Origin of the sequence: Mycobacterium sp. ELW1 (assembly GCF_008329905.1) — a bacterium.
GTDB lineage: Bacteria > Actinomycetota > Actinomycetes > Mycobacteriales > Mycobacteriaceae > Mycobacterium.
Map to the genome: position 1 here is coordinate 4,458,539 of NZ_CP032155.1, position 56,053 is coordinate 4,514,591.

General features: G+C 65.8%; 55 protein-coding genes, 1 tRNA gene and 3 pseudogenes (2 of these 59 cut by a window edge). 26 read left to right on the forward strand and 33 right to left on the reverse strand.

Annotation, left to right across the window (positions count from 1 at the left end; all coding sequences use genetic code 11):
• Positions 1–1,074 carry the 3' portion of a flavin monoamine oxidase family protein gene (locus D3H54_RS21195; RefSeq protein ID WP_432246372.1) on the forward strand. It extends 264 nt beyond the left edge of the window, so 1,074 of the gene's 1,338 nt are visible here — the last part of the coding sequence; its start codon lies off the left edge, out of view; the stop codon is at positions 1,072–1,074.
• On the opposite strand, the gene D3H54_RS21200 is transcribed toward D3H54_RS21195, so the two are convergent.
• Positions 1,064–2,008 carry an alpha/beta fold hydrolase gene (locus D3H54_RS21200; RefSeq protein WP_149380896.1) on the reverse strand — a complete coding sequence of 315 codons (945 nt, stop codon included), beginning with the start codon at positions 2,006–2,008 and terminating at the stop codon, positions 1,064–1,066. The two genes, D3H54_RS21195 and D3H54_RS21200, sit on opposite strands and share 11 nt — an antisense overlap.
• Positions 2,009–2,133: 125 nt before the next feature.
• On the opposite strand from D3H54_RS21200, the gene bluB reads away from it, so the two are divergent.
• Positions 2,134–2,778, forward strand: coding sequence for a 5,6-dimethylbenzimidazole synthase (gene bluB, locus D3H54_RS21205; RefSeq protein ID WP_149380898.1), 645 nt, complete (start codon positions 2,134–2,136; stop codon positions 2,776–2,778).
• 10 nt (positions 2,779–2,788) lie between these two features.
• On the opposite strand, the gene D3H54_RS21210 is transcribed toward bluB, so the two are convergent.
• On the reverse strand, positions 2,789–3,193 hold the full coding sequence (locus D3H54_RS21210) for a hypothetical protein (RefSeq protein WP_115316582.1): 405 nt from the start codon (positions 3,191–3,193) through the stop codon (positions 2,789–2,791).
• A gap of 105 nt (positions 3,194–3,298) precedes the next feature.
• Here D3H54_RS21210 and D3H54_RS21215 point away from each other — a divergent pair, with 105 nt between their 5' ends.
• Positions 3,299–3,688 (forward strand): hypothetical protein, encoded by a 390-nt coding sequence (locus tag D3H54_RS21215; RefSeq protein WP_149380900.1) that lies wholly within the window; start codon positions 3,299–3,301, stop codon positions 3,686–3,688.
• Positions 3,689–3,702: 14 nt separating this feature from the next.
• Here the strand turns inward: D3H54_RS21215 and D3H54_RS21220 are convergent, their stop codons facing one another.
• The 3 genes from D3H54_RS21220 to D3H54_RS21230 form a co-directional block, all read right to left on the reverse strand.
• Entirely contained in the window at positions 3,703–4,317 is a 615-nt protein-coding gene (locus D3H54_RS21220; RefSeq protein WP_149380902.1) for a hypothetical protein, read from the reverse strand.
• Positions 4,299–5,417: a hypothetical protein gene (locus D3H54_RS21225; protein WP_149380904.1), complete on the reverse strand. Its 1,119-nt coding sequence runs from the start codon at positions 5,415–5,417 to the stop codon at positions 4,299–4,301. The genes D3H54_RS21220 and D3H54_RS21225 overlap by 19 nt, the downstream gene beginning before the upstream one ends.
• A 61-nt stretch (positions 5,418–5,478) precedes the next feature.
• Positions 5,479–6,456, reverse strand: coding sequence for an IS481 family transposase (locus tag D3H54_RS21230; RefSeq protein WP_149378470.1), 978 nt, complete (start codon positions 6,454–6,456; stop codon positions 5,479–5,481).
• A 535-nt stretch (positions 6,457–6,991) separates the two neighbouring features.
• On the opposite strand from D3H54_RS21230, the gene D3H54_RS21235 reads away from it, so the two are divergent.
• A complete protein-coding gene (locus D3H54_RS21235; protein ID WP_149380906.1) occupies positions 6,992–7,276 on the forward strand; it encodes a hypothetical protein in 285 nt (94 codons plus the stop codon).
• 267 nt (positions 7,277–7,543) lie between these two features.
• Entirely contained in the window at positions 7,544–7,879 is a 336-nt protein-coding gene (locus tag D3H54_RS21240; RefSeq protein ID WP_168214934.1) for an STAS domain-containing protein, read from the forward strand.
• Positions 7,880–7,902: 23 nt separating this feature from the next.
• On the opposite strand, the gene D3H54_RS21245 is transcribed toward D3H54_RS21240, so the two are convergent.
• A complete protein-coding gene (locus tag D3H54_RS21245) occupies positions 7,903–9,072 on the reverse strand; it encodes a serine/threonine-protein kinase (RefSeq protein ID WP_149380910.1) in 1,170 nt (389 codons plus the stop codon).
• A gap of 370 nt (positions 9,073–9,442) precedes the next feature.
• Between D3H54_RS21245 and D3H54_RS21250 the strand changes: the two genes are divergently transcribed.
• Both D3H54_RS21250 and D3H54_RS21255 read left to right on the forward strand, forming a co-directional pair.
• Complete coding sequence (locus tag D3H54_RS21250) at positions 9,443–9,751, forward strand: hypothetical protein (protein WP_149380912.1); 309 nt, start codon at positions 9,443–9,445, stop codon at positions 9,749–9,751.
• Between the two features lie 187 nt (positions 9,752–9,938).
• Positions 9,939–11,150, forward strand: a complete 1,212-nt coding sequence (locus tag D3H54_RS21255; protein ID WP_149380914.1) for a pyridoxal phosphate-dependent aminotransferase — start codon at positions 9,939–9,941, stop codon at positions 11,148–11,150.
• Between the two features lie 26 nt (positions 11,151–11,176).
• Here D3H54_RS21255 and D3H54_RS21260 read toward each other — a convergent pair whose 3' ends face one another.
• The 10 genes and pseudogenes from D3H54_RS21260 to D3H54_RS21305 form a co-directional block, all read right to left on the reverse strand.
• Positions 11,177–11,938, reverse strand: coding sequence for a MerR family transcriptional regulator (locus D3H54_RS21260; protein WP_149383662.1), 762 nt, complete (start codon positions 11,936–11,938; stop codon positions 11,177–11,179).
• 57 nt (positions 11,939–11,995) lie between these two features.
• Positions 11,996–13,300, reverse strand: coding sequence for a cytochrome P450 (locus D3H54_RS21265; RefSeq protein WP_149380916.1), 1,305 nt, complete (start codon positions 13,298–13,300; stop codon positions 11,996–11,998).
• Positions 13,297–14,022, reverse strand: a complete 726-nt coding sequence (locus D3H54_RS21270; protein ID WP_149383663.1) for a class I SAM-dependent methyltransferase — start codon at positions 14,020–14,022, stop codon at positions 13,297–13,299. The genes D3H54_RS21265 and D3H54_RS21270 overlap by 4 nt, the downstream gene beginning before the upstream one ends.
• Positions 14,023–14,051: 29 nt before the next feature.
• The gene (locus tag D3H54_RS21275) at positions 14,052–15,158 is read right to left on the reverse strand and encodes a methyltransferase (protein WP_149380918.1); all 1,107 of its coding nucleotides are present in this window, start codon (positions 15,156–15,158) and stop codon (positions 14,052–14,054) included.
• Positions 15,151–17,360 (reverse strand): annotated as a pseudogene (locus D3H54_RS21280) (MMPL family transporter). Before D3H54_RS21280 ends, D3H54_RS21275 begins: the two are co-directional and overlap by 8 nt.
• Positions 17,354–18,964: an AMP-binding protein gene (locus D3H54_RS21285; RefSeq protein WP_149380920.1), complete on the reverse strand. Its 1,611-nt coding sequence runs from the start codon at positions 18,962–18,964 to the stop codon at positions 17,354–17,356. The pseudogene D3H54_RS21280 and the gene D3H54_RS21285 overlap by 7 nt, the downstream one beginning before the upstream one ends.
• Positions 18,961–19,230 carry an acyl carrier protein gene (locus tag D3H54_RS21290; RefSeq protein WP_149380922.1) on the reverse strand — a complete coding sequence of 90 codons (270 nt, stop codon included), beginning with the start codon at positions 19,228–19,230 and terminating at the stop codon, positions 18,961–18,963. The genes D3H54_RS21285 and D3H54_RS21290 overlap by 4 nt, the downstream gene beginning before the upstream one ends.
• Positions 19,227–20,249, reverse strand: coding sequence for a 3-oxoacyl-ACP synthase III family protein (locus D3H54_RS21295; protein WP_149380924.1), 1,023 nt, complete (start codon positions 20,247–20,249; stop codon positions 19,227–19,229). Before D3H54_RS21295 ends, D3H54_RS21290 begins: the two co-directional genes overlap by 4 nt.
• Positions 20,246–20,917 carry a DUF8713 domain-containing protein gene (locus D3H54_RS21300; protein ID WP_149380926.1) on the reverse strand — a complete coding sequence of 224 codons (672 nt, stop codon included), beginning with the start codon at positions 20,915–20,917 and terminating at the stop codon, positions 20,246–20,248. The genes D3H54_RS21295 and D3H54_RS21300 overlap by 4 nt, the downstream gene beginning before the upstream one ends.
• Positions 20,917–22,596 (reverse strand): thiamine pyrophosphate-binding protein, encoded by a 1,680-nt coding sequence (locus D3H54_RS21305; RefSeq protein ID WP_149380928.1) that lies wholly within the window; start codon positions 22,594–22,596, stop codon positions 20,917–20,919. Before D3H54_RS21305 ends, D3H54_RS21300 begins: the two co-directional genes overlap by 1 nt.
• 656 nt (positions 22,597–23,252) lie before the next feature.
• Between D3H54_RS21305 and D3H54_RS21310 the strand changes: the two genes are divergently transcribed.
• The 10 genes from D3H54_RS21310 to D3H54_RS21355 are packed head-to-tail and all read left to right on the forward strand — an operon-like array spanning position 23,253 to position 32,912.
• Positions 23,253–24,230 (forward strand): MlaE family ABC transporter permease, encoded by a 978-nt coding sequence (locus D3H54_RS21310; protein ID WP_432246374.1) that lies wholly within the window; start codon positions 23,253–23,255, stop codon positions 24,228–24,230.
• Complete coding sequence (locus tag D3H54_RS21315) at positions 24,230–25,099, forward strand: MlaE family ABC transporter permease (RefSeq protein ID WP_149380930.1); 870 nt, start codon at positions 24,230–24,232, stop codon at positions 25,097–25,099. The genes D3H54_RS21310 and D3H54_RS21315 overlap by 1 nt, the downstream gene beginning before the upstream one ends.
• A gap of 3 nt (positions 25,100–25,102) precedes the next feature.
• Complete coding sequence (locus D3H54_RS21320; RefSeq protein WP_149380933.1) at positions 25,103–26,158, forward strand: MlaD family protein; 1,056 nt, start codon at positions 25,103–25,105, stop codon at positions 26,156–26,158.
• The gene (locus D3H54_RS21325; RefSeq protein WP_149380935.1) at positions 26,155–27,165 is read left to right on the forward strand and encodes an MlaD family protein; all 1,011 of its coding nucleotides are present in this window, start codon (positions 26,155–26,157) and stop codon (positions 27,163–27,165) included. The genes D3H54_RS21320 and D3H54_RS21325 overlap by 4 nt, the downstream gene beginning before the upstream one ends.
• Positions 27,165–28,205 carry an MlaD family protein gene (locus D3H54_RS21330; RefSeq protein WP_149380937.1) on the forward strand — a complete coding sequence of 347 codons (1,041 nt, stop codon included), beginning with the start codon at positions 27,165–27,167 and terminating at the stop codon, positions 28,203–28,205. Before D3H54_RS21325 ends, D3H54_RS21330 begins: the two co-directional genes overlap by 1 nt.
• A gap of 1 nt (position 28,206) precedes the next feature.
• Positions 28,207–29,385: an MlaD family protein gene (locus D3H54_RS21335; protein ID WP_149380939.1), complete on the forward strand. Its 1,179-nt coding sequence runs from the start codon at positions 28,207–28,209 to the stop codon at positions 29,383–29,385.
• Positions 29,382–30,428 carry an MlaD family protein gene (locus D3H54_RS21340; RefSeq protein ID WP_149380941.1) on the forward strand — a complete coding sequence of 349 codons (1,047 nt, stop codon included), beginning with the start codon at positions 29,382–29,384 and terminating at the stop codon, positions 30,426–30,428. The genes D3H54_RS21335 and D3H54_RS21340 overlap by 4 nt, the downstream gene beginning before the upstream one ends.
• Complete coding sequence (locus D3H54_RS21345) at positions 30,425–31,390, forward strand: MlaD family protein (RefSeq protein WP_149380943.1); 966 nt, start codon at positions 30,425–30,427, stop codon at positions 31,388–31,390. The genes D3H54_RS21340 and D3H54_RS21345 overlap by 4 nt, the downstream gene beginning before the upstream one ends.
• A gap of 35 nt (positions 31,391–31,425) precedes the next feature.
• Positions 31,426–32,139, forward strand: coding sequence for a hypothetical protein (locus D3H54_RS21350; RefSeq protein WP_149380946.1), 714 nt, complete (start codon positions 31,426–31,428; stop codon positions 32,137–32,139).
• Positions 32,140–32,171: 32 nt separating this feature from the next.
• Complete coding sequence (locus tag D3H54_RS21355; protein WP_168215098.1) at positions 32,172–32,912, forward strand: hypothetical protein; 741 nt, start codon at positions 32,172–32,174, stop codon at positions 32,910–32,912.
• A 3-nt stretch (positions 32,913–32,915) separates the two neighbouring features.
• Here D3H54_RS21355 and D3H54_RS21360 read toward each other — a convergent pair whose 3' ends face one another.
• Both D3H54_RS21360 and D3H54_RS21365 read right to left on the reverse strand, forming a co-directional pair.
• Positions 32,916–33,758 carry a nitroreductase family protein gene (locus D3H54_RS21360; RefSeq protein WP_149380950.1) on the reverse strand — a complete coding sequence of 281 codons (843 nt, stop codon included), beginning with the start codon at positions 33,756–33,758 and terminating at the stop codon, positions 32,916–32,918.
• Between the two features lie 54 nt (positions 33,759–33,812).
• Positions 33,813–34,187, reverse strand: a complete 375-nt coding sequence (locus tag D3H54_RS21365; protein ID WP_149380952.1) for a hypothetical protein — start codon at positions 34,185–34,187, stop codon at positions 33,813–33,815.
• 105 nt (positions 34,188–34,292) lie between these two features.
• Here D3H54_RS21365 and D3H54_RS21370 point away from each other — a divergent pair, with 105 nt between their 5' ends.
• The gene (locus D3H54_RS21370; RefSeq protein ID WP_149380954.1) at positions 34,293–35,192 is read left to right on the forward strand and encodes an MBL fold metallo-hydrolase; all 900 of its coding nucleotides are present in this window, start codon (positions 34,293–34,295) and stop codon (positions 35,190–35,192) included.
• 5 nt (positions 35,193–35,197) lie between these two features.
• Here D3H54_RS21370 and D3H54_RS21375 read toward each other — a convergent pair whose 3' ends face one another.
• From D3H54_RS21375 to D3H54_RS21385, 3 genes and pseudogenes are all read right to left on the reverse strand, one after another.
• Complete coding sequence (locus D3H54_RS21375) at positions 35,198–36,418, reverse strand: MFS transporter (RefSeq protein ID WP_149380956.1); 1,221 nt, start codon at positions 36,416–36,418, stop codon at positions 35,198–35,200.
• Between the two features lie 100 nt (positions 36,419–36,518).
• A pseudogene (locus D3H54_RS21380) lies at positions 36,519–37,387 on the reverse strand (LysR family transcriptional regulator).
• 10 nt (positions 37,388–37,397) lie between these two features.
• Positions 37,398–37,988 carry a TetR/AcrR family transcriptional regulator gene (locus D3H54_RS21385; RefSeq protein WP_149380958.1) on the reverse strand — a complete coding sequence of 197 codons (591 nt, stop codon included), beginning with the start codon at positions 37,986–37,988 and terminating at the stop codon, positions 37,398–37,400.
• 124 nt (positions 37,989–38,112) lie between these two features.
• Between D3H54_RS21385 and D3H54_RS21390 the strand changes: the two genes are divergently transcribed.
• Complete coding sequence (locus D3H54_RS21390; protein ID WP_149380960.1) at positions 38,113–39,189, forward strand: phosphotransferase; 1,077 nt, start codon at positions 38,113–38,115, stop codon at positions 39,187–39,189.
• Between the two features lie 27 nt (positions 39,190–39,216).
• On the opposite strand, the gene D3H54_RS21395 is transcribed toward D3H54_RS21390, so the two are convergent.
• Genes D3H54_RS21395 through D3H54_RS21405 form a run of 3 tightly spaced genes read right to left on the reverse strand, consistent with a single transcriptional unit; the run spans position 39,217 to position 41,772 of the window.
• Positions 39,217–39,690, reverse strand: coding sequence for a lipoprotein LppJ family protein (locus tag D3H54_RS21395; protein WP_502707766.1), 474 nt, complete (start codon positions 39,688–39,690; stop codon positions 39,217–39,219).
• Between the two features lie 53 nt (positions 39,691–39,743).
• On the reverse strand, positions 39,744–41,456 hold the full coding sequence (locus D3H54_RS31885) for an Rv0964c family protein (protein WP_286198960.1): 1,713 nt from the start codon (positions 41,454–41,456) through the stop codon (positions 39,744–39,746).
• Positions 41,446–41,772 carry a WXG100 family type VII secretion target gene (locus D3H54_RS21405; protein WP_149380964.1) on the reverse strand — a complete coding sequence of 109 codons (327 nt, stop codon included), beginning with the start codon at positions 41,770–41,772 and terminating at the stop codon, positions 41,446–41,448. The genes D3H54_RS31885 and D3H54_RS21405 overlap by 11 nt, the downstream gene beginning before the upstream one ends.
• A gap of 293 nt (positions 41,773–42,065) precedes the next feature.
• Here D3H54_RS21405 and D3H54_RS21410 point away from each other — a divergent pair, with 293 nt between their 5' ends.
• Complete coding sequence (locus D3H54_RS21410; RefSeq protein ID WP_149380966.1) at positions 42,066–42,758, forward strand: PAS and ANTAR domain-containing protein; 693 nt, start codon at positions 42,066–42,068, stop codon at positions 42,756–42,758.
• Between the two features lie 9 nt (positions 42,759–42,767).
• On the opposite strand, the gene D3H54_RS21415 is transcribed toward D3H54_RS21410, so the two are convergent.
• A complete protein-coding gene (locus D3H54_RS21415; RefSeq protein WP_149380968.1) occupies positions 42,768–43,061 on the reverse strand; it encodes a DUF4873 domain-containing protein in 294 nt (97 codons plus the stop codon).
• Positions 43,058–43,963: an AurF N-oxygenase family protein gene (locus D3H54_RS21420; protein ID WP_149380970.1), complete on the reverse strand. Its 906-nt coding sequence runs from the start codon at positions 43,961–43,963 to the stop codon at positions 43,058–43,060. Before D3H54_RS21420 ends, D3H54_RS21415 begins: the two co-directional genes overlap by 4 nt.
• 97 nt (positions 43,964–44,060) lie before the next feature.
• Between D3H54_RS21420 and D3H54_RS21425 the strand changes: the two genes are divergently transcribed.
• Positions 44,061–44,699, forward strand: coding sequence for a TetR/AcrR family transcriptional regulator (locus D3H54_RS21425; RefSeq protein ID WP_149380972.1), 639 nt, complete (start codon positions 44,061–44,063; stop codon positions 44,697–44,699).
• A gap of 18 nt (positions 44,700–44,717) precedes the next feature.
• On the opposite strand, the gene D3H54_RS21430 is transcribed toward D3H54_RS21425, so the two are convergent.
• The 3 genes from D3H54_RS21430 to D3H54_RS31300 form a co-directional block, all read right to left on the reverse strand.
• Positions 44,718–46,829 carry a catalase gene (locus D3H54_RS21430; RefSeq protein WP_149380974.1) on the reverse strand — a complete coding sequence of 704 codons (2,112 nt, stop codon included), beginning with the start codon at positions 46,827–46,829 and terminating at the stop codon, positions 44,718–44,720.
• A 175-nt stretch (positions 46,830–47,004) separates the two neighbouring features.
• On the reverse strand, positions 47,005–47,316 hold the full coding sequence (locus tag D3H54_RS21435; protein WP_149380977.1) for a hypothetical protein: 312 nt from the start codon (positions 47,314–47,316) through the stop codon (positions 47,005–47,007).
• A 440-nt stretch (positions 47,317–47,756) separates the two neighbouring features.
• Positions 47,757–47,897 (reverse strand): hypothetical protein, encoded by a 141-nt coding sequence (locus D3H54_RS31300; protein ID WP_168214935.1) that lies wholly within the window; start codon positions 47,895–47,897, stop codon positions 47,757–47,759.
• Positions 47,898–48,087: 190 nt separating this feature from the next.
• Between D3H54_RS31300 and D3H54_RS21440 the strand changes: the two genes are divergently transcribed.
• Together D3H54_RS21440 and D3H54_RS21445 are read left to right on the forward strand one after the other, a co-directional pair.
• Positions 48,088–49,050, forward strand: a complete 963-nt coding sequence (locus D3H54_RS21440; protein WP_149380979.1) for a ferritin-like domain-containing protein — start codon at positions 48,088–48,090, stop codon at positions 49,048–49,050.
• Positions 49,051–49,142: 92 nt separating this feature from the next.
• On the forward strand, positions 49,143–49,487 hold the full coding sequence (locus D3H54_RS21445; protein ID WP_286198962.1) for a hypothetical protein: 345 nt from the start codon (positions 49,143–49,145) through the stop codon (positions 49,485–49,487).
• Positions 49,488–49,499: 12 nt separating this feature from the next.
• On the opposite strand, the gene D3H54_RS21450 is transcribed toward D3H54_RS21445, so the two are convergent.
• A complete protein-coding gene (locus tag D3H54_RS21450) occupies positions 49,500–50,165 on the reverse strand; it encodes a DsbA family protein (RefSeq protein ID WP_149380982.1) in 666 nt (221 codons plus the stop codon).
• An 83-nt stretch (positions 50,166–50,248) separates the two neighbouring features.
• Here D3H54_RS21450 and htpG point away from each other — a divergent pair, with 83 nt between their 5' ends.
• The gene (gene htpG / locus D3H54_RS21455; protein ID WP_149380984.1) at positions 50,249–52,174 is read left to right on the forward strand and encodes a molecular chaperone HtpG; all 1,926 of its coding nucleotides are present in this window, start codon (positions 50,249–50,251) and stop codon (positions 52,172–52,174) included.
• A 21-nt stretch (positions 52,175–52,195) separates the two neighbouring features.
• Here the strand turns inward: htpG and D3H54_RS21460 are convergent, their stop codons facing one another.
• Positions 52,196–52,906, reverse strand: coding sequence for a spermidine synthase (locus tag D3H54_RS21460; RefSeq protein WP_149380986.1), 711 nt, complete (start codon positions 52,904–52,906; stop codon positions 52,196–52,198).
• 121 nt (positions 52,907–53,027) lie between these two features.
• Between D3H54_RS21460 and D3H54_RS21465 the strand changes: the two are divergent.
• Positions 53,028–53,278, forward strand: a pseudogene (locus D3H54_RS21465) (helix-turn-helix domain-containing protein); the annotation flags it as partial.
• A gap of 46 nt (positions 53,279–53,324) precedes the next feature.
• Here D3H54_RS21465 and D3H54_RS21470 read toward each other — a convergent pair.
• Together D3H54_RS21470 and D3H54_RS21475 are read right to left on the reverse strand one after the other, a co-directional pair.
• Positions 53,325–54,791: a hypothetical protein gene (locus D3H54_RS21470; RefSeq protein WP_149380988.1), complete on the reverse strand. Its 1,467-nt coding sequence runs from the start codon at positions 54,789–54,791 to the stop codon at positions 53,325–53,327.
• 553 nt (positions 54,792–55,344) lie between these two features.
• A tRNA-Met gene (locus D3H54_RS21475) sits at positions 55,345–55,418 on the reverse strand.
• A 137-nt stretch (positions 55,419–55,555) separates the two neighbouring features.
• Here D3H54_RS21475 and D3H54_RS21480 point away from each other — a divergent pair.
• On the forward strand, positions 55,556–56,053 hold the 5' portion of the coding sequence (locus D3H54_RS21480) for a hypothetical protein (RefSeq protein WP_149380990.1). Its footprint extends 141 nt past the window's final position; the window shows 498 of its 639 coding nt (coding positions 1–498); its start codon is at positions 55,556–55,558; its stop codon lies off the right edge, out of view.

Consider the following 56,053-nt stretch of genomic DNA (forward strand, 5'->3'; position numbering starts at 1 on the left):
TGGCGCGGCAAGGTGCGGTCCTACCGTGGCACCATCCCCCGGCTGGGGCTACTTCAGCTGGTCGACATCGCCCGGATCCAATGGCAGGTCGAACGGCTGGGCCGCAACGTCGACATCAGCACACCGTGGACGTCACCCAGCGCCAAGAAGCTCGACGGCACAACGCTGGGCGGCTGGTTGCACTCCGTCGGCGCCAGCGCGTCGTCACGGGACCTGCTCGCCGTGATGTCGCGGGTGACCTGGGGTGCCGAGCCCGACCAGGTGTCGATGCTGCATGCGGTGCGCTACGTCAAGGCGGCCGGGGGTTTGGACCGCATGCTCGACGTGGTCGGGGGCGCCCAGCAGGACCACTTCCCCGGCGGCACCCAGCAGATCGCCGAGGCGATGGCCGCCGAACTGGGTGATCGCGTCCGGCTCAATGCGATAGCCACGCGAATCGAATGGTCCGATGACGCGGTCGCGGTCACGTCGTCGGCAGGCGTCGTCGAGGCGCGACGTGTCATCGTGGCGATCCCGCCGGCGCACCGGCTGAACATCGACGTCGCCCCGCCACCGCCGATCGGCTACCAGCAGCTGGCCCAGAGCTGGCCGCAGGGGGCACTGAGCAAGGCGTATGCCGCGTATCCACGGCCGTTCTGGCGCGACAAGGACCTGTCCGGGCAGGCGCTGTCCGACGAGGGGCCGGTGTTCATCACCTTCGACGTCAGCCCCGGTGACGACGGCCCGGGAATTCTGCTCGGGTTCGCCGACTCCCGCGGATTCGACGCGCTCGGCCCCGAAGAGCGCCGCAAGCAGGCACTCGCCTGCTTCTCGGCGTTGTTCGGCCCGGACGCCGAGAACCCCATCGATTACCTGGACCACTGTTGGGGCGCAGAGACTTTCGCACCTGGTGGCCCGACCGCGGCGGTTCCACCCGGCGCCTGGACGGAATTCGGCCACCTGCTGCGGGTACCGGTCGGACCGCTGCATTGGGCCGGCACCGAGACCGCCGACGAGTGGACGGGCTTCCTGGACGGCGCGGTGCGGTCCGGCCGCCGGGCGGCAGCCGAAGTCGTTGCGGCGCTTAGGAGCTGATGCGCTGGGCGGTGACCGCTGAGATCAGCGTCCGCAGATGCCCGTTGACGACATCGGGATGCTCCAGGATCGCGCAGTGTCCGCCCGGTGTCTCGACCAGGTCGACCAGATTGGGAACGGCGTCGGCGATCTTGCGGGACTGGCACATCGGCAACAGCCGGTCCTCGGTGCTGCCGATGACCAGCGTGGGCACCGTCAAACCGGTGAGGTCGATGTGCCGGGCGTTCATCTCATCGACGAGCACCCGCGCCCACGCGCCGCGGCCACCGGCCGGGGTCTCGGCGAACAGGTCGTGAATCAGCTTGCCGATCGCGGGATCGGCGCCCGCACCGACGGCCATCATCGTGACGAACCAGCGGCTGCCGGGCTGGGCACCCCAGACCAGCGGCGCCCCGCCGAATGTCCTGATCATGTGGCGTGCGGCGAGGGATCGGCCGGCGGCCAGCAGCGCAGGCACCCGCAGCAGGTTGATCTCTTTCAATAGATCGCCGGTCGTGGTGTTGATCAGCGCGACGGCGTCGGCTCGCTGGGCAACGCGATGCCGGTAGCGGTCGGCCCAGGAGCTGATCGCGATGCCGCCCATCGAATGCCCCGCGATCACCGCTCGTTCGCCCGGACGCAGGGTCGCCGTCAGCACCGAATCGAGGTCCCCGGCAAGGTGGCCGAGGCTGTAGCCGGACCGGCGCGGGACCCCGCTGCGGCCGTGTCCACGGTGGTCATAGGCGATCACCCGGAAGTCGCGGGACAGATCGTTGATCTGCCGATGCCAGACCCGGAGGGCGCAGGTGATGCCGTGCGCCAGGACGATCGGATAGCCATCGTCAGGGCCGAAGACCTCGGTGTGCAGGCGGGTGCCGTCGGAGGCCTTCACCTCAACGGTCCGGCTGGGCGGCAGGTCGATGCCGTTCTTGACGACCGTACGGGACGCGGACATGGCCCACTCCTAGCTCGGGACGGCCCCACTGCCGTTCCGGGATCCCTAGAGTAACCACCGCACCCGCAGTTCAACCGCGACACCGCGCCGGTCGTTATCGCACCGTGCCTCTCTAGGATGACCGGGTGACCGAGCACGCGTTCACGGCCGCCGAACGCCGCGCCGTCTATCGCGTCATTCACGAGCGCCGGGACATGCGCAGGTTCAGCCCAGGAGCTTCGGTGCCCGAGGAGGTGCTGGCCCGGTTGCTGGCGGCCGCGCACGCCGCCCCCAGCGTCGGGCTGATGCAGCCCTGGCGGTTCCTGCGCATCACCGACACGGGGTTGCGGCACAAGATCCATGCTCTGGTCGACGAAGAGCGCAGGCACACCGCCGCCGCCCTCGGCGCCCGGGCAGAAGAGTTCCTGGCACTCAAGGTCGAGGGCATCCTGGACTGCGCGGAATTGCTGGTGGTCGCGCTCGGCGACGGCCGCGAGAGCCATGTCTTCGGGCGCCGCACGATGCCGCACATGGATCTGGCTTCGGTGTCGTGCGCTATCCAGAACCTGTGGTTGGCGGCGCGAGCCGAGGGACTCGGGATGGGCTGGGTGTCCATCTTCGATCCGCAGCGCCTCGGTGAACTACTGGGGATTCCCGCCGGAGGTGAGCCGGTGGCCGTACTGTGCCTCGGCCCGGTGCCCGACTTTCCCGATCGGCCGGCGCTCGAACTCGACGAGTGGACGTTCGGGCGTCCACTCGCCGAGTTCGTCAGCGAAAACCGTTGGGGCTAGCCACGTTCGATTAGCCGACGGAGGCGCAACCCACGTATGGGATGCATCCGGTGGCGCCGCCGGGCCCGGCCGAGCCGCTGGGACCGTTCGGGATGCCTCCGCTGGCGCCGCCGCGGTCCGCGGTGCCGCCGGGGCCGTAGGGAATCGAGCCGCTGGCGCCATCGGGACCGGCCGTACCGACCGGACCGTTCGGAATCGCACCGGACGCGCCACCCGGGCCTGCCACACCGCCCGGGCCACCGGGAATGACGCCGGACGCGCCGTCGGGACCTGCGGTGGCGACCGGGCACGGGCTGCCGTCAGGGTTGACGCAGCCCGGCGCGGGATCGGCGGCAGCCAACGGAGCGACCGCGATCGCGGCAGCTGCCGCACCGGAGAACAGAACTGATGCCAGAGAGAGTGATTTCAGTGCCATGCGGGTGGCTTACCCGAATTGACGGCAAAAAATTCGGCGGTGTGGCCGACACCGCATCAGAACAGAGCGGAGACGAGATCGCGCCGCGCACAGTAAAATGCGGGGGTGGACCAGCCCAATCCGGACACTGATATGGCAGCGCGCGATGAAGTGCTGGTGCGTGGGTTGATCGATTGGGTTCCCTTGCAGCGCCTGCACTACCACACGGTCAGGGCGCACCCGGGTGAGCCGATCAAGACGACACAGCAGCGGGTCATGACGTTAATCCACGATCTAGTCCAGGACGATCTCGCGGAAATCGGAGACCTCAACGGTCCCGATGACCGGTTCGCGAAGTGGTCGACGTCCTTGAACGAATCACTCGATCGCGTCCGCCAGATCTACATCGACCGATTCGACGAGGACACCATCTGGCCGTGGTATGCATGGTTGAACCTGACCCCGAAGGGCGCTGCTGTTGCGGAAGAGATCGAGCCAAACTTCGCGAGTGAGTAGGGCAAGAACCGCGATCACAAACTGGTTGTAGCGGCTACGAATGCGTTCATCGACTGGTGGTCGAACTCGTCGATCGCCGCCTCGAACCGCGGGCGCGCCTTCGCCTCGACGAACCAACACCGCTCCACGAGTCGACCTTCGCCCGGTGTGGCGGAAGGAACGGCGAAGTGGTTCTGCTTCGTCCTGATCAATAATCCGCCGGCTGTCATATAGCCCGAGCACCGCACCGCCGAGGCCCCTGTCCGCTGGTCCGACATCACTACGCTTGATTGGATTTCGAAAGTTCCCTGTGTTGCCAGAGCCTTGTCTGCCCGGCGCTGCAATAGGGACGTCGGGATCGTCCCGCTGAAGCCGTACACAGTGACCGTCTCACAGGCGTCCCATCCGCCGTCCTGTTGGGGACCGCACACGGAAATGCGCCACGGACGTTGCGTGTTGAATCCCGAGTATCTTCCCAAGAGCCAGCCGACAGGTTGGCCAATCTCCTTTGCCCACTGCGGAATTTCAGAGTTGTCAGTGATGTAGCGAAGCCCATCAACGCCATCTGCTTCATCGGCGGCGGTGGGCGAGGCGCTGAGCGGCTTCCCCGGTTGATCGCGATAGTTCTCCGTCACGGGCTGAAGACCCATCCACCGACGGTCTCGATACCAGCGACGATTCCGGCCCCGATCGCCACCACTCCGCCGACAAATACATCCACCGGGGATGGGGTTGGAAGCTCCGGTGAGCCAAGGTCCGGCGCGGAAGGCTCAGGCGAAGCCACGGGTGCGGGGGCCGGAGCAGGCACAGGTGCTGGCGCAGGAGCGGGCGCCGGTTCGGGAATTGGTGGTCTTCGGTTCGGAGGATCACCTACGTGTACATCCCACATTTTTGATCCGTCTGGGTTCCAGATCTCGACAGTAGGTCCACCCGACTTGCTGTCCGGCCGGAAGCCGATCTTTGTGCCGTCAGGCAGTACTTGCCATTCACCCTTATAGGTGCCAGACGGCAGTTGCTTGCCATTTTTGGTCAGCTCTGCGTAGAGCGCTTCAACTGCGGCGGCGTTCGGCAGCACCTTTACGCCGCGATTTTTGCCGGGTGGTAATGGGTCGACCCGTTTGTGGACATCTCCAGCATCTTTCACGGACAGCGCATCGGTTGGCGGGGACTCCTTTGGGTCCCGCGGGCCGAACCCAAGCACCTTCGTATCAGAGCGATCAAAGGAAGTCTGAGCGACCGATGCCGCCGTCTCTGTCAAACGTGCAGCGACTCGCTGATCGACGGCGGAAAGTTCCATCGCCTTGGTCCGGATGCTCGCGGCTAACGTCTGTGCCTGAGCCTGCAACGAGGCGGCGTTGGTTGCCGTAACACGCCCGCGGTATGTTACCGAAAGGTCTTCTGCAACATCGAATCCCGCACTCCGTGCCTGAGAGATTGCCGCGATTGCTCGTTGCTTGGCGGCGCTCAATTCTTGAGCACCTGCACGGGCAGCCGCAGCGGCACTGTGCAATTCGTCAGCTGATCCGATGACCTTCAAGCGATCGCCATAGGTGCGTGACTGCGCGGCGACGGCCGCGGCCCCATCCCACTGGGAGCCTGCGGGAGAACCAGTCTCGTTTGCCACCTCGGTGAAGGCGTCCTCCCAAGTGGCGGCGGTAATCGTCCAGTGCCCTGCTGCGGCACTGAGGTATTCGGTGCTCCAACCCTCGACCGCTGACAACGTCGGTATCGGCGTCGAGACTGCCGGCATGAGCTAACTTTCCACCGACGACTTCAGCATCGCGAGCCGACGAGCAGCTAGCTGTACTCGGTTAGGACGTTGGTGTCAGTCTGCTGATCGGTGGTTGGCCTCCGATAGCTGAGTGGCGTCGTTGATTGTTGTAGTCCTCGAGCCACGGGGCAAGGGCGGCAGTGCGGGCGGCGTTGGTGGTGAATATCTGCCGGTAGGCCCATTCGGTCTGCAGTGTGCGGTTGTAGCGCTCCACCTTTCCGTTTTGCCAGGGGCAGTGCGGCTTGATGAAGACGTGTTTGGCGCCCAGGTTTGCGATGACTGCGGCGACATCGGCGGAACGCCGATAGCTCCAGTGGTTGTCGGTGATGACTCGCTCGATGGTCGAGATCCCGTGGGTTCTGAAGTACTCGGCGGCTCTGGCCAGAAACCCACCGCAGGTCGCGCCCTTTTCGTCGGGCAAGATCTCTGAGTACGCCAGCCGCGAATGGTCGTCGACAGCGGAGTGCACGTAGTCGAACCCGATGCGCGCGTTCTTACGGGCGGCGGTGTCGCCCATCTTTTTGCCGTGTGCCTTCCAGCCACCCCCGTCGGGGATGCGCCCAATCTTCTTGACGTCCATGTGAATCAGTTCGCCGGGGTGCGCCCGCTCGTAGCGCACCGCGGTTGTCTTCGATGCCCGGATTACCTCACCGGTCAGCGGGTCACAATCCCGCAGATACGGCATCTGGCGACGGCGCAAGATCGCCGACACCGTCCGGGCCGGCAGACCCAACTCGGCGGCGATCCAGTCCTGACCCCGCCTGCTGGTGCGGCGCAGCTCTATCACCGCATCTTCAACCACAGATGGTGTGCGACGTGGGCATCGACGCGGTCGTGAGGACCGATCCGACAGGCCGGCAAAGCCTTCAGCGTGGAACCGGCGAACCCACCGGTGAGCGCACTGGCGAGAAACTCCCAGTTCGGCGGCGACATGAGACACCGGACGGTGTCCCTCAACGATCCGCTCAACGAGCAGCAGACGACCATGAACGGTCAAACGGGCATTAGCGTGGGACACGAGGACCTCCGTGGACTGGTGAAGACGTCAGACATCTCCACTAAGCCCGGAGGCCCTCCCTACAGCAATAGCGATCCGTCACCAATGTCTAAGCCGAGTACAGCTAGCGCCTCACGCTCGGCGAAATCTGACGCGGTTCGACCCAGAGCTGCGCTTGTCTCTTCCAAGCGAAGTGCCAAGGCTCCGGCGGCGACAGTCACCGCATCGTGCAGCGCCTCCACAGCCGCAGCGGCCGCGTGACCGGAGGGCCCGCTCGCGGGCGCCGCCGCCGGAATCACGCCTGTCGCCAGGGCCTTACACCGCGCAGCAAGTGCCTCCAAAGCGTCGGGATCGACGTCCAGTCTCCCCATGAATCGAATATAGCTATTCGCCCACGTACCGCCAGTCACCTGCGCCACCGTCGAAACCGAGGTCCAGCAGGTCCGCTGGGATGCAAGGTCGCGGGAAGACTGCGCCGTCGGTGCAGCTGACACGGGCTAGGCCAATGCGGCCGAAACCAGCATCACCGCGCTCTCCGGCGAGTAAAAACAGACCGATGAAGACACTCTTCGCCGTCGCGGTGATGGCTGCGGCACTGGTGATGGCACCGTCACCGGCTCGTGCCGATGATTGCGGCGCAGCGGCCGCCGCGCAGGACGCCACGGGGTGCGTCGTGTTCGGCCCCGATGTGATGGTCGGTCCCGGAATCGAGCTGAGCCCGGGTGTGGTACCGCCGGTCGCCTCGCCCGATGATGCGGCAGCTCAAGCCGCAGCCGGCCGGCCGCCGTGCCTGACCGGCAACGGGGTGCCGTACTACACCCCGGCCGACATGCCCTGCTGACGGTTTTCCCGATGACGCCGGCCCTGCTTAAGCCTTGGTGGCGGGCTGGGTTGCCGGCCACCCTGACCGTGCCTCGACCGCCCCAGCAGTAGGTATTCGCCAAGCTAGGCCGTGACGTGCCTGTGGGTGTAAGGTCGGGGAAGGTTGAATTACCAGCCGACGGTATTCGTCGCAGGCATGCGGTGCTTTTTCACCCGCGGTGCCAGCCTTTCGGGCGCATCCCACACATACTTGTTATTTCCTTCTAGTGCTCATTGGAGCCATCCGATGCATTTGATCTCCTCCAATTCGACCGTGGAGCCGCCCACAAACCGGCTGCGCCTTCTGGCTGAATGGTCCAACACCACTGACGTTCGCGTCACCGCTGTCGGCGATGTCGACATGTCCACCGCCCGCCAGTTCACCGACTACGTCTTCCGCCGTGCGGGCAATTGCCGGCATCTCACCTTGGACATGACGCAGGTGACATTCTTTGATTGCGCTGGGATTTCAGCGCTCGAGTGCATCGAAGAACGCTGCGGTGACGCCGCCGTTGTCCTGGACGTTTTACCGTCACAATGTGTTTCGCGTGTTCTGACGCTCTGCCAGTCACTGTGCGCGTGACGCCGCCCAGCTGGTAGCCAAACTTAGCCGCGCTTCTTGTCGCCCTTTCCATGCCCGCGGCCGGCAGGCCCGCCCGGCTGAGATTGCGCGGGGTCTGGCTGTTGGACAACAGGACTCGGTGACGGTGCGACGCTCGGCGCGGGGGCGACCGGGGTACTGGTACTGACCGGCTGCGGTGCCGGGCTCGACGACGATGGATCCATCGCCAAGGCGAGCGCCGAAACGGCCAAGGCACCCAGCATGCCCGCCACTATCCCGTACTTGCGCATTTTTCCGCGGCGCCGAGGTGGCGGCGGTAGATAGTGGGGAGCCGGAACCGGCGCCCCTTCAAGAACTTTCGTTGCCGGCCGCTCAACTGAGGGCCCGCCGGCGTGCAGCGCCCGCTGATCGCCGGCCAACGCGGCGCGCATGTGTTCGGCACTGGTGAAGCGCTGCACTGGGTTTCGGGCGATGGCACGGTCGATGACGGCGGCGAGCACTGGATCGACATCGGTGCGCATCGCTGCGACGGGTGGGGGCGTGCTGTCCATGATCGCGTGCGCCAACGCCGCGGGATTGTCTTGCGGAAACGCCCTTTTGCCCAGGAGCGCTTCATAACCCATCAGACCGACGGCGTAGAGGTCATCACCGACCGACGCGGGAGCCCCGGCGACGCGCTCAGGACTCATGTAACTCATCGTCCCGACGATCTGGCCGGTCATCGTGTGCGCGGCGCCACCGGTTTTCGCGATACCGAAGTCGGCCACCTTCATCGAGTCACCCGGCGTCGACACCAGGATGTTGCCGGGCTTGATGTCTCGATGCAGTACCCCCGCGGCGTGGGCCACCGCGAGACCGGCAAGGACGTCGTCGAGCATGGACCGCACATGCGAGGGCGGCATCGGTCCGGCGGCGATGATGTCGGCCAGCGTCTGCCCCGGCAAGCGTTCCAGCACGATGAACGGGGTGCCGTGGTGGTCACCGAAGTCGTAGACCGTGACGATGTTCTGGTGGCTCAGACGGGCCGCTGAACGGGCTTCGTCCTCGAACCGGCGTCGAATATCGAGTTCGGCACTCAGCGTCGGATGGAGCAGTTTGATGGCCACCGGCCGATTGAGCCTGGTGTCCCATCCCTCGCGGACCTCAGCCATGCCGCCGCGGCCGAGCACCCCGGCTAGTGCATAGCGGTCCACGAGCATCTCGTGGCCGGTCATGATTCATCCATAGCCACGATGACGGCGGCGCAAACCAGGGTTGACCGATCCGACAACCGGTCGACATGGATTCTCGAGTGACTCATGGTGCGCATGAGCCTAACCACATCGGAGTCTCCGCTGGTGAGACGATCGGCGCCGGCCATTTCCCCCTGCCAGTGACCAACGAAAGTCGAAGCAGCACAACGCAATGGTACGGACCGAAGCCGTAACGCAGCAGCCCGTCGCAGCGATATGAATAGCGATAACAGGCTCGATAGTCCTGGAGATCGCCGGTTCAGAGGTACGACCGTGCCGGCGTCTTGCCAAGCAGCGACACGCACGTCCTACGACGGTAGCGGCCGGTGTTGCCAGACCTTAGGCCGAATTCATGCCACGCATCACGCGCGGCGGCCTCGCAGTGGCTGCCGTGGTGTTCTCGTCCGCCGCCGTCCTGCTTTTCGGTGGACACCGGTTCTGGACCGAGAACTATTCGCAGACGCCACCTTCGGTCCCCGCAGCGGACGCATCGGTCGCGGTCCCCACGGCCAACCCCGCCACTCCACGTCCCACCACCGCGAAAGCCCGGACCGTGCCCCTGACGGCTCAACGGGCGCGAGAGCAGGCCATTCCGGCGGCTGTGGTCTTGATCATCGCCGTCGTCTCCGTCGCGGTGCTCTTGAAGCGCGGACGGACGTAGCGATGCGAGCGCATGGGGCGGGCCGCCGATCGCCACCGCCGGAACACCATTTCCGCTGGTAAGGCTAACCAATGTCGGCGATCGTACGTTCTCCTGATCGCTCGGTCAGTCGCCGGTTGGACGCTAGGCTTTTGACGCCTCGGTTAATACACCGCCCGCTACCCGGGATGACCTGCGAAGGAACCGCATGAAGTTCGCGCAGTCGAGCAGGTTGTCCAACCTCTCGCACGAAGCGCCGGGGCCGATCGCTGAGCAGGTGTCGCGACTCGAGGCAGCCGGACACCGGGTCATGCGGCTCGATACGGGCGATCCGTACCCGTTCGGCTTCCAGGCGCCCGCTGAACTCGTTCGCCAGATCGCCGAGGTCCTGCCGACCTCGGCCGGCTACAGCCCCACCAAGGGGTTGCTGTCGGCCCGCAACGCCGTCGTGCGGTACTACTCCGTGCGCGATGTCCCCGGCATCGACGTCGAGCATGTGTTTCTCGGCAACGGTGCATCCGAACTGATCGTGATGGCCATGACCGCCTTGCTCGACGAGCGCGACGAGGTTTTGGTCCCCGCTCCCGACTTCCCGGTGTGGACCGCCGCGGTGAACGTCAACGGCGGACGCGCCGTCCACTATCGGTGCGACGAGTCGTCGGATTGGTATCCCGATGTCGCCGACATCGCAGCGAAGGTCACCGCACGCACCAGGGCGATCGTCATCATCAACCCAAACAATCCGACCGGCGCCGTGTACCCACCCGAGGTGCTCACCGGCATCCTCGACGTCGCGCGCGAGCACAACCTCATCGTCTGTTCCGACGAAATCTACGACAAGATCCTTTACGACGACGCCGTCCACACCGCGACGGCGTCGTTGGCACCTGATCTGCTGTGCCTGACCTTCAACGGCCTCTCAAAGGCCTACCGCTGCGCGGGATTTCGGGCCGGATGGCTCGCGGTGTCCGGGCCGACCGATCACGCCGTGAGTTACCTCGACGGCCTGACCACCGTCGCCGGTCTACGCCGTTGCGCGAATGTACCTGGCCAGCAAGCGATTCAGATCGCGCTGGAAGGCGATGAGTCCGGGCACGACCTCACGCTGCCCACCGGAGCGCTGAGCGAGCAACGCGACCGCGCCTGGGCGACGCTCAACTCCATTCCCGGCGTATCGTGCGTCAAACCCAGAGGAGCGCTCTACGCGTTCCCGAAGATCGATCTGAGCGTGTATCCGATCCGCGACGACGAGCAGTTCGCGTTGGACCTGCTGCTGCAGGAGAAGATCCACATCATTCCCGGCACCGGCCTCAGTTGGCCCGACCCCGACCACGTCCGGATCGTGATGCTGCCGCGGGCCGATGAACTGGAAGCCACCATCGCGACGATCGGACACTTCCTGGCCACCTATCGCCAGTGATGTCACAGCTCACCCGGCGTGCCGGCTCAGTCGCCTGCCCTGTCTGCGTTCGCGTGAATCGCCTCGCGGCAGTAGGCCGCGAGACCGGGTAGCCCGAATGATTCGTCGTAGGTGGCGACGTATCGGGGATCGCTGACGTACATGTCACCGAGGCTGCGGTGGAACGCCGGCGGGCAGTCGTAGAACCAGCGATTGACGTGCAGGCGGTGCTTCTCCGCAGCATCCATCGCCGCGTCGGAGTCGGCGGGCAGCCCTGCGCGGAAAGCATCCGCCAGCGCCTTCTCGACCTCTTCCCCTTCGGACTTGATCTGGATCCACTGCTGCTTGCCATAGGCCTTGGTCCGGCGCTGCGATTCTTTCCACTCCGCGGTCTCGCCCCACTTCTGTTCCGCCTCTGCCTGGTAGTCGTCGAAGCCGTCGCCGAAGAGTTCCCGCATGTCGTCGTCGGTCATAGGTGTGTTCGTCATTGCTTTGTCCAATGCGTGATCGATTGCCTCGACGAGGTTCTTCATCTCGTCGAGCCGGGACATGACGCGTTCGCGCTGGCGGACCAAGTGGCTGATCACGTCGCCTTCGTCGAGCAGACTCGCGATCTCGTCGAGAGACAGCTCGAGGCGCCGATAGACGATGATCTGGGACAACCGCACCAGGTCGGCGGCGGTGTAGAGCCGATAGCCCGACGCGGTACGCCTGCTGGCACACAGCAGCCCGATGTCGTCATAGTGATGAAGCGTCCGGACTGTGATCCCGAATCGCTTCGCGACCTCGCCCACGGTGAGCTCGTCCACCCGAAACTCCTGCGTCACATCGACCATGTTCGCGCCTCACGCCGCGTGAGGGTCAACCTAACGCCGGGCGATCACATCCAGCGCGATCTCCCGGCTGGGCTTGGTCGCGATCCCGCGAGGCACCGCGCGCGGCGGTCGCCCGCGATCCGCAGGCGCGAGGTCGAGCCGCTTCATCATCGTGCCGATCGCGACCGCCAGCTCGTCGAGCGCGAAGGCTGCGCCGATGCACCGGCGGTAACCGCCGCCGAACGGCGCGTACTGGAACGGCGACGGTCTGGCGTTCAGAAAGCGTTCGGGGTCAAAGGTATTCGGGTGGGACCACAGCTCCGGATTGACATGCAGTGCGGGCAGCGCGATTCCCACCACGTCGCCGGGTGCGCATGCAACGTCGGCGACGGTGAGTGGGCCGATGAGCCTGCGCAGGACGACCGGCACTGTCGGGTGGACGCGCAGGGTTTCCTGGATCACCGCGCCGAGGTACGGCAGAGCGGCGATCTCGATCGGTGTGGCGGCGGTGGCCAGCTCATCGAGCACGCGGGTGCGAATACGGTTGTCGCGGTGGATGTGGTGCAGCGCCCACGCCAGCGACGTCGAACTGGTCTCGTGGCCGGCGGCCAGCATTGTCCGCAGCTGGTCGCGCACCATCGCGTCGCTCAGGCTGTTGCCGTCGTCATCGGTGGCGTTGAGAATCGACGCCAGCACGTCGCCGCCCTGTCCACCGCTGCGCCGGCGTTCGTCGATCTGCTCGGACAACAAGTCGTCGAGTTGGGTTCGAAAGGCGACCAACCGGGCCCATGGCCCCCGCCCGGCGATATCGCGCCGCAGCCACGGCACGAGCATCAGCGCCGCACCGCCGGTGCGGAGCAACTGGGTTGTCACTGAAGAGAATTCGCGACGGCGGGCGTCATCGGTGACGCCGAACACCACCCGGATCACCACGTCCAGGGTGATCGATTGAGCGGTGCGGCCCACCAGCAGACGATCGCCCGGCCGCAGCGTGGCGATCTCCCGCTCCGTGGCTTCGGCGATCAGATCGACGTAGTCCCGCATGAGCTCGCCGCGAAACGGGGGTGCCAGGACACTTCGGGCCCGGCGATGTGCCTCACCGGAGAGCAGGATCAGTGAATTCTCGCCGACGACCGGTTCAATCGGGTTGGGCAGCGGCGCCCGGCACAGTGCGCCGGGCGCGGTGAGAATGTCGCGCGCCCCGTCGATGGTGGTGAAGAACAACACCTCACCCAGTCCGGGAAACCGCACCGTGAACGGTGCGCGGTCGGCGGCGTGGCGACGGAAGAAGCCCTCCGGATCGATGCCGGCCCACGCCGCGCGCCCGAGTGCCGCCGCCGTCGCCGGCGGACTCACGGCACCCTCGTGCGCCGCGCCAGCACAACGTGGTTGCGGCCCAGGCGGCTGAACTCGACGGTGATGGCCGGATCGGCGTGGGCGGCCAGTGCACGGAATGCCGAAGGGCTGTAGGCACGCAACGAACTGATCAGACCGTCATGGGCGAACGGCAGCAGCGCGAACGGCAGCATCGACGCCAGCCGCAGCAGGTGCACGGGAGCCGAACGCCGATACAGATCGCAGATCAGCAGCGTGTCCGCGACGCGAGTCCCCTCCGCCAGTACGCGCGCGGCCTGAACCGGCGGTAGATGATGAAACGACAGCGCGAACAACGCGAGATCGTAGGACCGGTCTCCGGCGTCGATGTCGGTGGCGTCGACGCGACGGACCACCGCCCTCGAGTCGCTGCCGAGACCGCCGGCGGCGATGTTGGCCACCGATACCGGATCGATGTCGGTCACCGTCACGCGCGCGTCGGGACGCAGCCTCAGCACCGCCTGCGACAGCGCCCCGTGACCGGCCCCCAATTCCAGAATTCTCGGCTCGCTGATGTTCGCGACGAGCGGCAGCGCCCTCGCGGCGAGGTGCTCGTGGTCCCGCAGGATCCGGCCCATCCAGTCGAGAGACCAGATCACCTGTCGCTTGACGCGGTCGTCGACATCATCGCGGTCCAGGTACTCCAGCCGGCTCGTCTGTAGCCGCCGGTCCAACCAGGAGGCGTCGAATCCGGCACGCGGCATGGTCGCGATATCCACCAGAGTCTCCTTGACTAGCCGGGAAGCGCGTCGTCGACGACGGCCTCCACCACGCAGAGCGGTGACGCAGTCGGGACCACCCGTGTCATTCGGAAACCGGCGTGCGCCAACAACCTTCGGTACTCGTCGGCGGTCCGTTCGCGGGATCCGAGGTTCAGCAGCATCTCCAGGTCCACCCAGTTCTCCGGCCCGTCGCGGCCGTTGTCGCGGACGACCATCTCGACCAGCAGCACGGTGGTGCCGGAGACGGCGGCCGAGCGGACATTGCGCAGGATGTGCAACGCCTTGTCGTCGGCCCAATCGTGAATGATGTTCTTCAGCAGATACGCATCGCCGCCGCCGGGCACATCGTCGAAGAACGAGCCCTCGACGATCTGCACCCGGTCAGCGACACCGTTGGTGCGCAGCAGCTCCGGCGCCCCTGCGACGACTCGGGGGACATCGTAGAGAACGCCTCGGGACCGAGGTGCCTTCGCCAGGATGGCGGCCAGCATCGCACCCTGTCCCCCGCCGACGTCGACGATCGTGCGGTGCGCGGCGAAGTCGTAGCTGGCCACCACGACGGCCAGCGTCATCTGGGCGAGGCTGGTCATGGTCTGATCGAAAAGCTTGGCGTGCTCGGGTATTTCGATCAGGTAGTCGAAACCCTCCATACCTCTCAGGGCGGGGACGATGGACTCGCCGGTTCGGACCGAGTCCGTCAGCAGCGTCCAGCGTTCACGCTGCTCCTGTGAGCCCTGGAACATCGCCGCGCCTCTCAGCGAGATCGCCGCATCCGAGCGAAGGGTGTCGGCAAGGGAATTCAGTGCGTATCGGCCGTCGCGGCGGCGCCGGAAGATGCCGCGCCCGATCAGTGCCCGCATCAGCCGGCTCAATGCGTCGGGGTCCGCGTCCACCCGCGCGGCAAGCTCGTCGATCGGCAGCGGTCCGTCGGCCAGCGCGTCGGCGATGCCCAGTTGCGCGGCCGTGGTGATCGCCTGCGCGGGCCACCCCGACACGACCAGTTCCATCATCGCCATCGGCGCGGGCAGCATCCGCTGATGGAGCAGCAGCAGGTGATGGCGCAGCCATTCCACGGCGCGCGCCAGTCCGGCCGGGGGCACCATGGCATTCCTAGGCATGCGAGGCCTCCCGGATCCCGATCCGCTCGTGCAAGCGCGCCAACGGCTTTGGCGCCCACCAGTTGAACCGGCCCATCAAGTGCATGAAAGCCGGCACGAGCAGCACCCGCACCAGAGTGGCGTCGGCAAGGATCGCCAGCGTCAGCCCGACACCGAGCATCCGCAGGAAGGACACCTCGGCACCGGAGAGCGCCGCAAACGTGATGGCCATGATCAGTGCCGCGGCCGTGATGACCCGCGCGGTGTGGGCAAGTCCCAGCGCGACGCTCCTGTCGTTGTCGGCGGCGGTCTTGCCGCTCGCCAGCCAGAACTCGCGGATGCGCGACACCAGGAACACCTCATAGTCCATCGAGAGGCCGAAGGCGATGCAGAACAACAACACCGGGATGCTGATCGCCAGCGTGCCCGTCGAGGTCGTGTCCAAGGCGCCGAGGTTGCCGTCCTGGAAGATCCATACCAGCGCACCGAATGCGGCGGTCAACGATAAAACGTTGAGGATCAACGCCTTCAGCGGTACCACGACGCTGCCGGTCATCAGGAACAGCAGTACGAACGTGATTCCGGCGATGATCACCAGAACCATCCCCAGCCGGGAGGCGATGGCGCCGGCGGTATCACGGTTGACCTGGGGGGTACCGCCGATCAACACCTGGTGACCGGCCGGGGTGGGGACGGCTTGCAGCTGGTCGAGCAGCGTCTCGGATGCCTGGGAGTACAGCGGTGCGGTGCTGGTGACGGTGAGGAACGCACTGTTGCTCGTGATCGCGGTCGCCGCCGTCGGCGGACCCACGGAGGCGCCACCGACAAACGTCACGCCGGGCGAGGAGACCGAGGACACGCCTGACACCCGCGACAGCTCAGCGGCGTAGCCGTCGAGCTGTGCGGGGGTGACACCGCTGAGATCGGGGATGACGACGGTCAGATTCTTGGCCAGGTCCGCGGCGAACTGGGTGCGCAGCTGGTCGCCGACCAGATGCGCCGAACTCGACGTCGGCAGGACGCGGTCGTCGGGCACTCCCCACTTGACGCCGAGGAACGGTGCACCGAGCACCGTCAGCAGTGCCACGATGGCCAGCCCGACCGGCACCGCCCTGCGCATCGAGAACATCGCCACCCGATACCAGGCGCCCTCCTCGACCGGGCGTACAGCCGACACCGGGCGTCGTAGCCACCGGCGAAGGTTGAGCGAATCCAGCCGGTCACCGAGCAACACGATCGCCGCGGGGTCACGAAAACCGCCGCGAGCGAAGCGAATGCGACGACGGCGACGCCGGCGTAGCCGAAAGACTTGAGGGTGTAGATCGGGAACAGCACCATCGCCGACATCGACAGCGCGACCGTCATCGCGGAGAACAACACCGTTCGACCGGCGGACGTCATGGTGCGGATCAGGGCGCGGTCGCGGCCGGCGCCGCCTGCCAGCTCGTCGCGGTAGCGGCTCAGCAGCAGCAGCGTGTAGTCGATCGCCAGCGCCAGCCCAAGGGCCACAGCGAGATTGAGGGCGAAAATCGAGACGTCGGTGGCGAAGGTGATCGCGTGCAGCACGGCCATCGCGCCGAAGATCGCGACGGCGCCCACCGCCAGGGGCAGCGACGCCGCGACCAGACCGCCGAACACCCACACCAACACCAGGAAGCTCAGCGGAATCGCAACGCCCTCCATGACCTTCAGGTCTTTTTCGCTCTGCTGGTTGATCTCCAGCATCATCGCCGACTCGCCACCGGCCCGCACGGTCACCCCGTCGCGGTCGTGCACCACCGCGCTGATCAGTGCTCCGGCATTCTTCGGCGCGCTGTTGTCACCGCCGGTGATGCCGGCGACGATGACGCCGATCGTGCCGTCCCTACTGATCAGCGATGTCGCTGCCGATGGCGGAGCGGTCCACGGCGAGGTCACCGTCGCGACAGTCGGCGACTGGGTGAGTGTCCGCACAATGTCGGTGCCCACCGTCCGCGCCGCCGGGGAATTGACCCCATCGGGTGCGCTGACCGTGATCAGCAGCGGCATGTCGCCCTGGCCGAAAGTGCTGGCCAACAGAGCTTTAACCTGTGAGGACTGGGCACCGGGATCGGTGAGACCGCCCGCGGAGAGCCGGCCCGCCACCGGAATGCCGAAGGCCGCCGCACCGGCGACGACGAGTAGCGCGAGCGCGATCATCCGCCGGGGAGCACGCATCGCAAGCCGCGCGATACCGGCTAACACGGCGACAAAGTCCCCGCCAGCCACTGGGTGCGCGCTTCGATGCGGCGCATCTTCCCGCTCGACGTCCGTGGCAGGGTGCCCGGTGCCAGCAGCTCGACGTGTCCGACGGCGATGCCGGTGTGCTGCAGCACCCGGGCCGCGACATCTGTCGCCAGACCCTCGGGGGCGTCCGCGGTGGTCTCGACGAGCATCGCCAGCGCCTCGTCCTGCGCATCGGGGGGGACGTATCCCACCGCAACCGCACATCCGGCGCGGACGCCGGCCAGCCCGTCGAGGGCGGCCTCGAAATCCTGCGGTGCGTGGTTGGCGCCGCGGATGATCACGGTCTCCTTGGTCCGGCCACACACGAAAAGCTCACTGTCGTGGATGAATCCGACGTCGCCGCAATCCAGCCAGCCGCCGGACAGCACCTGCGCGGTGAGGTCGGCACGGCCGAAGTACCCGGTCATCACGCTGGGTCCACGAACGAAGATGTGCCCCACCTCGCCGTCGGGCACCGGCCGGGAGTTGTCGTCGCGGATCTCCACCTCGACGCCGGCCAGCGGACGGCCCGTGCTCACCAGTTCCCGGTCGCCGAGCTGATACACGCCGAACATGCTGTCCGCCGGGGTGAACGTGACCGCCAGCGACGCCTCGGCCAGCCCGTAGACCGGCGTGAACGCCCGCGGGTCGAACCCCCACCGCCCGAACCGCTCACTGAATCGGCGCTGGACCTCGGCGCTGGTCAGCTCGGCGCCGTTCAGACACAGTCGCCACGAGCTCAGGTCGACACCGTCGAGTTCGTCGTCGCGGATCCGCTTGAGGCACAAGCCGAATGCGAAGTTCGGTGCGGCGGTGACGGTTCCGCGATGCCGCGAGATCGCGCGCAACCACGCCGCGGGGACGGCCAGGAACAGTTCGGGCGGCAGTAACACCAGCGACCGCGGAAGATAGAACGCGCTCAGCAGATTCCCGATCAGTCCCATGTCGTGATAGAGCGGCAGCCATGTGACACCGACCTGTTCGGGCATGCCCGCCGCCGCGAAGTAGTCCGCGATCGCGGCGAGGTTGGCCAACAGGTTGCGGTGGCTGAGTGCGACGGGTTTCGGGTCATGGGTGGTGCCGGAGGAGAACTGGATCAGCGCAACGTCATCGGCGGACACATCGATGTCACGGCGGCCCGCCCCGTCGAGTTCGACGGGCGTTCGGCACCGCGCCCCGGCGGCCTCGAGCAGCGGACGAATGCGATCCTCGGTGACCACCAGCACGGCGTCGACGGCCTGCAGCATCGCGGCGGTGCGATGGCGATACTCGTCGAGCTTTCCGAGCCGCACCGGCGGGTACAGCGGTACCGGGATGGCGCCGGCGTACAGGGCACCGAAGAAACAGGCGACGAATTCCGGACCGGTGGGTAGTACCAATGCGACGCGGTCGCCGGGCCGGACCCCGTTGTCGTGCAGGCCGGCCGCGACCGAACCCGCCCGTCGAGCGATATCGGCCATCGGAACCTGCGTGTCGACCTCGTTGCGGTCGACGAAGACCAGGCTCTGATCACTTAGTGCTGCCGCATCGAGCATCTCGGTGAGCGTGTCGAACTTGGGCCGGATCGCCGGGGCGGTCTTCATGACCGGTCCTCGATACGACGCAGCACCAGCCGGGCCAAGTCGCCGACGGTGCGCAAGTCGTCGCCGTCCTCGGCGTCCAGGTCGATGTCGTAGCGGGCTTCGATCCGGAACACCAGCGACAGCACCCGGGCAGAGTCCATGCCCGCATCCTGCAGTCCCGAGTCAGCGGTCAAGGCTGTGGCGCTGTCGGTTTCGGCCTGGATCAGGCCGATGATGTCGTCGACGACGGTGTTCATCGACGTGGGTAGGCCTTCGGCCGCAGTCATTTCCGGGTCCCGCCCCACTGGATGGCGGCGGCGCCGGCAAAATCCCCGGCGTGCGCGAATCCGGCCATCATCACGATGTCGCCGGCACCGATCTGGCCGTCGAGGATCGCCGCCTCCAGGTTCACCGGGATGGCGACGGCGAACAGGTTGCCGCACTCGTGGAATGTGTCGCGATGCCGCTCCGGTGAAATACCCAGTGCCTCATTCCAGTTCCGCAACAGCAGCCGGTTGGGCTGATTGGTGACGAGCAGGTCGAGGTCGCCCGGCTTCACGCCGATCCGGTCGCACACCGCGCGCACCACCTGGGGCACCTGCCGGTTGCCGCGGGCGAGGACCTTGATGATCTTGCCTTCGTTGAAGCCGACGTAGCCCTGCCCGGGCCCCGCCTCCCACCACCGCCGCGCGGGATCGGCGGCCAGGGTCATGTCGGTGGCGTTCTCGCCGAAATAACGGCATTCGATGTCGAGCACCGGAGACGTGTCCGACACGGTGACCAGCCCGACCGCTGCGCCGTCGCCGGGCACCGACGCCTGGGCGAGCTTGCGCACCTGGTCCTGCTCGAAGATCTTGCCTGCGGCGTTCTGCGCGACGGCGATCAGCGCGGTTCGCCCGGCGCCACCCGCCAGCAGCTGCCGAGCGAGCTTGAGCATCAACACAAACGCCGCGCAGCCACCGTTGTGGACGTCGATGATCCACTCGGGATTGATGCCCAACCGCTTCGCGACTTCGCCACCGGCTCCGAGGATGGGCAGATCGGGCAGCTGCGAATGGGTCAGCAGCACATCGACGTCGTCGAGCACCGCAGGCCCGTGCCGATCGATCAGTGCGCCGACGGCACGCTGGATCATGTCGACGTTGGACTCGTCGTCGGCGGCATGGTGACGGAAATCCGGCGGCCGGAACATGGGGTTGTCCCGCATGTCGTCGTTGTCGCTGAATTGGGTGTACCACTCTGCGGGAACGCGGTTTTCGGGCAGATACGTGGCGACGTCGATCAGGCTGACCATAGGCCGGCTCATGACTCGCGCATCCAGTCCGGGGTGATCGGCAGCCCGTTACGGTGGCGGTATTCGGCAATCGCCTTGAGATTCTTCAACTCCAGAAGGTGCCCGGCGCCGAACATGTCCCAGAAGTCCCCCACCCAGACCGGCCGCTGTGGCGGGGCGTCGTGCGGGTATGGGTTCTCGTCGTAGAAGGGGTGGTGGCAGTTGGTCCACAACACCACCGACCCCGGCTTGTTGAACACGACCTGCGCGTCGACCACCCGCATCAGGTAGACCATCCACAAATGCCGTCCTTGATCCCAGGCGCAGTGATAGTCCACGGTGCGGGCATCCCGATTGGCCACCGTGCGGGTGTAGATCTCGGTTTCGGTCCCCAGCCGGTCGTAGGCCAGCCACAGGCCGTCCTCCTCGGTGCGGGTGAAACCCCGCAGACTGTAGGTCCATTCCTCCAGCGACCGGGTGTCGGACAGGTAGTCGAACAGTTCGTCGGGCGGGCAATCGATGAAATCGTTGACAGTGCAGAACTCACCGAACACCTCGTCGTGCGGGTAGACCGCGTGGATCATCTCCATCAGGACCGGAGTGGCTTTCTCCCGGGGTGAGGTCTCGATGCGCATCAGCCCCGGAATCGGGTCGGTACTGCCGTGGTGTGCGGCGATGTCCTCGAGCGCAGGCAGTGTCATCAGCTTCTCCTCGAATTCAGCTGTGTTGTTGCATTCAGGAATGCTGTGAAGGGCGGGATTTCGTCGGCTGAGCACTCCACCGACACCACGGACGGGCCGTCGGCGTCGAGCGCCGCCTTGACGGCTACACCGAGTTCGGCGATATCGGTGACGTCCACCGACGGCAGGCCGGGGAACATCGCCGACAACCCCGCGCCCAGCCGGCTGGGGCCGAATCGGTTGTAGCTGTAGCGGTCGCCGTAGAACAGCTGCTCGCGAGTGACACACATGGCATGCGCGTGGTTGTCGAACAACAGGAACGTCACCGGCAGCCGGTAGTGCAGCGCGGTGTGAATCTCCATGCCGTGCATGAAGAACGAGCCGTCGCCGGCGATGACGACGGTGCGGCGATTACGGGCGAAGGCCATGCCGATGCCGGCACCGAAGCTGTAGCCCATGCCGCCCATTCCGAGGGCGACCAGGAAGCGGCCATCGCGTCGCGCCGGCAGCCAGTGAATAGCCGCCGAACCGATATTGCCTGCGTCCAGGACGATGTCGGCATCCTGCGGCAGCAGCCCGTCCAAGGCGCGCATCGCGTCGCGGTAGCGCACCCCCGCGCCCGCATGCTCTGGTGGCGTCAGCTCACCGCGGACGGGGTGCGGTGCCGGCGCCCGATTCTCCGTGCCGGCCAACGCCGTCGCCAGCTGGGCCAACGAGGCACGGAGGTCGTGGCTTTCGACGTGCGTACATGGCAGGTAGGGAACCCCGGCACCGATGGATGCGATCGGAAGGGAACCCAGTACTGCGTCCAGACCGCCGCGGGCCATCAGCGGGAGCCGGGTGCCGATCACCAGGCACAGTGCGCTGTCGCCCAGTGCCGCATCCACCGCCGGATGACCCATCACCCCGGCGACGCCCAACGACTCGGCTGCGGCGTCCTTCGCGTCCGGCACAGTGGCCACGTTCGCCCGCAGGACCGCACGAAGCGTCTCCAGTTCGGTCCGGGCGTCGTCGCGGACAACCTGGTCACCGGCGATGATCGTCACCGGTCCGTCGATGCTGCGCAGCAGGTGCACCAGGGCCGTCAGGTCCCCGACCGCCGGTGGCGCGCCGTCGGCGGGATCATCGCGCGTCGACTGCACTGCGGCCTGCTGAATGTCCTTGGGCAACAGCAGGACCGCCGGCCCACCGATACTCGTCGCGGCCGAGATCGCCCGTGGCAACGCGTTCAGAATGTCGGCCGGGGTGAGCACCCGTTCGCAGAACACCGAGACGGCCGCGAACAATGCTTCGCCGGGCAGTGACCCGTTGACGCCGCTGGTGTCCTGGAATGAGCCGAGCCCGTCCGACGTCGTGGACGGCTGACCGATCAACGCCAGCACCGGCACCCGGCCGGCGAACGACTCCCCCAGTCCCGGGATGGTGTTGAGGGCACCGCCGCCGGAGGTGGCGCAGACGACGCCGAGACCGGCACCGGCGCGGCTGTAGGCATCGGCCATCGCCGCCGCGGAGAACTCATGCTTGGCCACCACCGCGGTGAGGTCGGGACAGGAGTGGGCGGCGTCGTAGAAATCCTCGATGTTGGCGCCATCCACGCCGAACACATGGCGAACGCCGCGGCGAACGAGGCGCTCAGCGATGTAGTCGACTACTCGCGTGCGCCCATCCTCCGCGCCGCTGCGCTCAGAGCCGACCGGCATGTCGTTCGAACGCGATCGCCCCCGGCACCTGCCCAGAAACAGCGCTCGCCATGACCCCCACCTAGTGTGTGCAACTCGCACGAACCCTAGTGCAGGTGCGCTCGTCTCCGCCGGGCTTTGGGGATCTCGCAGACAGCCATGCGGGCATTTGCCCGGACTGCCCGCCGGCGACGCTTGCGCGAAATGTGAACACCGCGGTGCGCGGTACCGCTACCGACCGACCGGCCCGAGTTGGGCGGTCAGAGGCGCGGTCGCCACGGCTCCCCGCGGGTAACCGCGCGACAATTTGACCCGCTGGCAAATTCCTGTGCATTTCCCGGGTATCGGGGCCACCCACGCGGCCGGCGGCGCCGGGCTCCGACGGGGCCAAACCCTCGCCCGTGCTGCGGACTTGCCGCCTCCGACGGCCCAACCACGCATCCGCGCACGTTATTGACCCTTCCGCAGGAAACCGGCGCCCGCAGCCGCCGCGCGCGAGCACGAACTGGCCTTGACGCTCAAATGTGGCGTACATCACACTGATCTTCTTTCTGCGAACACACGCACGCCGCCGCTGGTACAACGCACGTACTCGTACCGCTGGTAAACGCGTAACAACCAAGCTCGAACTTTGCTGGGGGAACTGGACGTACCGGCGATTAAGGAGGTGCCTGCCGTTGACCGCAGGTGTCGATGACGCGACTGCGGCTCAAGCAGCGACCGAGACAGAAGCCAGCGAACTTGCGTGCGTCGATATCGACGCATTCGTGGCAGCCGCCACCTCCGAGCCGCCAGTCGATCCCCCGGCCCCCGCGGAAGCACCGCTGGGCCGCCAGGTCGCCGACATCGTGAGTCGACCCTTCCGCCGCTTCCTGTCCCGAAGCGATTCGTCGTTGCAAACATTGGGCCGGTTCTTCGGCCTCGGCGCACAAGCCCTCGGTTTCCTCATCACCGACCTCGTCCGCTTGCGCCACCCCTGGCGAGACACCCTCAACCAAGCCTGGTTCATCATCAGCGTCACGGCGATACCGGCGCTCTTGGTGTCCATTCCGTTCGGCGTCATCGTGGCCGTGCAGGTCGGCAACTTCATCCAGCAGGTCGGCGCCTCCTCGGTGTCGGGCGCCGCCGGCGGTCTGGGGGTGATCCGGCAGGGCGCACCGATGGTGGCGGCATTGCTGCTCGGCGGGGCGGCCGGCTCGGCAGTCGCCACCGACCTCGGTGCCCGCACCATCCGCGAAGAGGTCGACGCGTTGCGGGTCATGGGCGTCGACCCGGTGCAGCGACTGGTCACCCCTCGCCTGGCCGCGATCGTGTTCGTCGCGCCCGTGCTGTGCGCCTTCATCATCTTCATGGGGCTGGCGGCCGGCTACGCGATCAACGTCGGTTTCCAGTCCGGCACACCCGGCAGCTACATCGCGTCCTTCGCCTCGTTCGCCAGTGTCAACGACGTCATCGTGGCGATGTTGAAGACGTGGCTGTTCGGTGTGGTCGTGATCCTGGTGGCCTGCCAGCGCGGTCTGGAGGCCACCGGCGGTGCGCGCGGCGTGGCCGACGCCGTCAATGCGTCGGTGGTCATCGGTGTGGTGGCCGTGTTCGTCCTCAACCTGATCATCACCCAGGGTGTCTCGATGTCGATGCCGTTGAGGATGGGCTGATGGCTCGGGTCTCATCGCCGTCACGGCACATTCCCAGTGCCCTACGGGCACCGTTGTGGATCGCCGACCAAGGCGACTCGATCGTGCAGCGCCTCGGGCACCAGGTCAGCTTCCTGGCCCAGGTGCTCGGCGCGATCCCGCACACACTCCGGCATTACCGGCATCAGACCGGGGTGCTGCTGGTCGACGTGATGTGGGGCAACGGATCACTGATCGTCGGCGGCGGGACCATCGGTGTGCTGATCTTCATGGGCACCGCCGTCGGCGGGTCGGTCGGGATCGAGGGCTACAGCGCCCTCGACATGGTCGGGATGGGCCCATTGACCGGCTTCGTCTCCGCGTACGCCAACACTCGGGAGATGGCGCCGATGATCGCCGGGATCGGGTTCGCCGCGCAGGCCGGCTGCCGGATGACCGCCGAGATCGGCGCCATGCGGATCTCCGAAGAGACCGATGCCCTGGAAGCGCTTGGCATCCGGTCGATCCCGTTCGTCGTCACCACCCGGGTGATCGCCGGCATGCTGACCATCATCCCGCTGTACGTGGTGACGCTGGCGCTGAGCTATGTGTCCTGCGCGCTGGTGGTCAACGTGATGCACGGCCAGTCGTCGGGCACCTACTACCACTATTTCGACTCCTTCATCCAACCCTCCGACGTGGTGTTCTCCGTGCTCAAAGCCGTCATCTTCGTGACGCTGATCATCGCCATCCACGGCTATCAGGGCTACTACGCCGTCGGCGGTCCCGAAGGTGTCGGACGCGCGTCCGGACGGGCCATCCGGGCCAGCATCGTCACGGTGGTCGCCGCGGATATGGTTCTGACACTGCTGTTCTGGGGCAACAGCGCCGGGATTCGGATCTCGGGATAGGGCATGTTCGCATCTGCCGACCAGGGAGGAGGGCGCAGGCCCACGTCGCGCGCGCTGCGCATCCGCGGCCTCATCGCCGCGATCGTGTTGCTCGTCGCGGGCACTGTCCTCTATCAACTCGGAACCGGCGGCTACGCCGACACATTCACACTGACGGTGATGGCCGACAAGCTCGGTGAGGGCCTGACCCCGGGCGCGGAAGTGAAGTTCCGCGGCCTGACCATCGGTTCGGTGAAGACACTGCAGTCAGCCGGCTTCAACAAGCAGAAGATCACCCTCGAACTCGAACCGCGCCAGGCTGCGGCCCTGGCGGCCGACACCACCGCGAACTTCACCTCGTCCAACACCTTCGGTCTGGCTGCCGTCGAATTGGTCAGCAGTGGCACCGGCCCGCGGCTGGGGTCGAACCAGACTCTGACGGTGGACACCAATGTGCGCTCGGCGTCCATCACCGGGTTGCTGCGACAAGGTCAGAAGTTCGGCCGGATCATGGACTCGCCCGACATCGACCACATCATCGCGATCGTGCGTAAGCACGCCGACCTCACCGAGCCGGTCACCCGGTCCTACTTCGATCTGATCAAGATGGTCACCGACTCGCAGAAAGTGCCGGCCTCACAGTCGCTTTCGGTGCTGGCCTCGGTGGTCAACGGGGTCAGTGACGCCGTTCCGCTGGTCAGCCTGGCCTATGACCTGCTCAACGGGATGGAATTCCTGGCGCACCCGGACGGCGTGGATCGGATGAACCTGATCATGGACCAGCTGGCGAAGCTGCTGTTCACCACCGACGGGATTTTCGCCAAGCACATCTCGTGGCTCGTCCCGCTGTTCGGCGGCATCATGAGCGTCTTCGTGCCGTACGCGTACATGTACGGAAGCATGTCGCCGGCCTACGACCGGATCTCCGGTCTGCTGGACCGCACCAGCACGGCGTTTCCGATCGTCAACGGCAAGGTCCGGTTGAATCTCGAACTGACCCTGGACACCATGCCCGGGCTGGCCGCCGCGTTGCCCGCCGAGGCTCCCGCCCCGGCGCCCCCGCAAGGCGGTGGCCGGTGAGAAGCGTGACCAAATCGGTGTTTTGGCTGACGGTGTTCACGGCGGTCGCGGTGGTGTGCACGCTCATCGTGCTGACGGCCTTGCGCAGTCCGGTCACCGGAGCCCTGTCCCGGTATACCGCCACGTTCTCGGATGTGTCGGGCCTCTACGTCGGTGACGACGTCCGCATATCCGGCGTTCAGGTCGGCAAGGTGCAGACCATCCGGCTCGACGGGCGGGTGGCCAAGGTCGATTTCACCGCCCAGGCCGACCATCCGGTCTACGCCAACACCGTCGCCGCGGTCCGCTATCAAACCCTGATCGGGCAGCGCTATGTGGAACTCGTCCAGCCGGCCAAGCCCGACAACCGGCTGCCGGACGGGGGCACCATTCCCATCGGGCAGACCATTCCGTCATTCGACGTGGCGAAGCTGTTCAACGGATTTCAGCCGATCTTCCAGACCCTCGACCCCGCCCAGTTCAACCTCCTGGGTGAGAACCTGCTGCGCCTCATTCAGGGTGACGAATCGGGCATCGGCCCGTTCCTTCACGACCTCGACGAAATCTCCACGCTGGCAGTGGACCGCCAGCTAGTCATCACCACGATGATCCGGAATCTCAGCGCGATCTCCCAAGATCTGGGCGGCAAATCGGGCGAGCTGTTCCAGCTGATCTCCCAGCTCAATGTGGTGCTCGCTCAATTCGGCTCCAAGGCAGAGGAATTCCGTCAGTCGCTGGACAGCGGGCTTCCGGTCCTGCGGAACACCACCCACGTCATGCAATATTTCGAGCGCACCTTCGACGGCACGACCGGTCCGCTCTACGACCTGAGCAGCCGGATGTGGCCCCAGACCCCGACCATCATCGCGGGCCTGTCGTTCGCGCCATCCCTGATCCAGGGCATGCGGGACTGGCTGGTCGACGAACAGCCGGCCACCCCGACGTTCTCCTGCTCGCGCGGCGAGGTCACGCTCCCGGGAATCGGCGAGGTCTCGTTCGCGCAGCAGAACCTGGTGGTGTGCAAGTAATGCAACTCGACAAGCACCTCACCACCCTGCGCGCCGCAATCGGTGGGCGCCAAGGCGCGCGGGACGAACGCGCCACCGCCAACCGCAACCGCCGAAACGGAATCATCGGCGTCGTCATCATCATCGCCGCGCTCGCCGGCACCGCGATGGCCTACCTGAATCCGGCCGACGAGGCGCGCTACACCGCGCACATGCCCAACTCCGCGGGGTTGCGCGCCGGCGACCAGGTGCGGGTGGCCGGCATCGCGGTCGGCAAGGTCAGCAGCGTCCGTCTCGACGGCGCCCTGGTCGAGATGACGTTCGACGTCGAGAACTCGGTGAAAGTCGGCTCGGACTCCACCCTCGACATCAAGCTGCTGACTCCGCTGGGCGGTCACTACGTCGCGCTGGACCCCAAGGGGACGGCTCCGCTGGGCCGCAACGGAATTCCGCCGCAGCGCGTCACCCTGCCGTTCGAGGTCAACGACATCATCCAGGCGGCCACCCCGGTGGTGAAAGAAGTCGACGGCCAGGTCATCCACGACACCTTCGCCGAGGTCGCCAACGCGGCCAACCGCTACCCCGACGCGGTGCGCAACCTGCTCCAGTCCGCCGACCGGTTGACCGAATCGATGAGCAGATCCACCACTGACTTTCATCGCGGCCTCGACTTCGTCAACGACGGGCTGCGTGCCATGGCAGCCGGCCGTGCCCAGCTCATCACACTGTTCGAGCAGTTCGACATCCTCGGCAAGATGTACACCTCGAAGGCCGTCGACATCGTCGAATTCTTCGCTCTGATCAAGGAATTGACCCGTGTCCTGGATCGGCTCACGATGTGGTACGGCAAGGATGTGATGCCCATTGCCGAGGGAATCGAAGACATCAGTGACACGCTGGCGGCCCACCCGGAACGCTGGGGCATGGCCCTGGACGGTCTCGGGCAGACACTCAACATCATCGGACCCATGCTCAGCGGCAACGGTGTCACCTTCGACCAGCACAACCGGTTGGTCCCCGGCCAGGACCTCTGCCTGCCCAACATCATGAAGACCTGCTGACATGGCTGCTGCTGACACACCGAAGGCATCGGGCATCGGCGCGCGACTGCGGTCACGGCGAGGAGTCGCCATAGCGGTGGTGATCCTCACCGTGCTGGCGGTCGCGGTGGCGGTGAGCATCAAAGTACTGGCCCCGAAGATCAACCCCACCCGGGCGATGTGCGCCGAATTCACCGACGCGGTGGGCCTGTACCCCGGCAACAAGGTCGCGCTGCTGGGTATCGAGGTCGGCTCGACGACCGCGATCGTCAACAAGCCCGACCATGTCGAGGTGGACTTCACCGTGCCCGCGGACCTGGTCCTGCCTGCCGATGTCGGCGCGGTCACCTACTCGCAATCCATCGTCACGGATCGCCACGTCGAGCTGACCAAGCCGTACACCGGGGGCCCCAAGTTCACCGGTCCGGGCTGCATCAAGCTCAAGTCCACCAAGACACCGATCAGCGTCAGCGAAACGTTCTCCGCCATCGGCAGTCTCACCGATGCGATCCTGGGATCCCAACCGGGCCAGGATCCGTCCAAGGCGCCCGGCGTCCAGGCGATCAACGACAGTCTCAGCGCGGCAAGCAATTCCCTGCAGGGCGCCGGGCCCGGGATCAACAAGACGATGCGCAACCTGCGCACCATGCTCGCCGACCCCTACAAAGCCGACGCCGACTACCGCCAGCTGTTCGAGAACAGCGAGATCCTCACCTCCGACTTCCTCAAGAACTGGGACAGCTTCGCCTCGGTGATCCAGACCCTGCCGGTCACCGCCCAACTGATGGAAGGCCTGTCGGAAAACTTCGGTGCCGCGATGGCCAACGTGTCCCACCTGCTGCCGACACTGATCGAGGCGCTCAACCGGTTCGGCCCGCGGTTCTACGACAAGTTCGACAAGCGGTTCGGTGGGCTGCGTGATCTGTTGAACCGGCACATCCCGGCGATCACCGCGATGATCAACTCCTGGCCGCAGTTCAGCAACTGGCTCGCCGACATCTACGAGCCGGCGTGGGGCACCCACAACGTCACCTACATCCCGCCGCAGGTGTCGATCGCCCCAACGCAGGCCGGCGCTATCTGCCAAGGCCTCACGGAGCGCAACATCCCCGGCGCCGCTGCCGCGTGCGCGTCGGGCACCCCGACCGACCCGGTGACGCTCGGCCTCACCAATCTCGTTCTGGGAGCGGCACTGCCATGACCCGACGCCCGCTGCGCGCGTTCTGCGCACTGTTGTTCACCGTCGCCATCGGTCTCACCGCGGCCTGTTCGCTGGATCCCACCCGGCTGCCGGTCCCGGGCGCCTACAGCCCGCGGCACTCCTACGACATCAACATCGAGTTCGCCAGCGTGCTCAATCTCCCGGCGCGGGCCAAAGTGGACTCCGGGGGCGTGCAGATCGGCGTGCTCGACAGCGTCCGACTCGAAGGCACCACCGCAGTCACCACTGTCGAAATCGCGGGTGACACCAAGCTTCCCGTCGCGACGCGCGCTGAGCTTCGTCAGGCCACCCCGCTCGGCGACATCTACATCGCCCTGCTACCGCCCGAAGACAAGTCCGGGCCGATACTGCGTGACGGCGACACCATTCCGCTGGGCAACACCTCACCGGCCGACAACGTCGAGGATCTCCTGCGCTCGATGTCGAACCTCGTCGCCGGTGGCGCGATCGGCACACTGCAGACCACCGTGGTCAACGTCAACAAAGCGTTCCCGCAGGATCCGCACGAGCTGACCCGCATGCAGCACACGGTCGCCGGTGTGCTCAACGACCTTGCCACCAATCAGAACACCATCGACCAGATGCTCGACGGCATGGAGAACATCACCTCCGGGTTCGCGGCCAACACCCAGGTGTTCAACCGGCTGGTGACCGAAGGCCCGGCGAAACTCCAAGGGCTCTCGGCGGTGACGATGGCCATCCTGAATGTCGTCGGCGCCTCGAAGGACGTCGGCAAGCTCGGCGGCGATCTGATCAACCCCATCGCCGGCGACCTGATGCAGATCCTGTCCTACATCACGCCGATGATCCACACGATGGCCACCGCGGACACCACCATCCCGGTGATCGCCGACAAGTTTGTGGCGCTGCTGCGCTACAAGCTGCTCGGGTGGTTCCGCGACGGCGGTCCGAAGTACACCATCACCGAACTCCACGCGCCCACCGGGCGCGAAGGGGTCGATCCCGCCGACAAGGCGAACCAGGCTGTCGAGGCCATGCAGACGATGGGGTTGGTGCCATGAAGTTCAGTGCGCGCACCACCCTGGTGATCCTGGTGGTGATGACCCTGGCCGGCGCGGCCTACATGTCGTGCGGCGTGCTCGACATGGGGCCGACCAAACAAGTCACGCGACTGACCTTGCTGCTCAACTCTTCCGGTGGCCTGATGCCCACCTCGGAAGTGACGATGCGCGGCATCAAAGTCGGCCGGGTGACCGGAATTCAGACCACCGCAACCGGGCTCGCCGTCTCGATGGACGTCGACCGCAAATACCAGGTCCCGGCCGACAGCGCGATCAGCGTGGAGAACCTGTCGGCGGCCGGTGAACAGTACATCGACTTCCGGCCGACGTTGATCGCGCCGCCCTACTTTGCCGACGGCGCGGTGATCCCGCCCGACCGGGTCGCACCGATCGTGACTGCCAGCGACCTGCTCACCAGGGCCAATGTTCTGTTCACCGCGCTGAACCTCGACCAGATCCACGGCATCATCAACGACATGTCCGCGGCGTTCAAGGGCAACGACGAGACCATCGACTCGCTGGCCGTCACTGCCGGGTTGACCGCGAAGGTGATCCGTGACGACAAGGAACTGTTGAACACGTTGTTCAGCAATGTGTCGACGTTCACCACCAACCTCGGCGATATTCATGCCGGCGAAATCATCAGTGAGACAGGCAAACTGCTGCCGAAATCGGTGCCGGCCTTCTTGCAGCTGGTCCACCAGATCGAGATCCTGTCGCACACCGGCATCGGTGTCATCGGCCCGCAGGACCCGGCTGGGATCCTCGTCGCCAAGTTCGGCGAATGGCTCGACATGCTGGCCGGCCCGCTGGGCACGTTCGCCACCATCCTGCAGCCCGCGATGGCACCATTACACGACATCAAGATTGACGCCGGGCACTGGCTGGACTTCTGGGAATCGACGTTCAACGACACCGGCGGCGTTCGGGTGCAGCTCAACGTACCCGAGTGGCACCAGTGAACGACAGCGACAGCAACAGCGAGGACAGCTCTGACATGACCGATTCACCTGTCGGCGAAGACGATAAAGTCGACGACGCCGCGAGCGAGACCGCTGCGGCGGACGAGGCGTCGGCCGCGCCGCGGCAGGGATCGCGGGGCCGCAGCTTCTGGGCGGCGATCGTGTTGGCGGTGCTGCTCGTCGGGGGCGGCGCGTTCGGTTTCTTCAAGTACCGCGAGGTGAACGGTCAACTCGCCCAGGCACGTCAAGCACAGGCCGATCGTGAGGCCGCCGCGCAGCTTGCCCGCGACTACGCGATGAAGTCGCTCACCTACACCTTCGAAGACCCGGACGCGTTCTTCCGCTCCGTCGAAGATGGTGTGTCGCAGCAACTCAAGGACAAGTACGTCAACGCCACCGACTTGCTCAAAGCGGTGATGCTGCAGGCCCAGGTCAGCTCGACCGGCGAAGTGCTGGCCACCGACCCGGTTCTCACCCCGGACGGGTCCTACGAAGTGGTGGTGTCAGCCCATCAGACCACCCGCAATCTGCAGAACCCGACGCCGAAGGTGTCGATCATCCTGTTGCGGGTCACCGTGAACAAGGTCGGAAACGGGTGGCAGGTCACCGATATCGGCCCGAAGACCGGCACCAAAGCACCCGAGGAGCAACAGCTTCCGGGTGCTGCGCCCCCTCCCCCCGCGCCACCGGCCGCCCCTGCGCCGGCTGCTCCGGCACCGGCGAAACCGGCTCCGGCACCGCGTCCGTGAAACGACTGTCGCTCCTGGCCGCCGTCGTGACGATGGCAGCCGCGAGCGTCGTGTCTCCGCACGCAGTCGCGGACACGTCATTGCCGCCGTGTCCGCAGTCGAACCCGGTGATCACGCCGTCGGGGACGTCGCCACAAGTCGATTGCGCCCTGCACTCCGGCGATCTCGACTTCGCCGTCAACTACTGGAGGGTGCCCGAGTTGCCGAAGCCCGGGGCGGTGAAAGTCACCGTGACAGACCGGTCGGGCGCAGTCGTACAGACGATCGACGAACTCCTGGAGCCGTCCACCCCGGGCGGTGCCGGGTTGCAGGACATCGACGGTGACGGGCGTGCGGAACTGATCATCCCCATCTCCCGCAATCTGCTCAACGGCGCCAACCCGAACACCCGGTTCGCGGTGTGGCGGGCCCATGACGACAGTCGGCATTACGAACGCACCCAGATGGTCGGGCAGGCCGTGTATCCCAGCGGGGACGGCTATGTGGTCAGCAATGGCGGCGGCCCGGCCAGTCGGGACCTGACCTTCTACCTGCCGACCGGCGCCGGATACACGCTCGTCGTGGTGCTGACCATCGAAGTGCTGGAAGCCGATCCGGCCACCAACCGGGTGTTGACGGTCAACTGCCGCGCGCACCAGGAAGACGGCCTGCACGCGGTCGACATGAGCATTCGTCAGGCCGAGGACTACTTCTGTAATTCACCTGCCGCCACAGCGATTTGGCCCGACGCCGAGCGCGTCCAGATCAAGCGCTGGGGCGTGTTCGGTAACTGACCGCTATCGATTGATCCACACCGTGATATCGCGCGCCGCTCGACGGTCGGTCGGGGGCAGCGGCCCGGCATCGTCCACGGGGTGTCCGACACGGATCAGGGCTTGCGGATAGGTCGCACCGTCGAACACCTCGCATGCCAGCGCAAGTCGGCTTCGGGTGTCGTTCAACGGCTCGGTCAGCGGGCAGCTCGCGAAACCCATCGCGGTGGCCGTCAGCGTCAAGAGGCTGAGCGCTTCGCCGGCCCGCAACCGCATGTCGTCATCATCGCGGCGAGTGCCCAGAACCAGCAACACTGAGCCATCCGGTGTTTCCCCGGACTGCTCGCGGGCGGCCGTTGGGTACCGAAGCTCGACGGTGCCGTCGTCCAGCCGAGTCCACCGCGACGTCGGGACAACCTGTACATCCACGCCCAGCCGCCTGGCCCGGATGTAGAGCAACTCCAGCGTGCCGGGCGCGATTCGCCGGATGCCGTATGGGCGGCGGTCGGCGCGTCGTTGCGGTATGGCCGAGGCGAGCTCTCGCCACCCGCCCTGAGGCGGCTGCTCGACCACTTCGAGGATCGCCAGATGGCTGTTGTCTGCACGGTCGGGAAACCGCCGGACACTCGGGTGCCAGCCCGCGGCGGCCATCGCCACGACGCAGTGATCGAGAACCGCCCCGCAGCCAAGGAGCACGTCGCGCCGGTCCGCCGGGGCGTCACCGGCCCGCCGGCTCCAGTCCGCGTACAGGTGCACGGCCGCGTCGTCGACCTGCCAGCGCCACGGCTGCAGGTTGCGCAGAGAAGGGGCGCGGGCAGCGACGTCCAGCACTGTCTCCAGCGTCGCCGCGTCGGGCAAGGAACTCACCTGTCGTCTCACCTCCGTCCATCGCGTCGTTCCCGATTATCCTCGGGGCCAAGGCTAGGGCGCGCACCAGTCGCGGACGGCGACGATCAGGTCCCTGGCCTTCACCAGATCGCTCGCGAGTCGCTCCGGTGTCGCCGGGCGGTACGGGTCGCCGTTGTCGATCTGCGACGCCACCATGTTGGACCGGATGCGCAGATCGATACCCGGCGGACTGGTCAGGTTGTGCAGCGGGCTCAGCGGTGCGCGAACCTGGGCTGCGACCCACGGCGGTGTCCCCGTCGGCGCGATCTCGTCGAATACGGCTTCCAATCGATCCGTCGCGGGCAGCAGCAGAGCGCAGTCATCGTCGCCGGCCACCGCAGTAGGCGCACCGATCAGGCACATCAGAGTGGTGACCACGACCGGCACACCGAACGTTCCTCGACGCATCGGCTCTACCTTCGCATTGCGGCGCCGTTCCCGGGATGACTTTTCGAATGACCGTGCGTTCACCGCAGTCGAAGAGAACTTCCCGAATCGGTCAGGAGAGCAAACATGAGTGTGGACAACATTTCCCGAGCCGGCGAGCTGGTTCCGTCGCGCTACGCGGTGCCGGTCGGTGATATCGAGGTGCTGGTGATCAGCGACGGGGTGCTGCCGATCACCGCGTCCACGCTGGCGACCACGACGCCCCCGGCTGAGCTGGCGGGCTGGCTGGACGACCAGTTCCTACCCCGCGACGTGGTCGACTGGCCGCTCAATGTCGTGGTGGTGCGTACCGGCGGCCGAACGATTCTCGTCGACGCCGGTCTCGGGGTGGAGTTCCCGGACTTCCCGCGGGCCGGGCAGACGGTTCAGCGCCTCGAGGCCGCCGGCATAGACCCGGGCGAGGTGACCGATGTGGTGCTCACCCACCTGCACATGGACCACATCGGCGGACTGCTCACCCAGGGCCTCAAGGCGCGCCTTCGCCCCGATCTGCGGGTGCACCTGGCCACCCGGGAGGCGGAGTTCTGGGAGAAGCCCGACTTCAGCCACACCGTCATGCCACAACCGATCCCGGATGTGCTGCGACGGACCGCGACCCAGTTCCTGAACGACTACCGCGGGCAACTCCGTCCGTTCGAGACGGAATACGAGGTGGCACCGGGCGTGCTGGTCACCCGCACCGGCGGTCACACTCCCGGACACAGCGTCGTTCGGCTGGAGTCCCGCGGTGCACGGCTGACGTTCGCCGGCGACGCGGTGTTCGCGCCCGGCTTCGACAATCCGGAGTGGCAGAACGGCTTTGAGCACGATCCGGAGGAGGCCGCCCGGGTCCGGGTGAACCTGCTGCGAGAGGTCGCCGCTACCGGCGAGGCGCTGGTGGCCACTCACCTGCCATTCCCGTCGGTCTGCCATGTGGCGACAGCCGGTGATGTCTTCCGGTGTGTGCCTGCCGTCTGGGACTACTGACCCGCCTACCCGTCCCGTAGCACCAGGGCCGCAAGCGATCCGGCGATGCCGGCCAGCACCAGGATGGTGACCGTGACCGCCGTCCACCCGTGCTCATCGAACGCGACACCGCCCAGCCAGCCGATCGCGCTGGAACCGCCGTAATAGAAGAGGTTGTAGAGCGACGACGCCTGGGCTTTCCCGACGGGTGCGGCCTGCCCGGTCCATCCGGCAGCGGTGGAATGCGCACCGAAGAACCCGGCCGTGGCCACCACCAACCCGATGAGGATCGCGATCACGTTGGCGCTCAACGTGATCGCGACTCCTGTCATCATGATCACGACCGAGACGAGCAGTACCCGCCTGCGGCCGAAGCGAGCCGCCTCCGCGCCGGCACGCGACGACGCCCACGTTCCGGCCAAGTAGGCCAGGAACACCAGGCTCACCACCGACGCGGGCAGATGGAATGGCGCGGCGGTCAACCGATAGCCGAGGAAGTTGTAGAGCGCCACGAAACCGCCCATCAGCAGAAAGCCCTGTGCGAACAGGACGAACTGGCGCGGCGTCCGCAGGTTGGTGGCGAGCCGGTGCCCGAGGCTGCCCTCCGGGTTGGTGCCTCGGTGTGACGCAGGAGTGAAGCCCTGCGGTTCGGGGGCCAGTTTGACGAAGCCCATCGCCGCCATCCCACAGATGACCGCGACGGTGAAGACCCCGATCCGCCACCCGGCGAACTCGGCCACCGGGCTCGACACCAGCCGTCCGAGCAGACCGCCGATCGTCGTTCCGGCCACGAACGTGCCGGCCGCGCGGGCGGCGTGCGCACGGTCGATCTCTTCGGTCAGGTAGGCCACCGCGATGGCCGGCACGCCACCGACCAACAGTCCCTCGAGGAACCGTCCGACCATCAGCAGCCCGAAGGTCGGGGCGAAGGGCACCAGCATCCCGACCAGCGTGGCACCGGAGACGGAGACCGTGATGGCCTTGACCCTGCCGATCCGGTCGGCCAATGCCGACCACGGGATCACGCCGATCGCCAGACCGACGGTGGACGCCGAAATGAGAAGTGCGGCATGGGCCGCGCCGACGCCGAGGTCCGCGGAGATCAGGGGCAGGACGGCTTGCGGCGAGTACAGCTGCGCGAACGTGGCGACACCCGCGCAGAACAGCGCCGCCAGTAGTCGCGAGTAGGCGGTCGAGCCTCGGGTGTGCCCGGTCCAGGTGCGTTCCAGAGAGTGGTCAACGGTCACTGATTGAAGGGTAGGAACGCACTATTAATGTGTCCAATGCATGGTCTGTTCGTCTGTCATGCTTCAGACGTATGACAGCAGGTGAGCCGTCGCAGGGAGCTCAACCGCCGGCGAGGAAATCCACAAAACGCTGGGTGGGCGGCGTCAGCGGACGACTGCGCGCCCAGGCCAGGCCGACCTCGCGTTTGGCCCGGCTGTTGGACAGGGGCACATGGACCACCCTCGCCTCGGTACCGTCCCGCGGCACCGGCACCACCGCCACGCCGAACCCCGCCGCGACCAAGCCCTCCATCGTCGGGATCTCGGACGCCTCGAACACGATCTGTGGATCGATGCCGGCCTCGACCCACAGCTCATCGGTCAATTGCCGCAACCCGAACGGCTTCTCGAGCGCGACGAACGGTTCGTCCGCCGCCACCGAAAGGCTGACCCGGCTGCGCGTCGCGAGCCGGTGCCCCACAGGAACCGCCAAGCACAGTCGCTCGACGTAGAGACGATGCCAGGAGAAGTCTGCCGGGTCGGGCCGCGGTGAGGTGATAGCGATGTCGGACCCGCCGTCGCGAATGCTGCGGGCGATCTCGTGCGCGGCCGCCTGGAACAGGTCGAATTGGATCTTCGGCGCGGTTTCCCGGAAACGCCGAAGCTGTTCGGGCACATACCAGTTGGCCAGGGAATGCAGGAACGCCAGCCGGACCCGGCCGGTGTCGGGATCCCGCAGTGCCGCAATGCGATCCAGGGCCGCCTGCACTTCGGCGAGGCTGCGCCGAGCGTGTTCGAGCATGATGCGGCCGTACTCGTTGAGGTGCAGTCGACGCCCGACACGGTCGAACAGTGGGACACCCGCGTGCTGCTCAAGTCTGCTCAGGGCGCGCGACAGCGTGGGTTGACTGACCCCAGTTCGGCCGCGGCGTCGGTGACGTGTTCGGTTTCGGCCAGCACCACGAACCACTGCAGTTCCTCGAGATGCACGTGAACGACCCTAGGCGGAGCCGACGCCACTCAACAGGGCATCCACCAGCGCTCCGTACCGGCCGGCGGTGTCGTCGGCCGCCGGGCTGCTCATGACCTGCAAGAGCAAGGTGCCCATCAGCGCGTTGGCGATGGCGTCGGGGTCGGCGTCGGGCCGCACGACGCCGCTGTCCACCGCCCGGCGCACCCGCTCCACGAGTCCGCCGCGTTGCGGGACGCTGAGTTGTTCGTACAGCGCTTCGGTGTCACCGGAATTCGCGGCAGCCGCGGCGACGAGTGCACGGATGAGCTTGGCGTTGGCGGGTTCGGCGATGAACTCACCGTGCTCGATCAGCCAGCGCAGCAGGTCCTCTCTGAGATTTCCGGAGTCGGGCACGTCGAACGAGCCGCCGCGTCCGTAGGCATCCAGTACCGCCTCGGCGACCAGCGGCGCCTTCGACGCCCACCGCCGATAGAGCGTTTTCTTGCCGACCTGCGCCCGGGCGGCGACACCGTCCATCGAGAGCTCGGCGTAGCTGGATTCCATGAGCACCTCGCGCACGGCGTGGAGGATCGCGGCGTGCAGCGACGCGTCTCGAGGCCGGCCGGGCGGTTGCGACATCTGGCGAGCCTAACTTCGCGCATTGCCGACGGTCGTCGGCGACAGTGCGGTACCTTACCGTCATTACGACACGATTCGTGTCGTAATAGCCCAGACGAGTCGCGCCCGAGGAGTGCCTGCCGACATGAGCTCACCCGCATTGTCAGTGCCCGCCGATTTCGCCGAGGTGTCGCCGCGTTGGATGACGGACGCGCTCGCCGCCCACCACCCTGGAGCCACCGTCAGCGACGTGGCCATCGACCTTCGCGACGACGGCACCAATCGCCGTGCGCGCCTTCGGTTGTCCTACTCCGAGGGCACGGGGCCGGCGACCGTCTTCGTCAAGGCCGCCGACCCGGACCACAAGGAGCTGATCCGGATGACCAGCGGCATGTTTCACGAGCCGCGGCTGTTCAGCTCGGGTGTCGCGCTCCCGCTGGAGCATCCGGTCGTCTACGCCGCACTCATCGACGAAGATGCCTACGACTTCTGCCTCGTCATGGAAGACCTCACCGCGCGGGGCGCAGACCCGCGGGATTCCCTGCGGCCGCTGACATTCGAGGAAGCCCGCTCCGGAATGCGCGGGCTCGGGCGCCTGCACGGACGGTACTGGGGAGACCGCATGCTGCAGGAACCGGCCCTGGGCTGGCTGGAACCCTTCGAGCCGTTCGACGGGCTGCAGTACGCGCCACTGCCGAGCGCGCTGGAACAGCTCGACGACACCACCCCACCCGAGGTCCTGTCGCTGTCGATCGACCAGCTGGTCGAAGGGGTGTGGAAGCCGTACATCAGGACGTTGACCACCTCGCCGCAGACGCTGCTGCACGGCGATCCGCACATCGGCAACACCTACGTCACACCCGACGGTGAGGTCGGGTTCCTGGACTGGCAGGTCGCCCGTCGCGGCAACTGGTCGCTGGATGTCGGGTACTTCCTGCAGGGCGCGCTGACCGTCGAGGACCGTCGCGAGCACGAGCGGGCGCTGCTGGAGGAATACCGCGACGCGCTCGGGCTGCCCGCCGACGAACTGCCGTCCTCGGCCGAGGTGTGGCTGCGCTATCGAGCGTCGGTCGCACATGGATTGGCGCTGTGGCTGGCCACCGCGAGCAGCGGAGGCGGACTTTGGCAGCGCCTCGAAGTTGCCGTCGCCCTGGCCCAGCGCTACGCCAATGCCTACGGCGATCTGGATACTCCGTCGGCGATCGCGGAGATCACCTCGTAGCGTCCGCACCGCATGCCACCTGAGCACTCAGGGCAGCGTGACGCGCTCCACCCGGCCTTTGGTGTCCTTGGTCGTGGTGGTGTCGCGGCATTCGCCGAACAGCTCGATGTCGCGGTTGGGGTTGCTGACGTTTTGCGGCCCGAAGACGGCCACAACGTTGCCCTTGCTCAACGCCGTGCCGTGGGTGTGGAACTCGGGATCGGACGTCCAACCGGTGTTGCGGAGTTGCTGGACCATCTGGGCGATCTCGGTGTCGGACGCCGCGAACGACGCGGCAGGCGGATACGCGATGCGCATCTGCCCGCGAAAAGGTGGGTCGCCCTGGTCATTACACGAGGCATGCCAAAACGCTGCCTCGACGACGTTGATGTTCAGCGTTGTGACGATGTCGTGCGCGGCGTCCATGACCTGAGCTTTGGACTGCTCGGGGGTCAGCGGGTTGGAGACTCTGTCGGCATCGGATTGCATGATTCCACATCCTGATAGTGCGGCGGCGACCATCACGGTCACCGCGAGCGGGATTCTGTTGCGCGGCGCGATCACTGGGCTCCGTCCTAGTGGTAGTGGCCTGATGTCGGGGCACGAAACAGTTCGGGATCCGACGGCAGCACCCCGATGTCGGTGAGGATGTTGTCGCTGCGATGCGGTGCGGTCATACCGTCGAGCGCAAGGGCGTCGCCATGGCCGGACACGATATCGGCCATGCTGAACAACGACTCGGTGCCACGCTCGAAGTAGTGGCTGTGGTCGTTGATGGTCCAGCCGGGGACTTCCGCTTTGAACCGCGTCGAGCCGAACCCATCCATCGCCGGGTCGGCGCCCAACGCGAGATTCACGCCGGTCCCCGGGATGTGCACCTGCGGAAGGCCGCCGAGCTGGGTGACCGGATCAGTCGAGGCCGAACCGACGAAGACATGCCCGCCCGGTGCGAGGTGAAAGTCTGCGGCGCTCTTGGCCATATCGGTTCCGGGGCAGCCGATGAGGATGGCGTCGTTGGTGTGCATCCCGTAGCCCGCCGCGGCGTCGGCCACCGTCGTCGAGCCGTAGGAGTGCCCCATCACGGTCATGTGCGATGGACCCGGACCGTGAGTGACGTTCAGGCCGTTGACATCTGCGGCGAGCAGCGCCCCGCCCTGGTGCGCCAGCGAGGTCTGCGCGACCTGCGGGTCGGTCAAAGAGTTCGGTGCGTCATAGCCCATCCAGGCGACGACGGATGCCGAACGGGTCGGGTCGGCCTTCACGGCTTCGTTGTACAGGTTGCTGGCATCGCTTGCGCTGAGCCAACCCTCGGTGACGCTGTGGCTGGTGCCCGGCACTACGACCGTGGTGTTGGCGGCTTTGTCGGGGTTGCCGATCGCGATCGCCGCGCGGCCTTGGCCATCGAACTTCGTCGGCTGATACACCTGCAGAAAAGTCTGGGCGCCAGTTGCCAGCTGATCGTCTTCGAGTGCCTGTTCGACTTTGACCGCGTTGGTGTAGCGCGTCACGTCGTCCGGTGTGCAGCCGTACCGGAACGGATCATCAAGCACATCTTGCGCGGACACGCCGTGCCGGCTGGCGGCTTCCTGGATGTTCTCGATGTCGGTGCGCATCGCGGTCTGGTTCGCCTGGTCGCGCGCCTCGACGGGAATCCCGTTGAGGTTGCCCATATACGGCGGGTTGTCCCGCAATTCGGCCTGCTGCTGTTCCGGCGTCAGCGAATCCCACCACTTTTTGACGTCCTCGGGTGGGGTGGATTCCGGCGGGGGTGGCGGGGTGGGCTGCGCATCCGGTATCGGAAGCTTGCCGTCCGCGATGTTGATCGCCGCGGCCAGTTCAGCGTCAACACCGTTGGCTTCTAACAGGATTGCGTTCAACCGCGCTTGCAGGTCGGCGATCTTCGCCGCCAGATCCGCGGCCGTCCCCTTGAACCCCGGACCCTTGACCACCGAGTTCGTCGCAGGATCGATATCCAACCCCTGGCTTCGCGCGTCGTCTTTGAGCTCGCGGAGTTCGATCTTCACTTTCTCGATGTCCTGCGCGGCCTTCTGCGCGGCTTGGGCTACCGCGAGGGCTTCGCGGGCATGAGCGTCGAGGTCCACCCGCGTCTTGTGAATCGCATCGCGCGCGGCGTCCGCGGACACCCCACCCCAGGACTCAAATGCCGGTAGCTGTTCGGACGCCCGCGCCGCGTCGGTCGAGGCTCCGCTGCGTGCCGACGCTGCGTGGAAAACTTCCCGGACGGCCTCGGGATCCCATCGTTCGATGTCTGCGACGCTAAGCGTCACGCGCCTGACCGTTCGGCCGATAGACCTCGGCGAGCTCCTCGGCGTCGCGCTGATCCATCGCAGCGAACGTCATACCACTGACCCGCAAGCCTTCGGCATGCTCGTAGAGGCGAGTCGTCAGGGTCGTCGTCACCGTGGACCAGGCAGCAGCTTTGGCCGCCAGCGCGGACTGAGATTGCCCCACCCAGCTGAACAGTGACGACTCGATGGTCTGGTCCGCTTGGGTATGAGTGGCGAACACGTTCTGAGAGTGCTGATCCAACACTCCGCCCGAAGTGACAAGCGACTCCGGATCGACCTTCAGCGGCTCGGCCATGGCCCGCCTCCTCGCCCCGCGCAGCAAACTATTCGAACCGCCAACTTACCACCAAAGAGGCCTGGCGCGTCTACGCCCGGCTATATCGCCGGCGCCCGCTCGGATGCGCGCCCGGCGGATCGCGACGGCGGTTTCGGCATGGACGCGCCCGCAAATTATGAAAGATCGATGACGCGGTTCCAGCGGTGCGAAAACTGCACGTCACCAGCCGTAGCGGCGATTATTATGGGTTCTGCCAATACACAACTACAACGTCATAATTGACGCGTATTCCACACCGAGGGGTAGCGCACATGTCGGGGCGGGCAGATGGTCGGCGGGGTGAGACCAACCGCACCAGTGGGTCGCGGCCATCTGAAGGCGGCGCATTGTCACGGATCGGATGGGTCAGATACTTTTTCGCCGACGACCGATGGGAGTGGTCGGACGAGGTAGCCCGCATGCATGGTTACGAGCCCGGCACCGTCACTCCGACAACCGAATTGGTGCTCTCCCACAAGCATCCGGACGATCGCGACGAACTGCGTGAGCTGCTACAGCGGATACGCCGCAGCCGTGAGCCGTTCAGCACTCGACACCGGATCCGCGACAAGGACGGACGAATCCACCACGTCGTCGTGGTGGGCAACCAGCTGCGCGACGACGCAGGCGAGATCATCGGCAGTGACGGCTTCTACATCGACATGTCCGGCGACCTCCGCAGCGCTCAGGAGCAGGTGAGCAACGAGGTCGAGGACATCGCCGCCCGGCGCTCGCCCATCGATCAGGCCAAAGGGATGCTGATGATGGTCTACAGCATCAGTGCCGACGCGGCCTTCGACCTACTGCGCTGGCGCTCACAAGAGACCAACGTGAAGTTGCGCGACCTCGCTCAACAGGTGACCACCGATTTTCAGGGCGTGCCCCACGACGGCACGATGCCCGCCCGGTCGGTGTACGACGAACTGCTGATGACCGCGCACCTGCGCGTCGGGGGCATCGACTAGCGCAGGCTGTCAGACCGGCAGCAGGTCGTACGGCGGCGCGCCGACACCGCTGACCATGAGCTGGCCGGACGGGACTCGTTCGACGAGTCTCACTGTGACGGTGCGACTTCCAATCGTCAGGCGTGCGGGCTTGCCCACTGTGGCGGCATCGGGTGCGCCGTACGCGAGGCCCTGCCAGTGGTACTGCCCGTCGATCGGGTTGAGGTGCCCGGCGAGGCGAACCCGGACGGGGCAGCGCACCCCGGCGACGTCCAGTTCGGCATCGCCGTCGAAAACACCGCTGTCGTCGGCCGCGGCCGTCACAGGAAATTGCTCCGCGTCCACATGCGCCGGCTGATCCTGTTCATCAGCCCGATCTCCTCCAGAAACGCCGCCAGCGGCGCGAACCCGGTCCGCGTGGTCTCGTGGAAGTACGGATTGGCACGGGCCTGCCGTCGGCCTTCATGCCCGTCGAGCCCGGCACGGCGGTACACGGCGCGGTTGGTGAACAGGTAGCGGTAGAACGGGCCGCCGGCACCGTGAATCGTGGCGAGCAGGAAGCGATTTCGCCGCCGCATGGTGGGGACGTCGCGGCGGGCGCCGTCGCGGGCGAACTGAATGTGGCGTGCTTCCTCGGTAACGTGAATTCGCATGACCCGGCGGACAATCGGCTGGATGTCCGGATCGTCGAGGATCTCCCGCTGCAGTGCGTCGAAGATCTCCTCCCCCACCAGTGCGGCGATCCACAGCACGCTCTTCTGGAACACCAGTGGCAGCAGGTTGATGGTCATCCGCTGAATTCGGCTGGGCCGGAACGGTTTACCGTCTACGGCCTGGATTGCTCGGCCGAACATGACCATGTGGCGGGTCTCGTCGCCGAGTTCGGTGAGCGAGTAGTGAGTCGAGGCCGCAGTGACATCGGCGTGCATGAGCCCGCGCAGCAGCGCCTGGTTGAGGATGTTCTCGAACCACACGCCGGCCGAGAGCAGGTTGATGAACTCCTGCCGGGACAGCTCGATCTGCTGCTCGCGGCTCATCTCCTCCCACATCGGGGTGCCGTAGAGGGAGACCACCCGTGGCGGAAGGAAGTACTTGTCGGGCACGACGGGGCTGTCCCAGTCGATGTCGACGACGGGAGCGTAGGACTTGCGGGCCGAGCCTTTGAGCAGCCGGTCGGAGAACTCCTCTCGACTCGGTGGCGTCGCCGTCCTGGTCGAAGCGGCCATGTCGAGCCTCCTAGATCGCGATTGAGCCGGTGAGACTGAAGATACATTCTTGGTTTGTTTGTATCAATAGCGTGCGAGCAGGCCTTACACTGCAGCAATGAAGTACAGCGGCCTGCTCGCCAAAGCGGTGCAGCGTTTCGGGTCGCCGACGGTGGAAGGCAACGCCGAAAAGATCCTGGACGCGGCTTTGCGGCAGTTCGAACTGTTCGGAATTCGCCGGTCCACGGTGGAGGACATCACCAAGCGTTCTGGGCTGGCGCGGGTGACGCTGTACCGGACGTTCGCGAACAAGGACGCGATCGTCGAGGCGGTGCTGCTGAGGGAACTCGAGCGGTTCCTGTCCGAGTTGGCGGCCGAGGCCGGCGGTTATGACGAGGCCGAAGACAAGCTGGTCGAGGGGTTCGTCTTCACGCTGAACACCATGCGAGGGCACGCGCTTCTGCAGCGGCTGCTCGCCACAGAGCCGGAGACGGTGTTGCCGTTCCTGACCACCGAGGGCGACAGCGTCGTTCGGACGGCATCGTCATTCCTGGCTCATCAGCTCGCCGTCGCGCTACCTGACGACAAACGCACGCAACTCGAGCTCCTCGAAGTCGCCGAGGTGACTGTTCGGGTCATCGTGTCGTTCGTGCTGACGCCGTCGCAGAACGTCGCCCTCGGTGACGACGACGCTCTGCGCTCGTTCGCGCGGCGGTATCTGGTACCGCCTCTGCTCGGGTTGGCGGGTGAGCGGTAGCTCGCGCCCGTCGCCGGGTTACCGTACCGGCGCGACTGCCGAAGCCATCACGTCGACGGCGCGTTCCCACACCCGATGCAGACCGACCGCCTCGCCCAGTGCGGTCGTGAAGGACCTGTCGACCGAATCGGCGATCAGCACGCCGGGAGAACCGAGATCGATTCCGGCCGCAGTCAGGGCGTCGGCGCCGTCACCCCACGCCGCCACCGCCTTGCAGTGCCGAAATGCCTCCTGCAGCAACAGGACCAGCTTGATGTCGCGGGTCGGCTTCGTTCCGGCCGCGACGACGACAGCGTCGAACTCGATGGACCTCGCGGTCAGCAACGTTCGTTCGACGACCACGCTGCGACGCCCGGACTTGAGCACACCGCCCAGCGGCGCGGTCACCAGCGGGGTCGCGCCTAGGCGTTGAATCGCTGCCGCCAGCTTGGCGACACCGGCCAAGTCGGAGTCGGCGCCGGCGATGATGGCGATCTTGCGGCCGTCGATCGGACCCGGCGTGTCGATCACCTGCGATAGCGCCGGTGATTCGACAACGTCTTGCGGCGGTGTGCCTTTCGGCGCGGGCAGGCCGAGGCCGATCGCCACCTGCTTGCACAGGTCGGTGTCGACGTTGGCCAGCACCTCGAGCTGCCGCTCCTTGATCGCCTGCTCGTAGCACTTGCCGAGTTCGAAGGTGAACGCCTCGATGATGTGCAGCTGCTCGATGTAGGTCAAGCTGCGGTAGAACATCGCCGCCTGAGTGAAGTGGTCGTCGAACGACGCCGGCGCTTCGCGCACCGTCGGACCGTCGACCTGCCGGGGCGTCTGCACGTACCCGCCTTCGTCGGCGCCGGCGACCAGAGGCTCTCCGTCGTCGATGCTGTTCGGGCGGTACGGCGCCTGTCCGGTGTGAATTGCCGTCTGGTGCATGCCATCACGCAGCATGTCGTTCACCGGACAGTGCGGCCGGTTGATCGGCAGCTGCGAGAAATTGGGTCCACCGAGACGGGTCAGTTGGGTATCGAGGTAGGAGAACAGACGCGCCTGCATCAGCGGGTCGTTGGTCGGCTCGATACCGGGCACGAGGTTGCCGGTGTGGAAAGCCACCTGTTCGGTCTCGGCGAAGTAGTTCGTCGGATTCCGGTTGAGGGTCATCTTGCCGATGAGCTGCACCGGCACCATCTCCTCGGGCACGAGCTTTGTCGGGTCGAGCAGGTCGATACCCGCAAAGCTGTCGGTGCCGTCATCGGGCATGACCTGGATACCGAGCTCGTACTCCAGGTAGGCACCGGCCTCGATGCCGTCGGCCATGTCGCGGCGGTGGAAGTCGGGATCGAATCCGGCTGCGAGTTGCGCCTCTTCCCACACCAGTGAGTGCACGCCGGCCACGGGCTTCCAATGGAACTTCACCAGGCTGGTCGCGCCTTTTCGGTTGACCAGGCGGAAGGTGTGGACGCCGAAACCCTCCATCGTCCGGAATGACCGCGGGATACCGCGATCGCTCATGTTCCAGAAGACGTGGTGGGTGGCCTCAGTGTGCAGCGACGCGAAGTCCCAGAACGTGTCGTGAGCCGACTGCGCCTGGGGAATCTCGCGGTCCGGTTGGGGTTTTGCCGCGTGAATGATGTCGGGGAACTTGATGCCGTCCTGGATGAAGAACACCGGCATGTTGTTGCCGACGAGGTCGAAATTGCCCTCGTCGGTGTAGAACTTGACCGCGAAGCCGCGGGTGTCACGCACCGTGTCGGCCGATCCACGCGAACCCAAGACGGTCGAGAAGCGGCAGAACACGTCGGTCTTCTTGCCCTTGCTCCCGAGGAAGCCGGCCTTGGTGACCGAGCGGGCGACGCCATAGGACTCGAAGACGCCGTGGGCTGCGGCACCGCGGGCGTGCACGACGCGCTCGGGAATGCGCTCGTGATCGAAATGGGTGATCTTCTCGCGCAAGTGGAAGTCTTCGAGCAGCGACGGACCCCGGGGGCCGGCTTTGAGCGAGTGGTCGGTGTCGGGCAGCCGCAGGCCTTGCGCAGTGGTCAGGTATTTCCCCGACTGGGCGCGCGCGTCGAGATCGCCCGCTTCACCGGTGGTGTTGCCAGTCGGGCTCGTCGGCTTGGGGGCGGTCTGATCAGGCTTGCGGCGGGGCGGCATTGGTTCTCCTGGGTGGTGACGCGGGCTGGACTGGCCTTGATAGGCGAGTAGTACCCGGGTTGCGGCGACATACACGGTCAACCGGCACCGGGTTTGATCGGCGGCCAAATCGATTGGCCCCGCCACCGCACAAGGCGATGACGGGAACAATCGTCAAACGGGAAACCTGCTGGGATTAGCCGTCGTTGTGGTGGCGGCTGCCGGACTTCGCCAGGCCGCGGCTCACCATGTAGCCGATGCTCAGCAGCACGACCAGGAACCATGCCCGGTCGGCGCGGAAGTAGTCTTCGTGCGCATCGGTGGTACCGACCACGAGCGACGCGATGAGTACGCCGATGACCGCGACAACGTAGGCGATGAATTCGGTTGTCTTGAAAGCAGCTTTGGTCTCGTCGCCCCGCTTGACGGGCGCTGCTACGTGGCCGACTCCGTCGTTGTACGGGGCAGTCGCGGGGCGGCGTGCGGCGGTGGGATTCTCGGTGGTCATGTAGTACTCCTTCGGACGCCCGTCGAACTCTCGACGCGGCGCGAAAATCAGCCTTCAACTGTCTTAGGCATGCGTGATCGCCTCGGCAGCAGCTCGATCGGCTGACTGTCGAATGGTGCGATTGGCCACGCGGATGCCCAGCGGAGACGCGACGAGCGCTCTCATAGGGTTGCTTGGCTTGGATGATGTCCGGTATCGAGCGAAGGCTCACGGCATATCGGGGAAGACCGCTCCGGACGTTCGTTGATACCAAACTGCTTCAGTACCAACGGTGCTAACACTACTGGCGAGTAGCGCTATCACCTAATCGCGCAGAACTACTCGCCGTAATCTGTTGTTCTACAGTCATTTTCGGTCACCCGGGTCACCTATATGCCCGATTCGGCCCGGCGGCTTTCTACTACAAATACTGATTTTCAGAGCGATTCGATCACGGTGGACTAGCTCGGTGACTCGTTGGCGGCATTCTCGTCGGCCTGCTCAGCGCCGGTGGGGTGGTCGGTGTCGCGGGGATCGACGATGTCTGATCGGTTGTCCCGGTCCGGGTCGGATTCACTGGTATCTCTGGCTTTGGTCGTCATATCGGCCCTTTCCCTGCTCGATTGCAGCAGCCGTACCCGGCTGTGACACAGACAAACGTCTTTGCGGGAAGCAAAGTTTCGCTGATGACCCGATCACAATGGCGGTACTCAGCAGCTGCAGCGGGTAGACGGTAATTGCGGCGCGTATCGCGCCAACACAATGACGTCAACGCCGAAAGGGCGAATTTCTATGGCTTTCAACGACACCACCACACTGGTGGCCCAACTGCGCACCGTGCTCGATCTGACGAACACCGAAATCCAGGTCGCGGTGACCCGGGTGGCGCAGGCCCGTACCGAGGCCGTGCGCACCGAGCTGACGCAGAATGCGGAAAACGGCCGCGACCGGGCCGAAGCCATCGAGGCTGCGATCCGCGAACTCGGTGGACTGCCTGATGTCGTCGGCCCACTGCTGGGGCGTGCTGCCGCCGCGGTGAAGGCGCTGACCGAGCAGGCGCAGCCGTTCGGCGAGGCCCTGCTGGGCGATCTCGCGCTGGAGCACCAACTGCTCGACCGGTCCCGCTACATGAAGGCACTCGCGGTCGCGTTGGGCAAGTCCGACATCGAGAAGCTGGCCGATCGCCTCATGACGGCGCATTCGGCAACTGTCGAGTGGTTGACCACTGTGCTGGCTGAAGATGCGCTCGGCGGCCCGGCCGCGCTGCGCCGCACGCCGGTGCAGGTCGCCACGGGCGTGGCAGTGAAGATGGTGAGTGCGCCGATGCAGTGGTCAGCGCGCGGGGTCGATCGTGCGGTGGACACCGTGCGTGCGGCTCCCCCGGCGCTCGGCGACCTGTTGAGCCGCGGCGCCCATGCAGGTGACGTCGCCGCCAAGGCACTGTCCGCATCACGCGATGCGGCGCTGGCCACCGCGGAGCGAGTGACCCGCCGTGAGGGTGCGGGCCAGGCGGCCGATGCCCTGCATTCGATGCGAACCGCCGCCGGTGTGCTCGAGGTTGCCGAGCTGCCGATCGCCGACTACGACACGCTCAACGTCTCGGACGCGGTGGCTGAGATCAAGGAGCTCACCACTCCGTCGGACGTCCGCGCGATCCTGGCCTACGAGGAGGCGCACAAGGACCGTCACGGTGTCGTGTCCGCCGCTCAGACCCGCGTGGCAGCTATCGCGCAGGAGGTCGTGGGCATCGGCTGAGCCGACTCACCCCGAATCGAATGTCCCCGCGGTAAGCAGCACCGCGGACATTTCTGTCGACCCCCCTGGAACTCGTCGGGCGCAATGTCGTATTGACCACCGCGGGTGAGGAATTGGTGGGTAACGTCGAGGCCGTTCCTCGCGGCGACTGCTTCGGCCCGAGCGATGGTTTGGACATACGCACACCTGGGAAGGATCAGAGCATGAATCCACTACGTCGTCGCGCGACGGTCGCCGCCGTCGCCAGCGTTTGCATCGCCGCAGCAGCGCCGCTGGGTGTGGGCATCAGTGCTGCTGAACCGTTGAACTGTGTGAACGGGCAATTTTGGGACCCGATCACGAATACCTGCCAGACGCCGCGGCAGGCGGACAACTGCGCGCCGGGTCAGTACTGGAATGCCTTGTCCAACGTCTGCCGTCCGCTGGGCCAGCTGTAGCCTCTGCCCGGCTCAGCCGGGCAGCTGAGTCAGCCACGCCGAATCCTCGTCGACCGGCTGGCCGTTGATGACGACGAGCGGAACGCCCGGCTCGGGGAATTGGTGCAGGGCGTCAAGATTGTTGGCCGCGATCACGTGCGGGTCGAAGCCGATCGGTAGGCCGACTCGGATGAGGTCTTGGGCGAGTTGAGGCGCGCCGGCCTGGTTGGCGATGTCGGCCAGTTGGTCGTTGCTCAGGTCGGTGTCCCCACCCTCTTTGGGTTGGGTGCCCTTCGCGTAGATCGCCTCGATGAAGCGCCACGCAACGTCGCTCGACCGTGACTGGTCTGCCACCACGTACGCCGCATAGATCGCCCGGATGTCGTAGGTGCCGCTGGCCGAATACTTGTCGAGGAAGGCGACGAACCGCACGTTGACCCGCAGCGTGCCATTTTCGACGCGCTTACTGATCTCGTCGCCCTGGGCCCGCACGAACTTTCCGCTGAACGGACACATCGGATCGACGTAGAGGTCGATCTGCCCCAGTGCGTCCGGGTCGCCGATCGACAGCGCATCGCCGGCCGGTGCCGCCACCGCCGCCTGCGCGATGCCGGTCGGTCCGCACATCAGGAGCGCCATCAGTAGGGCGAGGACCGCGCCTACTGCTCGAAGCGGCCGGTTCGTTGAGCGTTGGTGCATAGAGCCATCATGCCGTCACGCGCTACCGCCGCCTCGCTATTATCTCGCCGGCATCAATTGTCGTCGTGTCGAACGGATTCACCATGACTGAACATGTAGAACAGCTGGAGTTCCAGGCCGAGGCCCGCCAGCTGCTGGATCTGATGATCCACTCCGTGTACTCCAACAAGGACTCATTCCTGCGGGAGTTGATCTCGAACGCCTCCGATGCGCTGGACAAGCTGCGTCTCGAAGCCTTCCGGAACAAGGACCTCGATGTCGACACCTCCGACCTGCACATCGAGATCGACATCGACAAGGCCGCGCGCACGCTGACGATCCGCGACAACGGGATCGGGATGACCCGAGACGAGGTGGTGGGCATGATCGGCACGCTGGCCAAGTCGGGCACCGCCGAACTGCGCCAGCAGCTCAAGGACGCCCAGAATGCTGCCGCCTCGGAGGAACTGATCGGTCAGTTCGGGATCGGCTTCTACTCGTCGTTCATGGTGGCGGACAAAGTCACGCTGCTGACCCGGAAGGCGGGCGAGAGCTCGGCGACCCGTTGGGAGTCCAGCGGCGAGGGAACGTACACCGTGGCCGACGTCGACGACGCGCCGCAGGGCACCGCGGTCACCTTGCACCTCAAGCCGGAGGACACCGAGGACGAGCTGCACGACTACACCTCGGAGTGGAAGGTCCGGTCGCTGGTCAAGCAGTACTCGGACTTCATCTCCTGGCCGATCCGGATGCAGGTCGAGCGCCGCAGCCCGGCCACCGAGGAGGGCGGTGAGGAGCAGGTCACCATCGAGACCGAGACCATCAACTCGATGAAGGCACTGTGGACCCGCCCGAAAGACGAAGTCTCCCAAGAGGAATACACCGAGTTCTACAAGCACATCGCGCACGCCTGGGACGACCCGCTGGAGGTCATCCCGATGAAGGCGGAAGGCACCTTCGAGTACCAGGCGCTGTTGTTCATCCCGTCGCATGCGCCGTTCGATTTGTTCCAGCAGGACGCGCGGGTGGGTGTCCAGCTGTACGTGCGGCGGGTGTTCATCATGGCCGACTGCGAGGAACTGCTGCCGCCGTACCTGCGCTTCGTCAAAGGCGTCGTCGACGCGGCGGACATGTCGCTCAACGTTTCTCGCGAGATTCTGCAGCAGGATCGACAGATTAAGGCGATCCGCCGACGACTCACCAAGCGGGTGCTGTCGACGATTGCCGAAATGCAGAAAGAGCGGCCTGCGGACTACCGCACGTTCTGGGTGCAGTTCGGCAGAGTCCTCAAGGAAGGCCTGCTGTCCGACGCCGACAACAAGGACACCCTGCTGGCGGTGTCGTCGTTCGCCTCGACGCACAGCGACGAGGAACCCACCACGCTGGCCGAGTATGTCGAACGCATGAAAGAAGGCCAGGAGCAGATCTTCTACGCCACCGGCGAATCCCGTCAGCAGCTGCTGAATTCACCGCACCTCGAGGCGTTCAAAGCCAAGGGTTATGAGGTGTTGCTGCTCACCGACCCGGTCGACGAGGTCTGGGTCGACATGGTGCCCGAGTTCGACGGCAAGAGGCTGCAGTCGGTGGCCAAGGGCGAGGTGGACCTGTCCGCCGAGGAGGACACCAGTGAGGCCGAACGCTCGCAGCTGGAGCAGGAATTCGCCGGTCTGCTCGAGTGGCTTGCCGAGACGCTCTCTGGCCATGTGAAAGAGGTGCGGCTGTCGACGCGGCTCACCGAGTCGCCGGCGTGCCTGATCACCGATAGCTTCGGCATCACGCCGGCCCTCGCGCGCATGTTGCAGGCCTCTGGGCAGGCGGTTCCCTCGGAGAAACGCATCCTCGAACTCAACCCGAGCCATCGACTGGTCACAGGTCTCCGCGATGCGTTCGCCAGCCGTGGCGGCGATCTCGAACTGGCCGAGACAGCGGAATTGCTCTACGGCACAGCGCTATTGGCTGAAGGCGGCACGCTCGACGATCCCGCGAAGTTTGCCGGGCTGTTGGCGGAGCGCTTGGCGCGGACCGTTTAGAGGGTCGTACGCCGGCGACATCTACCGCGCGACGTAGACGGTGTTGGTCGAAAATCCGCCGGTCAGCGGGTTGGAGAACCGGATGACGGACGCCTCGGACTCGTCGAAGACATCGGCGAGGACGGCCTCGAACTCCGCGTCGGGTGGATCATCGGACCACAGCGCGAAGACCCCGCCGGGATGCAGGTGCCCGACGAGCTTTTCCAGGCCCGCCGGCGTGTAGAACGCAGAGTGGCTCGGGTGCAGGACGTGCCGCGGGGTGTGGTCGATATCGAGGAGCACGGCGTGAAAGCGCCGGCCCGGTATCTGCGGATCGAAACCGGCTTCGCTGGCGGCCATGGCGAAGAAGTCGCCCTGCTGCAGGCGCACCCGCGGGTCCGACGCCAGGTCTTTGGTGTCGGGAAGCAACTCGCGCTTATGCCAGCCGATGACTTCGTCGAGTGCTTCCACCACGACGAGCGAATGAATGCGGGGATCCTCGATCGCCGTCTGGGCGGTGTAGCCAAGGCCCAATCCCCCGACGACGACATCGAGGTCGCCATCGACCGCCTGGGCCAGGCCGAGGCGCGCGAGCGCTACCTCGGCCGCAGTGAACAGGCTCGACATCAGAAACTCGTCGCCGAGCTTGACCTCATACACATCGACATTCAGGGACGGCTCGATCCGTCTGCGCAGGCTGATCACCCCCATGGGGGTCTCGGACCAGTCGAGTTCCTCGAAACGTGCACTCACGACGCACCACCGGCCTACCCGCAATGACGTTCGCCGAGCGCATCTCGGCGAACGAAGCCTACAGACATGAGAACGGCGCCCGGAGAAATCTCCGAGGGCCGTTTGCACTTCGTACCGGGGACAGGACGCCAACGCGGCGCGCGAAGAGATGCGTGAGGCCGTCCGGGCGCACCGTCTGGCCGAGATCCGCAAGGCGCTAGGGCACTCCCGCCGAGCGGACGTCGCGGCTCCGATGGAGTCGCTCGGGCCCGCGTTTCGATGATGGAGAGCGGCGACCTGTTCCACACCGAGCTTGGCACCCGGCAGGCTTACGTTGCCGCCCAACGCATCGTCGTTGAGTTGGGCGATGACTCTGTTGAACTAAGCACCTGACGTTGGCAATCAGGCCAGGCAACAACTCGGCGTCCGGTCAAGATTCTCACAGCTGAAAGCTACGGACCGTGCCACTTGCGCGACGCTTTACGGCAGGACGTCCGACGCCCAAGTAATTGGCCTGCGCCATCCGCACATCGGCTCGGATTGCAGAGACATACATAACCTTTGACAGCCCAGCCACACCCTCGTCTCCGCTCCGGGCCCGGGCAGCACGACCAGTACGGTCAGTGGCGTCCATCGGCCGGTCGAGATGCGGTACGAGGACACGCAACCCGCTTCCGGTTTCTAACGGCTCTTGCCATGCCAGAGGCCGACCAAACCTCGCGACGGCGATGAGCAACTTTTCGTCAAACAGATCAGAGCCCGGTGATGAACACCCAATGAGAAAGCGGGCGTAAAGGGCGTGTTCAGGATTGTGGTCGTCACCCTCATATCTGTCGTCAGTGATAGGGGTGCCGTCCGTCTCGCGGCCAACAAGGCGACGCAATTTGGGACTGCCAGCATCCCTGCCGCCAAGAGTGAAGACTGAAATTGGGACTTGATCTGTTCCTATCAGCGCAGTGTGCCAGACGGTCCAGGTACTTAGGTCCACCTCGCTCCAAGCCTTCGCAAGAAAATCCACAATGAACCCGATAATCGCGTTAGCAGCCGCAGTGATCAGCCCAAGGAGCGGATGGACGAGCGTCAAAGGGATGTGTGCCGCAGCTAGAGCATTGTGAACACGCTGCTCCGACCGCTTGATTAACGCACCGACGTGGTCCTCCAGCTTGTGGCGCTGACGCCGCAGCACACGAGGCATTTTCGTCAGGATCCGCGCCTCGGGTCCTTCAACCAAGTGAAGCGCGTAACCCCATCCCGATAGTCCTGTATCGAGACCCATTGCGTCTCTACCTATTACGCCATAGAACGGTGAGGGAGACTGCTCAGACAAACTGACCCGGTACCCTCCACCCTCCCCTAGCTGCCCGACAAAGTTCATGTCATTTCGGACGCGACCCTCGAACGAGGATTCGGCCGACCCGGTGTATGTCAATTCATGCGCTCCGAGATGGGTGCCTCCCGAGACCCACCGATGGCCACGACGTGCGCAGTAGATGGGAACCCGTCCGCCCAGGACATCCGGCTGCTCTAGCGAGCAAATGGCCGTCCAGCGAGGGACTGCGCCCGCCGATACGGCCTGACTCACCTGTTCCTGCATCTTGCTGTACTGCGCGCCACCGTTCCGCTCAGCTACGGGTGGTGAATTGACGAACGCCTTGATGATCTTGTCCACGAACGCCATCGGTTGTGGATCGTCCGGTTCAGAGTTGGCGAACCCCTGTAGCACATCGTCATAGGCATCAGACATCTGCAGCGCCAACGTCTCAGACGTGAACGGAAGTGCGCCAGCACTTAGAGTCTGCGCAACTTCATCAAGTCCAATATCAGACAAGCCGAGAACATCGCCGATGTCACTCACCAAGGAGGGAAGCTCCGCCTCTAGAGCAGCGCGAACGACGCGCTCACCCATCACCATAAGGCCAGCAACGTCTTGGTCGCTGTCAGCAACTATGTCGGCTATTGCCAACCAACCCTGGAGCGGAGGCGCGAATACAGGGACGGAGCCGGCTAGGCCGAGCCTTGAGTCGTCAGGGTTGGCTGCTGCGTCCCCAGCGGCCGCAGGCTCATTTTCGCTTACGGTCACCTTGCCTCCTCCAGGACGCTCTTGCCGACTCGGAGGCGCTTCACCGAAAGTCGAGCAGATTCCCCGGTACCACTTCTGCGGAGTCCACATCGATGACCTGCGCACCGAAGCCGCTCCGAAACTCCATCCCTCGGCTCACGTCAACCCATTACGGAATCGCGGGCTTCAGTAAGCGCTGGCATTAACCCTGATCGAGAGCCTGAGAACTCTCCCGATGCGTCAATATTAGGAGTGCGGATGGCGTCTCAGACAGGTAATCGACTACTCGAAGTACTCATATGGCTCCGGGACCATAGTTAGATAGTCTTACGTTCCCAACCATGTTCCCATCAGGCATGAAAACGGCCCCCAGAGAAACTCCGGGGGCCGTTCCACTTAGTAGCGGGGACAGGATTCGAACCTGCGACCTCTGGGTTATGAGCCCAGCGAGCTACCGAGCTGCTCCACCCCGCGTCGGTGAACGCAACGTTACCGAACGCAAGCAGACCTACCAAATCGAGTGCTCAAGGGCACATTCGCTGTCACGAGTTCGTCACACGCCCCCCGTATTCACTTGCGTCTCAGACCAGAAGTCGACACCCTCGTTGTAGATGAAACGACAACACGCCACCCGCTTCGCCGCAGCTGCGATGATCACCGCAGCCGCTTTCGGACTCACCAGCTGCGACACCCAATCCGGCCTGAACACAAGCAAACCCGCCGCGTCGATCCCCGCACTGCCGGGCGTGTCCGCGGCCACCACGACCACCAGCACCAAGCCCGCGGCCGCCCCCGTCGACTACACCCGCCTGCTGCTGCAGGCCCGCGACATCTCCGCCACCGGCGACGCCTACGTCGACCAGCCGCCGACCGCCAACCCCGACAGCCGGCCCGGCGCCGAGGTGCTGTTCGTCAACGAGGAGCAGACCAAGGCCGTCAGCATCCTGCTCGTCGCGCTCGACAACCCCGCCGCCGGACCCTCGGCGCTGGCCGAGGCGCAAGCCGGCCTTCAGAAGGCCGTCACCCCGGGCCCGCCGCAGTCCTCCATCGTCGGCACCGGTGGCACCGTGGTCTCCGGCAACTCTCCCGACGGCAAGAAGTCGGTGAGC

What these genes read in the sequence shown, in the direction of transcription:
- D3H54_RS21200 (WP_149380896.1), bottom strand. Translation starts at nt 2,008, where the DNA reads ATGTCCGCGTCCCGTACGGTCGTCAAGAACGGCATCGACCTGCCGCCC.
- D3H54_RS21210 (WP_115316582.1), bottom strand. Translation starts at nt 3,193, where the DNA reads ATGGCACTGAAATCACTCTCTCTGGCATCAGTTCTGTTCTCCGGTGCG.
- D3H54_RS21220 (WP_149380902.1), bottom strand. Translation starts at nt 4,317, where the DNA reads ATGGGTCTTCAGCCCGTGACGGAGAACTATCGCGATCAACCGGGGAAG.
- D3H54_RS21225 (WP_149380904.1), bottom strand. Translation starts at nt 5,417, where the DNA reads ATGCCGGCAGTCTCGACGCCGATACCGACGTTGTCAGCGGTCGAGGGT.
- D3H54_RS21235 (WP_149380906.1), top strand. Translation starts at nt 6,992, where the DNA reads ATGAAGACACTCTTCGCCGTCGCGGTGATGGCTGCGGCACTGGTGATG.
- D3H54_RS21240 (WP_168214934.1), top strand. Translation starts at nt 7,544, where the DNA reads ATGCATTTGATCTCCTCCAATTCGACCGTGGAGCCGCCCACAAACCGG.
- D3H54_RS21245 (WP_149380910.1), bottom strand. Translation starts at nt 9,072, where the DNA reads ATGACCGGCCACGAGATGCTCGTGGACCGCTATGCACTAGCCGGGGTG.
- D3H54_RS21250 (WP_149380912.1), top strand. Translation starts at nt 9,443, where the DNA reads ATGCCACGCATCACGCGCGGCGGCCTCGCAGTGGCTGCCGTGGTGTTC.
- D3H54_RS21255 (WP_149380914.1), top strand. Translation starts at nt 9,939, where the DNA reads ATGAAGTTCGCGCAGTCGAGCAGGTTGTCCAACCTCTCGCACGAAGCG.
- D3H54_RS21270 (WP_149383663.1), bottom strand. Translation starts at nt 14,022, where the DNA reads ATGCCGCGTGCCGGATTCGACGCCTCCTGGTTGGACCGGCGGCTACAG.
- D3H54_RS21275 (WP_149380918.1), bottom strand. Translation starts at nt 15,158, where the DNA reads ATGCCTAGGAATGCCATGGTGCCCCCGGCCGGACTGGCGCGCGCCGTG.
- D3H54_RS21285 (WP_149380920.1), bottom strand. Translation starts at nt 18,964, where the DNA reads ATGAAGACCGCCCCGGCGATCCGGCCCAAGTTCGACACGCTCACCGAG.
- D3H54_RS21290 (WP_149380922.1), bottom strand. Translation starts at nt 19,230, where the DNA reads ATGACTGCGGCCGAAGGCCTACCCACGTCGATGAACACCGTCGTCGAC.
- D3H54_RS21295 (WP_149380924.1), bottom strand. Translation starts at nt 20,249, where the DNA reads ATGAGCCGGCCTATGGTCAGCCTGATCGACGTCGCCACGTATCTGCCC.
- D3H54_RS21300 (WP_149380926.1), bottom strand. Translation starts at nt 20,917, where the DNA reads ATGACACTGCCTGCGCTCGAGGACATCGCCGCACACCACGGCAGTACC.
- D3H54_RS21305 (WP_149380928.1), bottom strand. Translation starts at nt 22,596, where the DNA reads ATGCCGGTCGGCTCTGAGCGCAGCGGCGCGGAGGATGGGCGCACGCGA.
- D3H54_RS21315 (WP_149380930.1), top strand. Translation starts at nt 24,230, where the DNA reads ATGGCTCGGGTCTCATCGCCGTCACGGCACATTCCCAGTGCCCTACGG.
- D3H54_RS21320 (WP_149380933.1), top strand. Translation starts at nt 25,103, where the DNA reads ATGTTCGCATCTGCCGACCAGGGAGGAGGGCGCAGGCCCACGTCGCGC.
- D3H54_RS21330 (WP_149380937.1), top strand. Translation starts at nt 27,165, where the DNA reads ATGCAACTCGACAAGCACCTCACCACCCTGCGCGCCGCAATCGGTGGG.
- D3H54_RS21335 (WP_149380939.1), top strand. Translation starts at nt 28,207, where the DNA reads ATGGCTGCTGCTGACACACCGAAGGCATCGGGCATCGGCGCGCGACTG.
- D3H54_RS21340 (WP_149380941.1), top strand. Translation starts at nt 29,382, where the DNA reads ATGACCCGACGCCCGCTGCGCGCGTTCTGCGCACTGTTGTTCACCGTC.
- D3H54_RS21345 (WP_149380943.1), top strand. Translation starts at nt 30,425, where the DNA reads ATGAAGTTCAGTGCGCGCACCACCCTGGTGATCCTGGTGGTGATGACC.
- D3H54_RS21350 (WP_149380946.1), top strand. Translation starts at nt 31,426, where the DNA reads ATGACCGATTCACCTGTCGGCGAAGACGATAAAGTCGACGACGCCGCG.
- D3H54_RS21355 (WP_168215098.1), top strand. Translation starts at nt 32,172, where the DNA reads ATGGCAGCCGCGAGCGTCGTGTCTCCGCACGCAGTCGCGGACACGTCA.
- D3H54_RS21365 (WP_149380952.1), bottom strand. Translation starts at nt 34,187, where the DNA reads ATGCGTCGAGGAACGTTCGGTGTGCCGGTCGTGGTCACCACTCTGATG.
- D3H54_RS21370 (WP_149380954.1), top strand. Translation starts at nt 34,293, where the DNA reads ATGAGTGTGGACAACATTTCCCGAGCCGGCGAGCTGGTTCCGTCGCGC.
- D3H54_RS21385 (WP_149380958.1), bottom strand. Translation starts at nt 37,988, where the DNA reads ATGTCGCAACCGCCCGGCCGGCCTCGAGACGCGTCGCTGCACGCCGCG.
- D3H54_RS21390 (WP_149380960.1), top strand. Translation starts at nt 38,113, where the DNA reads ATGAGCTCACCCGCATTGTCAGTGCCCGCCGATTTCGCCGAGGTGTCG.
- D3H54_RS21395 (WP_502707766.1), bottom strand. Translation starts at nt 39,690, where the DNA reads ATGGTCGCCGCCGCACTATCAGGATGTGGAATCATGCAATCCGATGCC.
- D3H54_RS21405 (WP_149380964.1), bottom strand. Translation starts at nt 41,772, where the DNA reads ATGGCCGAGCCGCTGAAGGTCGATCCGGAGTCGCTTGTCACTTCGGGC.
- D3H54_RS21410 (WP_149380966.1), top strand. Translation starts at nt 42,066, where the DNA reads ATGTCGGGGCGGGCAGATGGTCGGCGGGGTGAGACCAACCGCACCAGT.
- D3H54_RS21420 (WP_149380970.1), bottom strand. Translation starts at nt 43,963, where the DNA reads ATGGCCGCTTCGACCAGGACGGCGACGCCACCGAGTCGAGAGGAGTTC.
- D3H54_RS21425 (WP_149380972.1), top strand. Translation starts at nt 44,061, where the DNA reads ATGAAGTACAGCGGCCTGCTCGCCAAAGCGGTGCAGCGTTTCGGGTCG.
- D3H54_RS21430 (WP_149380974.1), bottom strand. Translation starts at nt 46,829, where the DNA reads ATGCCGCCCCGCCGCAAGCCTGATCAGACCGCCCCCAAGCCGACGAGC.
- D3H54_RS21435 (WP_149380977.1), bottom strand. Translation starts at nt 47,316, where the DNA reads ATGACCACCGAGAATCCCACCGCCGCACGCCGCCCCGCGACTGCCCCG.
- D3H54_RS31300 (WP_168214935.1), bottom strand. Translation starts at nt 47,897, where the DNA reads ATGACGACCAAAGCCAGAGATACCAGTGAATCCGACCCGGACCGGGAC.
- D3H54_RS21440 (WP_149380979.1), top strand. Translation starts at nt 48,088, where the DNA reads ATGGCTTTCAACGACACCACCACACTGGTGGCCCAACTGCGCACCGTG.
- D3H54_RS21450 (WP_149380982.1), bottom strand. Translation starts at nt 50,165, where the DNA reads ATGCACCAACGCTCAACGAACCGGCCGCTTCGAGCAGTAGGCGCGGTC.
- htpG (WP_149380984.1), top strand. Translation starts at nt 50,249, where the DNA reads ATGACTGAACATGTAGAACAGCTGGAGTTCCAGGCCGAGGCCCGCCAG.
- D3H54_RS21470 (WP_149380988.1), bottom strand. Translation starts at nt 54,791, where the DNA reads ATGGGTGAGCGCGTCGTTCGCGCTGCTCTAGAGGCGGAGCTTCCCTCC.